Source organism: Nostoc sp. (assembly GCF_036917195.1).
GTDB lineage: Bacteria > Cyanobacteriota > Cyanobacteriia > Cyanobacteriales > Nostocaceae > Nostoc.
Genome location: NZ_JBALDG010000061.1, coordinates 1 through 53,966 on the forward strand (window position 1 = coordinate 1; position 53,966 = coordinate 53,966).

The following is a 53,966-nucleotide window of genomic DNA, read 5'->3' on the forward strand; positions in this document are numbered from 1 at the left end:
GGGTGGGGATCATCACTACGCCGAACCAACCGATGTAGATCCGGTTGTTGGTGCTGGTGATCCACTCACAGAATCGATCCCATACGTTGGCGCTTTCGCGACGTTGAATGGTTGTTGTCATTGTTTTATAAATGCGATTATTTGCGAATGAATTAGGTAAGTTTGACTACCTGTTACACATCTTAAAGGATTTATTGCGTTTTGTAAAGTACTTTTAGAAAAAAATTTTCTCTTGGGATTTACGCACCCGCAATAGAAAATCCCCGATCTACTGAAAAAGGGGATTTTGGGTAATACCATTTTAGATTTTAGATTTTGGATTGCGAAAAAAGCACTTTATTCTTCAATTCGCTGCTGGCTTTGAATATTGACTCTACACCCACTTCTTGTAAAGGTGGACGCACAGATAAATAAATCAATGGGCCGAATAGCGGTATCAACGCTATTAACCAGAAAAACTGCGGATTCCAACTGCGAAAGAGGCGATCGCAAATAGCCAAGCAGGTATTTTTTGCCCTCTACCGTCAATAAACACTACTGCACTGTAGATGAGAGGCCAGATACCCATGAGGTTCAATAGTGCTATGACTAACGGGTTAACGCCTTGCTACTGACCACTAGAAAGGTTTTTAATTAACTCGAATGTACCGGGTTGCTCAGGAGGAGCGAGGAAAAAAGCATAGACAATGAATCCCAGCCACAGCACGCCAAAGGCAATTTTTCTAATCATGAAAGATTTAAGTAGTATTAATTATTGATTGTGCCGCTACAAATTGGGCTATCTGCCTGCAATGGTATTGTTCACTTGCCTATACTCGTAGCAGCTTGTCCCTAAACATCACCTTAAGGATTGAAATAACTGAAAGCTTCTGAGAGATAATCAGCAGCAGATGCCACGACTGCGATCGCACTTTCATAATCTAGACGCGTTGGCCCCAAAACTCCCACACTTCCTACTGGTATTGAACCTCGGCGATAGGTGGAAGAAATTAAGGTACAGGTACGTATCGGTTCTAGAGGATTTTCTGCGCCAATGCGAACCGTTACCTTTGACTTACCCACATCCTCAGGCTCTGGTTCCTCAAATATTAATCGCCATAGTTGGTCTTGTTCTTCTTCCAGCAGGTGGATAATCGTTTGTACCTGCTGTAACTGGGAAAATTCCGGCTGGCGCAAAACTTCTGACACACCCCGAACCATAATTTGTGTCGCAGTTGGCGCAAGAGTGCGACGAGTCAATTCTGCAACTGAATTTTTCAAGAATTCCCCGTAGCGTTGGAACTCCTGATCTAGTTCGCTCCAGTTGAGGTTGGCTAATTCCAACAGACTTCGCCCCCGCAAGTGGCTATTCAAAAAGTTAGAAACAATCTGCAACTCGCGATCAATAACCTCTGAATCCCGTTCTGTTTCCTCTGGTGTTGGCGACAAATCCATCAACTTGGAATGTGTCTCATAACCATTGGTGACTACAATTAACATGATCCGCCCCGCTTCAATTTGCACTAATTGCAGATGTCGCAATAGCGCTGTAGTTGTTTGCGGCATCGTAATCAAGCTAATGCAACCACTTAAGGTTGCTAAAATTTGTGCGGCTCCTTGCAGTAGGGTTTCTAAACTCCAATCTTCCCACTGGAGGCGCTTTTGAAGTGCCACCTCTACTTCTCGTCCTAAAGTTTCTGTTCGCGTCGGGTCTCGCAGAGAAGGTGTGATTAGCTGGTCAACATAAATGCGATAGCCTGAGTCTGAAGGTATTCGTCCGGCTGAGGCGTGTGGTTGGTAGAGTAATCCAGACTTTTCTAAAACGCCCATCACATTGCGAATTGTGGCTGAACTTACACCCAGGTCGTACTCTTCGACCAAAGCCTTTGAACCAACAGGCTCTGCTGTAGCAATGTAGTGACGTACCGTTGCCCAAAGTATATGCTGTTGTCGATTTGTTAACTGGACTTCCATAGGGTATGTTTTGCTAAAGGCAAATTTTAATCAAACTCTGGAAAAATTCGTTGATTTGATCGAAAACAAAGAATATTAATAATTAATTAAGATCATAAATTATACAATTATCTTGTGATAATTAATTTTAAGGTTTACATACACCACTCTTTAAAAGTGCGCTCCAAACAGAATTTAGGCTTTTGCAGCAAAAGCTAAGAGTTAGAATTAAGAACATCCTTTTTCGACTTATATTTGCATAATTCTACACTCATAAAAGTATTATTGGATACGTATTTTCGCGGCATCGCCGCAAAAATTGGGGTAGAAAAGTTCCGTAAGTGGCAAGCCCCTAAACTTATCTACTGCTGTTTTCACAATAGCAAAAGCCAGATGGAAGAGTGAGTTCCATCTGAGTAATGCACCTAAACACAAGCTAATACTGGGGAATTGAATGGTCTACTAAGAGGGAGTAAGCATCAATACCACCCGAAATATTTTGCACATTTGTAAAACCTTGAGCAATCAACCACTGGCACATCTGGGCAGAGCGGATGCCGTGGTGGCATAACACAAGGGTTTCAGCTTGGGGATTGAAGAGGTTAGGGACTTGATCTCCCCATTCGGCAAATTGACTCAGGGGTAGGTTGATAAAGCCCTCAATGCTAGCGATCGCCAATTCTTGTGGTTCTCGTACATCTACTAGCTGAATACTTGCATCACCAGAAGAAAGACGTTGTGCCAGTTCTTCTACACTAATCTGGTTCATGGGTTGACTAAAAGAATTCCCTATAAAGAGTCCTAATACTATTTATGGTTACAGAAAATCTCTGCCTTTGCATGAGTATCCATTCTCAAGAAGGCTGATATATCCTGGTAAGCTTTCTGCTTAAATGGCTGTAAACCGTCTTTATTAAAGGTTTAATGTGAATAGGCAACGTTCATTTATTGGTTTTATCGTCGCAGGTGCGATCGCACTGCTAGTGATTGCGATCGCTGGCTTTTACTGGTTTTTCGCCAAAAGTCCAGCTAACCTGATTGCTTCTACCTCCCAGCCTGGTGCAGCCATATTCGTGTCAAAACTTTCCCCTGTAATGGTTTCATTACTGGCGAATCCTGACCGTTTGCAGGCGTTGGAGCAAGAAGAGGAACTATCTAAACTCAAAACCAGTTTATTCGCCAAAAGTGGCATAGATTACAAACAAGACATTCAACCCTGGTTAGGGAACGAAATTACATTAGCTATCACCACCTTAGATATTGATCGCGATCTAGAAAACGGACAGCAACCAGGGTATCTGTTAGCACTCTCAACCCAGCAACCGGAGAAAAGCCGCGAGTTTGTCGAGTTATTGTTTTCCAAACGGGCGTTAGCTGGAGCAAACTTAGGTGTTGAACAATACAAAGGCGTAAAGCTGATTTCTGACAATTCTCAACCAGAGCAGGACTTGCTTGCTGGTGCTGTTGTTGGTGAAGACTTTGTGTTGTTTGCCAACGATCCTAAAGTGTTGCGAGACGCGATTAATAACGTCCAAGCGCCTGATCTGAATTTGACTAGCTCTCCCGAATACGAAAAAGCTACAAAACAACTTCCTAAAGGGGGTTTAGCTGTAGCTTTCTTGAATCTTCCCATTGTGGCAAAATGGCAAGGGTTAGAACTGCCAGAACAACTTTATAACAGCCAAATTATTTCCCTGGCGTTAAACCCCAAAGGATTGCTAGCAGAAACTACCTTTCTGACTTCATCAGAAATTGTCCCTCCATCCCCACCGCTATCTAAACCTGTGGGAGCATTGCAGTATATTCCAGCGTCCGCAGGTTTGACAATTTCTGGCTCAAATTTAAGTAATTTGGGTGACAGTGATGTAGCCAAACTTTGGAGACAAGCAACAGCAACTATATATGGTTCTAAGGAAGATGTGGTTTCTCGGTTAGCAAAACCTTTGGCGGATGTTCAAAAACGCTGGGGCATAAACTTCCCAGAGGATATTTTCAGTTGGGTACAGGGGGAATATGCCATAGCATTGTTACCAGAAGAGCAAACAACCCCTCATTGGATTTTTGTGGTGGAAAAATCCGAGGCTGTAGAACAAGGTGTTACTCGATTAGATGCGATCGCCTCATCTAACGGACTCAGCATTAATCTCCTGACTATAGACAAGCAAAAAATCTCCGCTTGGACAGAGTTAACTACGGCTACAAAAAAAAGTGATGTTAAAGAAGGAGCATCCTTCAGCATTGAAACAAAAGTGCGGGGATTGCATACAACTTTAGGAAATTACGAAATTTTCACCTCTGACTTAGAGACGATGGATAAAATTCTCACAACCAAGGATAATTCCATAATTGACAATCCCAATTTCAAAGATAGTATCGCTGCGATTCCCTTACCAAACCAAGGCTATATATATCTTGACTGGACAAAGAGCCAGAATTTGTTAGAGCGTCAAGTACCGATTCTCAAGTTAGTGGAAGTCTTAGGTAAACCCTTTTTTAACAATTTGCGATCGCTCACACTCAGTAGTTATGGCACTGACACGCGATCGCTCAAAGGTAGTGTTTTCTTCAAACTCAATAATTCGTGAGATTTTCAAAAAAGCTCAACTGCAGAAGGGTGAACTACCCAGCCTTGTCTTCGCCTGAAGGCTGGGCTTCTGTAATCATGGGGGAGTGCCTAAGATGAAACTTTCGTCCCATCTTTGGTCTGACCTTCCCTCCTACAGCAGAGACGGCTGAACCTTGATTTTTGGTTCGTGAATAATTTATGCGAACACTTCTTTTTATCCAAAATCCATATGGCTATGAACATCTTTCAATATCAATCAAAAGATGTATTTTTTTTCAGTCATTATGCCTGTAGCTGAATAGACAGTCACAGTTACAATAAAGTTAGTCAACGCTTTGAACATATAGCAGTAGTTGAAAAGTTAGTGAGTAACTCCAGTCCACAGTCACAACCACCCAAAGTAACGTTTGAGTCCGATGCTGTGCAGAATTATCTGAACATTTTGCAGGGAATTATTACACGTATGGCATCTAACAGCGCTAACTGCAAAACTTGGTGTATTTCTTTGGTTTCAGCAATTATTGTGGTGATTGCAGATAAGAACAAGCCTAATTATGCTTGGATATCGCTTATACCAATAGTACTTTTCTTTCTTTTGGATTCTTACTATCTAGGTCAAGAACGAAACTTTCGTCAGATTTATAACGATTTTGTAAAAGAGTTGCATTCTTATGGTGAAATTTCAATCGATAAACTCTTTGCTCTAAAGCCGCCCAAAGGCATAAATGTTGTCAATTTATTATTTACTTCTAGTTTATCATTTTCCATTTATCCGTTTTACTTAACATTGGTACTTACTGTAATCATTGCAAGATATATCATTCTTTAGTACAGAAATGTAGTCCGTAAAATATTGTTAGGACACTGTTTTTTACTAATTTATATTTAAATACTTTATATTAATATTTATGTAAATATTAATATAAAGTATTTAAAAAGTTATAATTTTTCAGATTTGGCATAATCTTCATTTCTTGGTTCATAGTTTCAGTGGTATACTAAATCCACACTTATCGGACTTACGCACTGTACAAACTAACCCTAATATATGTTAAGCAAAATGTCCGTTTCCAGCGCTGCTCACAACGCTGATTTAGTCGCATATTTACTGTGTTAGGTGTTAGATATGGCTCAAAAGTCCAAATCTAATATAGTACGCATGTATTATAATTGATTTCTACCTTATATACGCCTAAAAAATTCAATGCAAAAAGAAACGCATATTTGTACTAAAGAAAACTTAAAAAAGTGCTTCCATTCTATTTGTGTACTACATGATAGAAAGATGGGTCAGGTAGTAATTGAATTAATTGAGTAATGAATGGAAGCCAATGAAGCTTCTTACAGTAGTTAGGTAAAGAAGGAACAAATTTATAATCTTGAGTCTTGAGTAAAAGAATAAAATGAAATGAATACACAATCTACTAACCAAGAGTATCATCCAAAAGTTTTTATTAGCTATAGTTGGGACTCAACTGAACATAAAAAGAGAGTACTAAACCTCTCCAATCGCCTACGAGAAGCAGGTATTGATTGCATGATAGACCAATATGTAGCATTTCCTTTGGAAGGATGGCCATTGTGGATGATAAATCAAGTAAAGGGGGCTGATTTTGTGCTTTTAATTTGCACTGAAAAATATTACCAACGATTTATGAGAAAATGCGAAAATGACAAATCTTTAGGCGTTATATTAGAAAGTCAAAACATCATTCAAGAACTTTATGAAGGACAAGGCAAAAATTCCAAGTTTATTCCTATTATATTTTCTCAGAAAGAATCAAACTACATTCCTGATATAGTTCGTTCTTATTCTTACTATTTACTTGATGAAGAACACATAAATATAAAGCTTTATTGCCTTCTAACTAGACAATCAGAAGTAAAAATGAATAAAATTGGCAAATTGCGCTCATTTGATACCCGAAGTATAAATGATGATCATACTTTGGAATCATTAAAGTGGGATTCAACAGAAACAATCTCTCAAGAAGATACAATAACAAAATTTTTGTTAGAAGATTCAATTATAGAAATAATTATTGAGAATGAATATAACCATACCTTAGAAACTAATGATAATGAAAATCTGGAAAAACTGATTGATACTTTAATTAAAGAAATTCTCTCCTGCAAATTTTTATTTTTTAATAAAATTCCGTTTTTGCAACAAAAAAAAGAGGTATTTAATAACAAAGAAATAGTAATCAATAAGTTATTTGGTAGAATTAAAAAACTCTTATTAAGGAAAGAGTATATTACTACAATTAGACAAAAATTAAAGAAAGAAAAACATTCTGAAAATGGTAATGATGAAAAATTAATTGGTGATTATTTGATTAATATTTTGTTAAATAAGAAAAAACTAGGAGAATTAAAAAATAATTACACAGCAGGTAATATTCTAAATTTATTATTGTTACTCAAACTTCAAACAGATTTTAGCTACTTTGATTTATCAAACATCTCTATTTGGGATGCTGATTTACAAGATGCTATTTTAACAGGGGTAGATTTTACAAATTCTGATTTAAAAAACTCTAGCTTTTCTAAATCATTAAGTTCTATTCATTCCATTGCTTTTAGTTCTGATGGTAGTTATTTTGCTACAGGGGATGCTGATGGCTCAATTCGAGTCAATAATACAGAAAACTTGGAACTCTGTTTTTTATATAACCATAGAAGAAATCAAATTTGGTCGGTTGCTTTTAGTTCAAGGGCTGGAAAGCAGCGATTTGCTTGGGGAGCAGAAGATGGTCGTGTTGAATTATTCGAGATTGACAATTCCTCAGGTAAACTCCAGTTTAAAAAGATAGGTTCATGGAATGAAAGCAGACGTATATTATCAGTAGCATTTAGCCCTGATGGAAATACTTTGGCATTTGGAGGGGATGGAGATAAAGCGATAAAGGTATTTAATATTAGTAATAGGGATTTGCTAAATTTAGATGCTATTGATGTGTCTTGTATAACTTTTATTAGTAATACATTCCTTGCTAGCAGTGGCAAGAAGACCACTGAGGATGGATATATTCATGTTTGGAACATAGTAGATAGGAAAGAAGAGTACCAAAAAAAAATGCATAGAGGAGTAATACGCTGTATTGCTTTCAATAAAAACAGAAAAATTCTTGCTAGCGGAGGTGAGGATGGAAAAGTCAAACTGTTGTCTACTGATTCTTACCGAACTTTGCCATTTGATTCTCCTACAGAAATTAGTCAAGTAAGGACACTAGCATTTAGTCAAGATGGAAATATTCTTGCTGTTGGATGTATCGATAAAAATTCCAACAACCAGAGCGAACACAAGATTCGTCTGTGGAATTCCATTCATAGAGAATGGGAATTTGCTACTAACTTAGACAACTTGGACAACAATGGTCATAAACATTTGATCAGAAGTTTAGCATTTTGCCCAAATCCTAAAAAACCTAACTCTCAACTTTTAATAAGCGGTGGTGATGATCGCACTATCAAACTTTGGGATAATGAAAAGAATCAATGGAAATGTAAACAGACTTTAAGAGGATACTCTAATCGCATTTGGTCAATAGCATTTAGTAGAGATGGTTATATTTTTGCCTGCGGAGGTGAAGACAATAAAATTCGTCTTTGGAATTACTGGGAACGCACACATATTCCATTTCAAACCCTTTCTGAGCATACTGATTGGGTTTGGTCAGTGGCTTTCAATGAAGATGGAACACTTTTAGCTAGTGCTAGTGAAGATAATAATATTTATCTATGGAAGTTAGAAAAAGAAGAGTGGAAATACTTTACTAGTTGTACAGGACATAATAAGCGTGTTAGATGTGTTGCTTTTAATCCTAAGCGCGACATGTTAGCTAGCGGAGGCAATGATAACAAAATCTTTTTATGGAATCTCAGTAATGTACAAAATCCTAAACCATTACGGGAATTTACTCAACACAGTGACCGAATACTATCCCTAGCTTTTAGTCCAAATGGTCAATACTTGGTTAGTAGCAGCAGGGATAAAACTATTCATCTGATAGATTTAAATAATACCCAGAATGAACAGGTTAATCTAGGTAGTTATGAGTTTCATCATAAAAACCAAGTTCACAGCATTGCTTTTAGCCCAAACAGCAATAAGTTAGTTAGCGGAGATTTTGATAGAAAACTAAAATTGTGGGATGTTGAGTCTAGAAGATGTCTTAATACTTGGGATGATCAACAACAAATACTTTCTGTGGCTTTTCATCCCAAAGAACCAATTGTCGCTAGCGCTGGCCATAATCACATTGTTACGTTGTGGGATATCGAGAATGAAAACGACGTACGACCTATCAAGATATTAAAAGGTCATAAACATGCTGTAGAGTCTATAGTATTTAGTCATGATGGAAACAAGCTTATTAGCTGTAGCCAAGATCAGACTATCAAGTTTTGGGAGGTAGAGGGAAAAAATAATATTAGTATTCACACTATAGAACTTGGTCAACCATATCAAGGGATGAATATTTCTGGCGTTACTAATTTAAACGATGTCCAAATGTTAGGACTGGAAAAATTAGGAGCTACAAAGTATTGAAAAATTCCTAACGTGTCAAAATCTAAGATAGAAAAATTCAGGTTTGTTTCCAAGATTGCTTTCTCTCAGACCCACAACAAATAAGAGAACAATTTAATGGATATATTTTTGGATAGTTATTGGCTGCTGACCCAAAATCGTCCGTCAAGGGTCTTCTCTCTTAGAGAAGACTCTGCGTCTAACAGAGGTAATCACATTCAAATCAGAAGTTGGGAAATTGTCGCTGCTGTTTATAGCAAGAAACAGCCTAGCAATTAGCTGTCTGCTTTCAAAACCCTTTAGTGTGGCACATTTTAATGTGGCACAACCAACTGAAATTTCACTGAAAAATTTTCAGTAGAATATGTATATATCACTACTAATTTAAAAGCCTGTTGGAGGGCTACTATGAAATACTGTCGCCCCCGACTTCAGTTTCACGGCGGCTGGCTGTTGGCTATACTTACCGCCATCACAGCTACCCCTGTAATAGCAGAGACAGCAAATTTTGGTACTTTCAATTTATCAACAAACTTTGATCCAGCACAAGGAAGAGTGCAGGGGTTTACAGGTGGTTCTTACTCATTGTCTGCCATAAGTAACCGCGATCGCGATCAAAAAGCCTGTATTGGCTTTGCTGATCCCACTCCAGATCACATTATGGTTTTGGAAAAGGATTTTTCCCAGCTGATAATACAAGTCGATAGCAACAACAACGACACCACTTTACTGATCCAAGGTCCAGGTCAAACGACAATTCGTTGCGGTGATGACACTGGCAAAAGTAAAGATGCTAGCGTCAGCGATCGCAACTGGAAAAGGGGTACATATCGGATTTGGGTGGGTACATTTAATCCTGGGGTCAAGCGTGATTATACTCTGACAGTGGAGCAGTAGTGATGGGGAGTGTTGAGTTAGGAGTTAGGAGTAGAGACGCGATTAATCGCGTCTGTACAGGAAGGAGTTAGGAGTCAAGTGATTAATGCCCAATGCCCCATTCACAATTTTTAGGTGTAAGGGATTTCCAAGAAATAAATTATCCAAATAAACGAACCACAGAGACGCAGAGAACACAGAGAAGAGAAATAAAGAGGATTTTTGCGTCAGTTTTGGAATATTTTTTTATTTGGAAGTCCCTAATACCTGAGAGGATAATATGGGAGAGTCGCTTGTTGTGCTTTCCGAGGGTGCTATCTCGTGCTATCTATACTACGTGCTGACTTTCGTATCATCTTTGAACGTGACCCAGCTGCCCGTAACTGGTTGGAAGTTTTATTTTGTTACCCTGGTTTGCAAGCCTTGCTATTCCATAGGCTGGCTCACTGGCTTTATACTGTTGGTCTTCCCTTTATTCCTCGCCTGATTTCTCACTTGGCTCGGTTTTTGACTGGAATTGAAATCCATCCTGGTGCAGCAATTGGGCAAAGTGTATTTATTGATCACGGGATGGGTGTAGTAATTGGTGAAACTGCGATCGTGGGAGACTATACGCTAATTTATCAAGGTGTCACTCTTGGAGGTACTGGTAAAGAATGTGGCAAGCGCCATCCCACTGTGGGTGAAAATGTCGTAGTTGGAGCTGGAGCTAAGGTACTGGGCAATATCCAAATTGGCAACAATGTCCGTATTGGCGCTGGGTCTGTTGTTCTCAGGGATGTGCCTTCTGACTGTACTGTTGTGGGCGTGCCTGGACGGATTATATATCGTTCTGGAGTCCGGGTTGCACCTCTTGAACACAGTAACTTACCAGATTCAGAAGCTGAAGTAATTCGTGCTTTAGTAGACCGGATTGAGGCGCTGGAAGAACAAATACAAACTCTTCAGCGCACCAACTCTTCTGGAAAAACTCTTGTCTTGACTGGTTGTGTAGCTTCTAACCAAGCTGATTTATCACAAGATGTTCCTGTGTGTAACCTTAGAGATAAGGCAATACAGCAGTTTCTAGATGGTGCGGGTATTTAAAGAAAGTTAGGAGTTAAGAGTGAGGAGTGAGGAATAAAAATTATAAATGCTAACTTTGCAGATTCCAAATAGACTTGTAAAGAACCTATCCGGCCGCACAAGAATGTTTACCCACTTTGGTGATTACAACTTCATCACCCGGTAGCAAATATACCTCGTTCTCATGAAACAAATGCTTGCGGAAAAATAGCCAGAATAAGGTTGCTCAAGGGATGATGTTGTGAAAGAAAACCGAACTGTATTTTCCCCATTCCTCATTCCCCTTTCAAAAAATTAAGGATTAATTTCTTCACAAAACCATTCTTGATTTTCATCGCAGTGATAAAACTTTCTATTTTGTGGTTCGCCCTGCAATTCTAAATGGTCTACCTGCACTGGGTCGAGTAGCAGTAGGCAAAAATTAGGCAATGGTTGCATGGGGTCGGGTGCTGCTGGTGCAAAAGCTTCTGGGGTTTCAACTCTGGGTTTACCAGGATGGGGCCAAGCAAACTGTAAACGTGCAGCATCACTCAGTTCTTGCCAAATGGAAATGCGGGCTGGTTGTAAATTCTGGTGAGAATCATCATTTCCTACCAGAGTTAAACAGCCAGTAATACGGAATTGTTCTCGTGTATTGGGGAAGTACCAGCAAACTTCTGTCCAAGGTTGTTGCTGTATCTGGTCGGCTTTAGCGCTACGGCTATCGATGATAAATTTTAGCTGGTTTGTATCTTCCAGAAAGCCACGAAAGACTAGGGTACGATTAGCGGGGCGACCGTTCGCCTGCACCGTTGCTAGTTGCAGGTAACGGGCATAAACAAGGCTGCGGTTGCGATCAAGTGCATCAGCGATCGCGCTTCGCCAAGGAGCAAGAGTCATTGTCAAATTCCGTACCTAAGTATTAAGTATACTACTGTTAACAAAACACAAAATCTCTAATTATATATAAATGGTTACAATTCCAGTAATAGATTTAACTGCCTTTACCAATGGCGATACAATAACTCGGCAAACTGTGATCAAACAAATCTATCAAGCTTGCCATGAAATTGGCTTCATGTACTTACAGAATTCAGGAATATCAAAAGACCTAATCAGGCAAGTATTCACTCACAGCAAATATTTCTTCAATTTACCCTTAGAAGTTAAGCAAAAGCAAGCTTGGAATGATGAATTTAGTAACACGGGTTATGTTGGTCTTGAGAGAGAACGTCTTGACCCCAATAAACCAGGCGACTTGAAAGAGGCGTTTAATGTAAATAAACAAGCGGCTGTAGACATAGATGCTTCTATTGTCGGCTTTTATGATAGTTGCACAGAACTTGCAAACACCGTACTGCAAGCATTTGCTTTGGCGTTGGAATTGCCAGAAGATTTTTTGATCATAAGACACAATCAACAAAATCATACCTTGCGATTGCTGCACTATCCCCCATTGCAGACACCACCCAAACCCGGACAGGTGCGTGCTGGTAAGCATTCCGATTATGGCAGTATTACCTTACTTTTCCAAGATGACGTTGGGGGGTTGGAAGTACAGACAGCATCTGGAGAGTGGATTGCCGCACCGACAATTCCTGATACTGTAATAGTCAATACTGGCGATTTAATCCAACGGTGGACAAATCATGTGTTTTGCTCAACCAAGCATCGGGTAATGATTCCCAATGATAACAGGGTGGAGCAATCCCGGTATTCTATTGCTTTTTTCTGTCATCCTAATGATGATATAGAAATTGCTTGTTTGGAAAGTTGCCAAAAAGAACAATCACCTATTTATCCCCCTATCCTTGCGGGAGAATATCTTTTAAGTCGTTTACAAGCAACATATTAGATGAAAACCTACGATTGGATTGTGGTTGGCGGTGGAATTGCGGGTGCTGCACTCGCCTACGAACTAGCTAAAACAGGCTTTTCTGTACTTTTGTTGGAGCAATACAGCAGACCACAGAATGCAACTCGCTATAGTTATGGTGGACTTGCTTATTGGTCAGGTACTACAACATTAACTCGGCAATTGTGCGAAGAAGCGATCGCGCGTTACCATATCCTATCTCAAGAGTTAGAGGCTGATATCGAATTTCGGGAATTAGATTTATTACTAACTATTTCAGCCGCTAGTGACCCACAAGCAACTGCTGCATCATATAATCATTTTGCTATTCCACCGCGTTTACTGAGTGTCCAAGAAGCTTGTGAGTTGGAACCACTGCTAAATCGAGAGGCGATATCTGGTGCTTTAACTGTCAAACACGGTCATATTCACCCAGAAAAAACAGCACAAGCTTACATCCAAGCCTTTCTGCGGGCTGGGGGTGAAATGCAGATTACCCAAGTATTGCAAGTATTGCAAAATGGTGTAAAAACAACTACTGGAACTTTTCACAGTGCAAACGTTGTTATCTGTGCGGGTGGACTCAGCCGCCAGCTACTAAAATCTGCTGGTATTCCCGTCAAACTGTATTTTACCCATGAAGAAATTATTGAAACCTCACCTGTTGATATGCAGTTACGCACCTTAGTTATGCCAGCTAATCTGCAACGATTTCAACTAGAAGTTGAATCTACTCAAGTTGATGAATTGTGGAATCAACCCGGTAATGAGCCAGTACCGCCAATTTTAGATGCGGGTGCGATTCAGATGCAAGATGGTAGCTTCCGCATCGGTCAAATTAGCCGCGTTCTCACAGATCCTCATGCCAAAGTAGACTTAGAGGCGAGTGAAAAGTGGCTGCGAAAAAGTGTCGGTGAAGTTTTGCCAGTTTTGGAGAATTTACCAGGAACTTGGCATCATTGCTTGGTGGCATTTATTAGCGATCGCTTACCCTTGATTAGTACTATCCCAGGATTTGAGAGCGTTCATCTATTCTCTGGGTTTAGCAATCCTTTGGTGATTATACCACCTTTGGCAAAGCGCTTTGCTGATTTTGCTTTTGGCAAGGAAGATGAAATTATTACCCAGCTATCTCTTCACCGCTAACAATAATTTCATAATATTAAGCTTAACAAAAATTAATATTACAAATTTATTTTTTTATTACAAAAACAAACATTTTGTATAATAAGTAACTTTTTCCTAGTAAAATATCGCACTATTATCACACTTTAAAGGTTTGATATTGTCAGCTTTCTATTAAGTTAGTTGATTCATCAAAAGGAAAATTCATAAAGATATGAGAAGACAATTTAACCGACGCAAGTTTTTAATCTATGGTTCTCTAACTTTTGGAAGCAGCTTTTTTCTAAAAGCTTGCGCGAATAATTCTCCAACTGCTACAGAGAGTCCAGTCGCACCTCCTACTGCTTCCCCAGCTGCTGCTACTGCTGGTGACACCATCAAAGTAGGTATTTTGCACTCCCTTAGTGGTACGATGGCTATTAGTGAAAAAAGCGTTGTCGATGCTGAAAAATTAGCAATCAAAGAAATTAACGCTGGCGGTGGTATTTTAGGTAAACAAATTGAAGCAATTACTGAAGATGGTGCTTCTAACTGGGATACTTTTAGGGAAAAGGCAACTAAGCTAATAGATCAAGATAAAGTTGCTGTAGTTTTTGGTTGTTGGACTTCTGCTAGCCGTAAGAATGTGAAGCCAGTATTTGAGAGCAAAAATCATATGCTCTGGTATCCTGTGCAGTATGAAGGTCAAGAGTGTTCTAAAAATATTTTTTACACTGGCGCTGCGCCAAATCAACAAATCGAACCCTCTGTTGATTGGTTGTTGAAAAATAAGGGCAAAGAATTTTTCTTAGTTGGCTCAGACTACGTTTTTCCCCGGACTGCTAACACAATTATTAAAGCTCAACTCGAAGCTTTAGGTGGTAAAACAGTTGGCGAAGATTATTTACCGCTAGGTAACGCAGAAGTTACACCGATTATCACTAAAATTAAGCAAGCTTTGCCTAATGGAGGTGTAATTTACAATACTCTGAATGGTGATAGTAACGTTGCTTTCTTCAAACAATTGAAAGGTGCTGGATTGACACCAGATAGATATCCTTCCATGTCTGTCAGTATTGCCGAAGAAGAAGTTAAAGCAATTGGTGTAGAGTATCTTAAAGGTCACTACGCTGCTTGGAATTACTTCCAAACAGTAGACACACCTGCTAATAAGAAGTTTGTCACAGCTTTTAAGAAAGAGTACGGTGATAATCGGGTAACAAATGACCCAATGGAAGCAGCATATATTGCCGTTTATTTATGGAAGCAAGCAGTAGAAAAAGCTGGTACTACAGATATAGCTAAAGTGAGTGCTGCGGCGTATGGTCAAACTCTAGATGCACCTGAAGGTAAAGTGACAATGGATGCTAATCATCACATATCCAAAATTGTGCGAATTGGTCAAGTAAGGCTAGATGGTTTGTTTGATATTGTCTATGCTACTCCGACAGCAGTTGAGCCAGTTCCTTGGAATCAATTTGTAAAAGAGACTAAGGGATTTGCTTGTGATTGGACTGACCCTGCTAAGGGTGGTAAATACAAGAAAGTTTAAATAATTCGTAATGACGCTCCTACGTCGCTAACACTGGGCTAACATAATACTCGCCTCCGGCGAGAAGCAAGCTACGTAATTCGTAATTAATTAACGATTACGAACTATCAGAAATAAGTAGGGTGTGTTACGGCTTTAGCCTAACGCACCATCTTAGATAGCGGTGCGTTAGGCGCTCATGTGATGTTTGTAGTTACAAATCATATATAAATGTGCGCCTAATACACCCTACGGTAATTCTAAAAACTAGAAGCTGATATATAGGGGAAAAAAGTGTTAGCAGGATTTTTAGAAGCTGTATTTAATGGTATTAGTATTGGCGCTGTATTATTAATTGCCGCGTTGGGACTGGCGATTATATTTGGATTGATGGGTGTCATCAATATGGCACATGGTGAATTGATGATGTTTGGTGCTTACACAACATTTGTTGTCCAAAATGTCTGTAAGCAATTGGGCGGGGTGTGGTTTGAAGTCTACATATTTTTGGCTTTGATTATTGCTTTTATGTTCACGGCTACTGTGGGATTAATCTTAGAAAGAAGCGTGATTCGTTATCTCTATGGACGCCCTCTTGAAACTTTATTAGCAACTTGGGGAGTAAGTTTAATTTTTCAACAGTTGGTTCGCAGCGTAAATTGGGTATTGATAATTGGCATAGGCTTATTTTCTCTGTTATTTTTTGGAGGTTTATGGATTTTAAATTCTCGCACTGATTTGGGAAGAGTTCGTAACTGGATTGTAACGGTAATATTTTTATTATCGCTGGGGGTGACAATCACAACGGGCAATTTATTGAGTCAAACTTATCAGCTTAGAGTGACTCAACCTTGGTTTGGCGCTCAAAATGTGGATGTAACAGCTCCTACTTGGTTACAAGCAGGGATTTCTTTAGGTGGTGTACAATTACCCTTTGCTAGGTTATTTATTATTGCTTTAACAATAATCTGTGTAGCGGTAATTTATTTATTTTTGCAACGTTCTAGCTGGGGTTTAAGAATTCGGGCTGTGACGCAAAATCGGAGTATGAGCGCTTGTTTAGGAATTCCAACTCAAAAGGTTGATGCGATTACTTTTGCATTAGGTTCTGGTTTAGCTGGTGTGGCTGGATGTGCGATTAGTTTACTCGGTTCTGTAGGGCCAAATACGGGACAAAACTATATTATTGATACTTTTATGGTGGTTGTCGTTGGGGGTGTGGGCAATTTAGTAGGTACTATTGTGGCAGCTTTGGCTATTGGTACGGCTAATTTTTTAATTGGTTCTGGGACTTTGGCTTTGTTATTGACTCCTGTTAAACCTTTAGCTGATTTGTTTACTTTTTTTGCGACGACGAGTATGGCTAAGGTGATGGTATTTGCGCTGATTATTGTGTTTTTACAGTGGAAGCCTGGGGGGATTTTTCCGCAGAAGGGACGTACTGTTGATGTTTAAACGAACCGCCAAGACGCCAAGGACGCAGAGAATGAGAAGAAAGGGAGGAGGATTATTAATTGAGGTGGGGGTGGTGGTTGCGATCGCACTCTTGCTTATAATTATCATGCCAGTGGTACTTTCGGAGTTTCGTCTGAATTTGTTGGGGCGATTTTTGTCGCTGGCGATTGTGGCTTTGGGTATTGATTTGATTTGGGGTTATACTGGTTTACTAAGTTTGGGACATGGTATTTTCTTTGGTTTGGGTGGATATGCGATCGCAATGTACCTGAAACTGCAAGTCCCTACTGGTGAATTACCTGATTTCATGGGGCTTTATGGAGTCACGGAACTTCCGGGGTTTTGGAAACCTTTTTATTCTTTTCCTTTGACAATAGCTTCCGTAGTACTAATTCCAGGGTTATTGGGGGGATTGTTGGGATATTTAGTATTTCGTAATCGCCTCAAGGGAGTTTATTTTTCTATCTTGACTCAAGCCGGAACTATTGTATTTTTCAACTTCTTTAACGGTCAACAACAACTTTTCAACGGTACGAATGGACTGATAGATTTTACAACTTTGTTTGGGGCAACGGTTAGCGATAGTAAAACGCAATTTGTTTTCTACACGCTAACGGTAGTGTTTCTCGCAATCACCTACGGTATTTGTCGCTGGTTGACAACTGGGCGCTTTGGGAGGTTGTTGATAGCGATTCGTGATGATGAAAATCGAGTCAGATTTTCTGGCTACGATCCTACAGATTTTAAGGTGCTGGTGTTTGCAGTTTCAGGTGCGATCGCAGGTATAGCAGGAGCATTTTACACCCTTCAGAGTGGTTCTGTATCACCCAGAGCAATGGATATTGCCTTTTCGATTGAAATGGTGATTTGGGTAGCTGTAGGGGGACGCGCTACTTTAATTGGGGCGATTGTTGGAACTTTGTTAGTCAATTATGCCCGCACTTTTTTAAGTGAACAATTTGCAGAAATCTGGCTATTTTTCCAAGGCGCACTATTTTTGATAGTCGTTACAGTGCTACCTGACGGCATAGTGGGATGGTTGCGTAGTCAGAATATTTCTCTTTTCAACCGTCGTCAACAAATTGCTACATATCCCACCTTGGAAGAAGACCCCGAAGTGCAACATGAACGCGAAAATATTGGAAACTGAAAATGTAACTGTTAGTTTTGACGGTTTTAAGGCGCTAAACCAGCTAAACTTTAGCATGGATGTGGGTGAGTTGCGGGTAGTAATTGGCCCCAATGGTGCGGGAAAGACAACGTTTCTTGATGTGATTACCGGGAAAGTGCAACCAACGGTTGGGCGAGTTTTATTCAAAGGAAGAAACCTGCGTTCTTTACCTGAACATAAAATTGCACGGTTAGGAATTGGGCGCAAGTTTCAAACACCCCGAATTTATCTGAACTTAACGCCCCGCGAAAATCTAGAAATTACCAGTAACAAGAATAAAAATGTCTTTTCTACTTTGTTTGAACGTTCTAATACTGTTGAAAAGAATAGGATTAAAGGATTATTAGAAACTATCGGTTTAACGCCGAAAGCAGATATCAGAGCAGGTTTACTTTCCCACGGAGAAAAGCAACGTTTAGAAATTGGCATGTTAGTAGCACAGTCACCTGACTTATTACTCGTTGATGAACCAGTTGCTGGTTTAACAGATGAAGAAACCTACAATATTGGCGAATTACTTTTAGCACTAGCACAAAGTCATTCAATTTTAGTAATTGAACATGATATGGAATTTGTACGTCAAATTGCTCGAAAAGTAACAGTATTACATGAAGGTTCAGTGCTGTGTGAAGGGAATTTTGAAGAAGTTCAAAATGACTCCCGTGTGATTGAAGTATATTTGGGACAACAGCAAGAATGAAAAACTTGATTGCACTTTCTATTCACCTGCTAGTTCTGGTCGGTTTGCGCTGTTAAACACCTGCTCTACTGTTAGGGCCCAATCAGCAATTACCACTGATTCCATGCAAGTCGCACCTGTAAATACCTTATCCTCATACTGTCCTTCCACCCACTGACAAATCGTAATTTGTTGCATCTGTGGGTCAACAATCTAATACTCCAATATTTCCCTAGCGGCATACTCCGTCCGCTTGTAGCGATAATCACGAACGCGGTTTGCCGTTCCTGGAGAAACAATTTCAATCACTAGCGCAGGCGGCGGCATATCACGGGTAAGGGTGGCACGAGTAGCACCGATAAGGGCAGTATAAGATTCTTCTGTGTGAACCATTAAGTCAGGTAAACGACATCTCGCCCGTCGCCCCGCCACCTCAATTTCTATATCCTTATGAGCAACTAAATAAAAGGGGAAATATTTTAGTATTTCAACGAATAGAAATCTTGCCAAATTACTATTTTCCTGACTTTCTGGTGGGATCTCGACTAGTTTTCCATCCACCAACTCATAGCGCGTGTCTGTACCATCGTCATAGGTAAGATACTCCTCAAAGGTCAGCAGTTTTTGGGTTTTCGTCGTTTGGGTCATTTGCTTTGCCTTTTTACCCTATACGGACTACCACTAAATATCATTGCCATTCTAATCCAATACGCTTGGCTTAAAGAAAATCATAGGTTGGGGAGCCACTGCCCTATTTAAGTTGTGAAAAATATGGAGGCATTAACAACTGATAAACACTTTGAGCAAGAAGGTTTTACTCGTTTGTTGCGGTCAGTAGGCTAACATTGCTCTGCTGCTCTTACCTGTGAGCTTATTACGCATCCCAAACTTGAGCTAATTGACCTAGCAAACTTTGGTTTTAAACTTGTAAATTAGGTTTTTGAAATCAAAAATCTAATTTCTGACTCGAAAACTTAGTTTTGAACTTGGAAACTTAGTTTTGAACTTAAAAACTTAGTTTTGAACTTGGAAACTTAGTTTTGAACTTAAAAACTTAGTTTTGAACTTGAAAACTTAGTTTTGAACTCGGAAATTAGCTTCAAAACTCCTAGACCTGTTTTTTTGAACAAATTTCAGCAAATATACCCGCATTCCTCTTGTTTGCTCATGTAAATGCCACATTTTGATATAATTTGTCGCGAAAAACACAATCAAAGCACCTAACCCAACGGCAGTTAAAATCTAAGGAAGCTTAAGTTCATCCTGTCTCCTCTCCCCTTCCCTATGCTAAAAATCTCTAACCTTAACGTTTATTACGGTGAAAGCCATATTCTCCGCAATGTAGATTTAAACGTACCATCTGGGCAAATGGTTTGCCTAATTGGACGCAATGGCGTAGGTAAATCTACATTACTCAAAACAATTATGGGTTTACTCAAACCCCGCAGCGGTACAATTAACTTAGGTGGAGAATTAATCAACTCTAAATCTCCCGACCAAAGGGCAAAGTTAGGAATTGGTTATGTTCCCCAAGGACGAGAAATTATCCCCCGGTTAACAGTAAAAGAAAATCTGCTGCTGGGGTTGGAAGCTAGACGTAAACCAGTAAAAAAAGCAGAAATTCCAGAAGAAGTTTTTAGCTTATTCCCCGTGTTAAAAACCATGCTTTCGCGGATGGGTGGTGATTTGAGTGGGGGACAGCAGCAACAATTAGCGATCGCCCGTGCTTTAATGGGGGAACCTCAATTACTCGTCTTAGATGAACCTACTGAAGGTATTCAACCTTCAATCATCCTAGAAATTGAAGCCGCAGTCCGTCGCATCGTCGAAACTACAGGCATTTCAGTTTTATTGGTAGAGCAACATTTACACTTTGTCCGTCAGGCTGATTACTATTACGCTATGCAAAAAGGTGGTATTGTCGCCTCCGGTTCCACCACCGAACTCAGCCAAGATGTGATTCAACGCTTTTTAGCGGTTTAATTTTTGATATTTCTATATCAATTGTGTCAGCAGCAATCAAGTCTGCTGCTTCTTGTAAAAGCTCATTTTGTTCTTTTTGAATTGTTTCTAAGCGACTAGAAATTTCTGCTAATCGTTGTTGTTTATTTGGTTGAAAACTTTCAGGTAGTAAAGCTGGCAGATTCTCAGTTGTTTTAGTAGCTGTGATTCGTTGAACACCAAAGCTACCAACTTTAACTAAGGATAAAAAGCTAACTTGAATTAAAGCCTGAATTAATTTTATCGGTACTTTGAGTATTGACCAACTAGCTGTTTCAATTAAGCGGACAATTGCTTTGATGATGCTCCAAACTAGAGCAAGTGCAAACAGCAAAATCACTATACTAATAATTGGGTGATTAGTCGCCCAACTTAGTATTTGAACTAACCTAAAAAATATCGGGTGTTGTGTCAGCCAATCACTTGCAGAAGATGCGATCGCATCTTTAACTGCTCCCGATGTTGTACTCTTAAATTTATCAGCAGTTTGCCAACTTTGTTCTAAGCTTGTCGTAACTGTATTAATTGCTCTATCAGTTGTTGTAGTGGCTGTTGCCTTCAAAGACTCCCCAACTTGTTGTGCTGAGTTATTTAGAGAGTTAACATTTTCACCTACAAAATCTTTCACATTTTGCAAGCCTTGTAAAACTCCATTAGGCAAATGTATGTCTATTTGAGATACCATAAAACATTTCACCGAGGTTGAAATCTAACCCGCAACCCATCTTTAGGGCGATTAGTGGGAACCCTAACTGTTTCTAAACTTTGATTGGGTAATATCTCCCAATGATAACTACGTAGAAGATGAGCAGCAACAATCTTCATTTCCATTTTGGCAAAGGCTATACCAATACAGATGCGTGGCCCACCACCGAAACCAACTAAACTAAAAGGATACTTTTTGTGTTCTTGGCGCTGGGGACTGAAACGATCTGGATCAAAACGCTCTGGTTCAAGGTAGATTTCCTTTAGGCTATGAGTTATTACAATTGAATAAAGCAACTGCCAACCAGCAGGAACGTGATAACCTTTAAATTCAAAGTCTTTAATCACGCCACGAAACCCGCTTGCGGCAGGTTGATGTAATCTTTCAACTTCCCATAAAACCTGCTCTAAATAGGGCATTTTACCCAATTGTTCTAAATCCAAATCACCTTTACTTGCAAGTTGCAATTGTTCAACTCTTGCTTTTTCGAGTACTTCTGGATGACAGGCTAACTCTACACATAACCAAGTCAGCATCGAAGTAGTTGTTTCGTGTCCAGCAAAGAGTAACAGTAATGCTTGGGCGATGAGTTCTTTTTCACTCATCCGGTTACCTTCTTCATCTTGGGCTTGCACTAATAAACTTAGAGCATCTTTAGTTGGATTTTGCTGACGTTCTCTGACGACTTGAGTTAGATGCTCTAAAATCTGATTACGAGCTGCTATGGCTTTACCAAATGCCGTAAATGGTAAGGGCAACGGATTAATCGCAAACAGTCCATTTGTCATGACTGCAAACAACTGGCTAAGGCGCATAGATTCAGGGCCAGGACGCGTACCCAACAATAATTGGCTAGCAATATCAAATGTCAGCTGTTTAAATTCTTGGAACCAAGTAAACTCCTGTTTTTTCTCCCACTTTTGGAGATAGCCGCGTGTAATATCTTCCATTGTGGAAACATAATTCGCCAATGCTGGGCCATGCAACGCCGGCATCATCAAGCGGCGGTTTCTGCGGTGTTCCTCTCCATCTTGCAGAAAAAGTGATTCACCCAGTAACGTCTTGAAATTAGCAGGCCATCCCTCGCGCCAAGAAAAATTCTCCATATGGCTTGACAAAACGAACTCTAATGCCTCCGGCCCTGCCATAACCACAGTTGGTCTGCCAAGAAGATGAGTTTTGAAGATGGGCCCATACTGGTGATAGCGCTTTTTGTGAAAATCGCGGTCGAAAATAAAGGAGAGTGTTTCACCTAATATAGGTATACCAAAGCTTCCAGGAAGAATTTGATTACTTTTCATATGTTAAGTTTATGTTGCTCCAACAATGGACAAGGCGCTGCTTTGTCTACGCTCTAACTCGAAGCACTAGTATAAAACCGCAACGCAAACCGCCAAAACCAAGTGGAAATCAAAAACAGCACTACTGCTAATATTGCCGCACCTATCAACCAACTAATTTCACTCCGACCCAACAGCGCTTGGGCTGGTACAGTAGTTAAAAAAGCTACTGGCATCACAAAGGTGAAGAAAAAGCGGTAAGCAGTGGGATATGCGGCGATGGGATATCGTCCAGCATCCAACAAACCATGCAATACTTCGGTAACGTTGTATACTTTGACGAACCAGATACTCGTCGCTCCCAGCATAAACCACAGGCTGTACAGAATCACTAAGCTGAACAATAACGGCAGCACACCAAGTAGATAGTTGTCTATTCCTACACCGAGACGTTTACCTGCGTAGCCAATAATAATACTACCAAAAATTAGATCCGGGAGTCCCCAAGGTGAAAGGGTATGGGTGGAAAGCCAAAACTGACTGCGAATAGGTTTTAATAATATAAAATCCAAAGTGCCTTGTTGGACATGGCGGACAATGCGACTCAAGTTCGACGCCAAAAAAGTAGCAGAAAATCCTTGTAGTAAGGTAAAAATTCCGAGAACTACTAAAGCTGCTTCCCATGACCAACCGCTAAAAGTGTAGCCAGTGCGGTAAAACAAGAATAGTCCAAAGAGGCTGCCGACAAGATTTCCCAAGCTGCTGATGGTAGCTATGAAAAAGTTAATCCGATACTCTAATTCTGATGCGATCGCAGCAGTCCAAAATAGTCTTAGTACTTTCAAATATCTTTGCATTTTGCACCCTTAACATAAAATATGCTATCTGTAATTACATTTCCCAAGATTACACAATAACTTTACGTAAATTTAATATTACTTTTTATTCGGGAAAATTGCTAAACGTTAAGATGTGGTGGATCTATTGTTGAAAGGTAAGAAATTCTATGCATTTGGATTTACCACAACTGGTTAAATCAATTGGCTATCTTGGGGTATGGGCGATTGTCTTTGCTGAATCTGGCTTGTTAATTGGTTTTTTTCTGCCTGGAGATAGTTTATTGTTCACTGCTGGATTTGTCGCATCTCAGAATTTACTGAATATTTGGGTTCTGATTTTTGGTGCTTTTATTTGTGCAGTCTTAGGTGACAATGTTGGCTATTTTACTGGGCATAAATTTGGCAGAAGACTATTTTCAAAGGAAGATTCATGGTTGTTTCATAAAAAACATCTTGTTAAAACCCAAAACTTTTATGAACAGCACGGTAAAAAAACGATTGTTTTAGCACGTTTTTTACCCATTGTACGGACTTTCGCGCCGATTGTGGCTGGGATTGGTGCAATGCATTATCGCACATTTATGTCTTACAACTTAGTCGGTGGCTTTCTTTGGACATTCGGCATCACCATCTTAGGGTTTTTCTTAGGGAAATCTCTGCCACCGGAACAGGTAGATAAGTATTTGTTACCAATTATTGGATTAATTATAGTTATTTCTTTAGTGCCATCGATTATTCATGTAATACAAGAAAATAGAGCAAACAAAAGTTGAAATATTTTTTGTAGCTCCTTAGTAAATGTTTTCTTGTAGAGACTAAGTATATTTATTTACTCAAGCCACAAACATCAGAGCTTGATAAAATACCCTCATGACCGATAAAGAAAAAATACAGAGCAACTAAATTTATTTATGGGGATTTTGAATTTTGAATTCTCACCCACTAAGAAGTTTTCACTGCGTTCAAGATTGGTCGTAGGTGATGCTCCTGATCACCCAAAGCATCCTCCCCAGCCTACTTTGACGTTGAGGCTGGGTACTCCCGCGATCCGTTGAAAGGCTAGTTAAATTTTAGAAAATTGTTTAGCCTAGTAATATACCACAAAACTTTTTCGCAAGAGGTCTAATGAATCATTCTTACAAGAAAAATGTTGTCATTATGGGAGGAGGCCCGGCAGGATTAAGCACAGCTTTAATGTTAGCAAAAAGAGGTTGGAAAGATATTACAGTTATTGAAAAAAGACCATCAGCAGATTATTACGAACCAGATAAATCCTTTAGTTATCAAATTGATGGTCGAGGGCAAAAATTAACTGATTTGTTAGAACTAACTGCCAAACTAGCTGATTTAAGTGTCGCTAATACTGAATTTTATTTGACTCTCATTCAAAAAGACGGCACACGCAAAACAACGAAACTGCCCATTACTGATTCTAAACGCAAAACTGCTTATTGGCTGCCAAGAGCATCTTTTGTGGAGTTACTTTACCAAGAAATTCATCAACATTGGCAAGATTCGATTCAGGTCTTATTTAATACTGAAGCTGTAGAAATTAAACAACATGTAGAACATTTAGAAATTATCACCCAATCTCAATCTCAGGAAAAATTGAGCTTTATTCCTAATCTGATAGTGGGTTGTGATGGTTTAAACTCTATTGTACGTGAAACTCTTCATCAAATGGAAGGTCAATCACATTCCTTTGAAATGCAAAGATTTCCTTCTCCTAGTTCCGGTTTAAAATACAAAATTCTCACTTTACCCCCTCAATTTCCCTTATCAGAATCAGAAGGAGATTTAGCACAAACTACAATGGCTTATGCCATTAGGTCTACTTTTAAAGGGCGTAAAAAAGCAATTTCTCTGGGTTTATTACCCTTTAAAAATCCTCATCAACCAAGAACTGCAAATATTATTACCTACCCAGATCATCAAATCTGGCAATTAGAAACTAAAGAAGAAGTTAAACAATTCCTGAAACAAGCATTTCCTCAGCTTCCCCTAGAAAAGATTATTTTTCCTGAAGAAATAGCTAGATTTACATCTAGTGAAGGGGGGAAATTTCCTATTCCTCAATATTGTTCAGGGTTGTATAAAATTTGGGGAAAACCTGAAGATAACCAAGGAACAGCCGTAATTTTATTGGGAGATGCAACTCATTGTTTTCCTCCCGATATTGGACAAGGCGTTAATTCAGCTTTAGAAGATGTCTATCAAATTCATGAAATTTTGGCAGCAACTCAAGATAATCTCTCTCAAGCACTTCCCCGCTATGAAAGCTTACGTAAACCAGATATTAAAGCCTTAATCCGTTTAGCACAAATTAGTTATCCTTGGCAATATAATCAAGACCTTCTACAGAAGCGATTATGGAGTATTAACTTCTTTGGGCGCTTACTTTTGAATCGTTTATTACCTTTTTTCTTTAGTCCTCATTCCTTTTTACTAATTCAAAATCATGAACTATCTTACTCAGAAATTCTCGCTAAAAGTAATAGAACTACTCAAGTTTTAGCTATTTTAGGAGGATTGGCAATATTGACTTTAATCGTGAGTTTGATGACTTAGAAATAAAAACTTTTTGAGTTCTAAAAGCGAGTTGCAGTGGGTACGATATTTATTGGTTTTAGAATTGGTGCTGTGGATCGTTAGCTACGCTATAAATCTGTCTCAATCACCATGCCTATTTCACTCTTAAGTAAAATCAAACTCTGAGGTTAACTAGGGATTAATCGCCGAATTAGCCATTTTTACCAAAGAAGTGCGATCGCCTGCTTTTAGCCCAACAATATATTGCCCACCTTGTTGTCTCCAAGTCAAGGTAGCATCTGAGCAACCAGCACCACAAGTAAAATCTACAAAATAGCCAGTGATGCCCTTAGCTAAGGATACACGTTTCCCAGTCAGGCTAGGTGTTTTATGGGTTACAGCTTCAGCAGAAATAACGCCCAAACGACAGGCAGAGGCACCATTACAATCGGGACTGAAAGCCAGTAAAATCTCGTAGTTTTTTTGCGTAGCAGCTTCTATAATCGCATAAATTGGATTTTCCCCATCTGACTCAGGAATAAACTTCGGCAATAAAATCTTAATTTGAGTCTTTTGCTTTAATTTGGGCAGAATAGATTTAAAAACTGGGTGTGGCTGGGTTTTACTCTGCTGTGCTATCAGTTGGGACTGGTTGTTTATAGTGGCGATCGCTGATTTGTGAAAGCTGTTAACGCTGACTAATAAAAATACGGCACACACAGCACTAGTATTTCTGAAGCTTAAAATCATCTTTTAAAACCTATATCATCTAAAGTACTTATTTGTAATACCCATTTTGAGGATCAAATTACGTATTAAAGAGCGCTTGGAGTCAGCTAAACTGAAGAAGAAATTGCTTAATAAGTTTTTATAATTCTGTTATGAGTACTGATTCATCTGTTAATTCCCCCGATAAATCTGAATCCCCATTCGGGAAGCGTTTGAGAAACTTCTTGATTGTAATGGTAGCGATCGCTCTAGGCGTTGCCCTGATCTTAGGATTGCGAACTGAAACAACCTCGGTTTCCCTTACCAAGTTAAGCGATTCGTCCATACCGCTAGAAGTAGCAATCAGCAACGGCAAACCATCTTTAGTAGAGTTTTATGCAGATTGGTGTACTGTCTGTCAAAAAATGGCACCAGATATCGCTCAACTAGAAACAGAGTATGCTGACAAAATGAATTTTGTCATGCTGAATGTGGATAATACGAAGTGGCTACCAGAGATGTTGAAATATCGGGTGGATGGGATTCCCCATTTTGTATTTTTGAGTCAGCAAGGGGAAACCATAGCCCAAGCGATTGGTGATCAACCCCGGACGATTATGGCTAGCAACTTAGAAGCTTTGGTTACTGGTTCGTCTCTCCCCTATGCTGAAGCTAGCGGGAAAGTTTCCAAATTTTCAGCCCCAGTAGCACCAACAGCTAGTCAAGATGATCCCCGCAGTCATGGCAGCCAGGTGGTAAATTAGCAAAAACAACAGGATCTCGAAGTTTGGGCGATAAAAAGGAAATCCAAAGCAGGCAGACTTGCTTAATGCGATCGCCCTAAAACTTCACTTTTAATGTCTGTCAAAAGCTCGCTTGTCCGGCCACCAAGTATGCGATCGCATCAAGCCATCTTGAAAGCGACTTGGGATTTGTGAGCGAAAGTTGGGAATGCATCAGTATGGAAGCGATCGCAGTCCATGCTGGGGTAGGTAAACCTTATTCTATTATCCAAAATACAAAATTGATTTACCTTCTACAGAATAGACTCCCGCTTGAGACGCTTATGAGCGTACATTAATTCGTCAGACTTGGCGATTAGTTCTTCTAGTGACATATTGCTTTCTGGTGAGTAACGCTCTATGCCGATACTCATCGAAAGTTCATAGCTACGGTTTTGCTCTTGATTAAAGTTGGCGATATTTGCTTGCAGACGTGCTTGGATGCTATCAGCGTCCTTAAAGTAGCTGGAGATGAAAATAATGAACTCATCTCCACCCAAGCGAGCAACAATATCCGAGCTCCGAAAACTTTGCTTGAGTAATTCAGCAGCATCAACAATCAAGGCATCTCCCATGTCGTGACCAAGGGTGTCGTTAATCTGTTTTAGCCCATCTAAATCAATGAAAATAACCCAGCACAAAACTTTCATGCGGTGAGCAATTTTTAACCGTTGTTCAGCCATCACGAAGAAGCCACGTCGGTTATACAAACCTGTTAGTTCATCGGTCAGCGATAACTTGCCTTCTTTGCACTCTGCTTGTTTGCGGTTGTGAACTTCCTGAATGAGTTCCATCTGAGCGATGACCTGCCGAGTTAGGCGGCGCAGTGCATCCAACTGCTGGAAACTTAGTACACGAGGAACGGTATCGATCACACACAACGTTCCGACAGGAAAACCATTGGGCGTAACTAGTGGAGCGCCAGCATAAAAACGAATTTTGGGATTATTTTTGACTAAGGGATTATTAGCAAAGCGATCATCTTTGATGGCGTTGGGAACCACTAATATATCCTTTGGTTGAAGAATGGCATGGGAGCAAAAACCCCACTCTCTGGGTGTTTCTGTAGCTTTTAGTCCAAAATTAGATTTAAACCATTGGCGATCGGCATCAACTAAGCTAATTAAAGCAATTGGAGTCTTACAAACGTAGGCAGCAAGAGCAGTTAGGTCATCAAATGCTTGTTCAGGTGGGGTATCGAGAATATTGTAGTCCGTCAATGCTTTGAGCCTTTCTGCTTCATTTTCAGTCAAAGGAACAGCTTGTGTTTTTACAGATGAATGTCTAAGCCTTAAGTAGAAAAGTCTGGTACGGTGGAAATTTTGCAATAACCGCAGGGCTACTTCTCCAGTATCAAGGCTGTTTAGTCTAAACATTTTTGTAACAAAAATCAATATTCGGTTGAATATACAGAAATATTATTACACGATCATCTTCATACCTTTAGTTTGCTCTGTTGTTCATTTCACCTAACTTTAACTGTGCAAATTCCCTGAGTATGTAGATGCTTTACAAGGTCTTCTACCCAAAGCTAGGTTAAAAATTATCAAAACTTATTAAGGTGTGAGAGTTCTTCGTCAATACTTAATATTTTTGATACTACCAATTTTTATAATATGCATGGAAGTATCGAGGGACGGCTTCCAACCCTCGCTACTTCTCCTTATGAGCTGTTCTCTACCAGAGGCTACGCCGAGCTTGCTTCTCCGTAGTAGTACGGAAGCCGGAAGTCAATAAACATCAATAAATAGACAACCAACCAGAACGGTGAAATAATTTTCTCTTCCTAGAGCAATTTCCAATAACACATCAAGCTCAAATTAGTCTTTATACGACTCCAAAATACCACTGCGAATCATTAGTTGTGGCCAAAACAATACGAAAAATCCCATCCACGTTACTACAGGAATAGAGACGAGAACTGTTAACCAGATAGTTTTAAATAGTAACCAGCTACCACCAATCAGTGTTACACCTGTGAGAACTATAGACCAGGGTTGACACCACCAAGGTTTGTAATTCCAAGGACTTACGGGCTTTTGTTCAGACATTGGTTTTACTTAATAAAACTCCAAATTTTCCTTTAACAATTTTTAGGATAAATGCAGATAAATTCAATGGTATTACTATAGCGCTTCTCGTTTGTATTCAATACACTTTGACCGAAAAAGACTCATGATACAAGCCCCTAAATTTATTTATGGGGATTAAAAATGTTTGACTTTTGACTTTTGACTTTTGACTTCCCCGTTCGCGTAGCGTCCCGTAAGCAAGGGGCTGACCTCACTCCTTTTAGGAGAGAGGCTTTGAATCTTACCCCCTAACGCTACAAGGGTTGGGGGAAAAGTGTAAGTCCTGTCCTTAACCCAAGCGTATTGTGATCTGAGCGTGACGGGTTTGCCAGATATACATCAATCCTCAAGTATCTCCAACAACTGCACCTCACTTAACTGCGTAATTCCCAAAGATAGCGCTTTTTCTAATTTAGAACCTGCATCTTCTCCTACCACCAAATAATCTGTTTTTTTACTTACTGAATCAGTCACTTTTCCACCAGCTTTTTGAATCAAAGCCTTTGCATCATCTCGCTTTAAATTTGGCAATGTACCCGTAATTACAAAAGTTTTACCTGCAAACTTTTGATTACCATCACCAACTGTTTTTGTTGACTCTGTGGCAGTTAATTGCAATCCTTCTGCTTGCAAACGTTCTATCAACCTTTGGTTGGCGTCAATCCGAAACCACTGGTATACAGATTGGGCAATTTCAGCACCGATACCGTAAATTCCTTCAATATCTGATTGCTTTGCTGTCGCTAACTGGTCTACAGTGAAATATTTCTGACTCAACAATTGGGCATTTACACTGCCAACGTGACGGATGCCTAAACCATACAATACCCTTGACCAAGGTTGGTTTTTCGATTGAGCGATCGCATCTACCAACTTTTCTGCTGACTTTTGCCCCATTCTTTCTAATGCAGATAATTTCTCTGCTGTCAACTCATATAAATCAGCGACGGAATGCACGAAAACTTTATCAACGAGTTGATATACCAACTTTTCGCCTAAACCTTTAATATCCAAGGCATCACGACTTACCCAATGTTCAATGGAACCTTTGAGAATCGCTGCACAGGAAGCATTGACGCACCGAGTTACTGCTTCACCTGATTCTCGCACCACTGGTTGACCACAAACTGGGCAATCAGTGGGCATAACGAAGGGTTCAGTGTCAGCAGGGCGGAGTTCTTTGATTACCCTCACCACTTCTGGAATGATTTCCCCAGCTTTGCGGACAATGACAGTATCGCCAATGCGGATATCTAATTGAGCAATGCGATCGCTATTATGTAAAGTCGCGCGGGAAACTGTTGTTCCCGCCAGTTGCACAGGGCGCATCTCGGCTAACGGGGTTAACGCCCCCGTTCGTCCCACATTCACAGCAATATTTTCCACACGGGTGGGTGCTTCTTCGGCTGGGTACTTCAAAGCGATCGCCCAGCGAGGGAATTTCTGCGTAAACCCTAGCTGTTCTTGAAGTTTAAAAGAATTCAGCTTCACTACTACCCCATCAGTCATGTAAGGTAAATTCAGCCGTTCTGTATCCCAGTATTCATAATATTTTGCCACTTCTGCGATCGAGGCACACAGTTTGTGGTTGGGGTTGACTCGAAAACCCATCTTTTTCAACAACTCCAAGGCTTCCCATTGGGTATTGGCAATACTGGTGTCATCTCTACCAGGAATGTGCAAGGTGTAGCCAAAGAAATCTAACCGCCGTTTGGCGACAATGCGGGAGTCTAATTGCCTGAGTGTACCAGCTGCGGCATTACGGGGATTGGCAAATAATTGCTCACCTGCTTTTTGCCTTTGCGAGTTAATTTGTTTAAATACTTCCAACGGCAAAAATGCCTCGCCTCGCACTTCCACCTTTTCCAGAATTTCTAACCCTTCAAAATTCAAACGCAAGGGAATTGAGCGAATTGTCCGCACATTTTGGGTGATATCTTCACCTATCACCCCATCACCTCTAGTTGCACCCCTAACTAGAATGCCATTCTGGTAGGTAAGAGCCAAAGCAGAACCATCAATTTTGAGTTCAGTGACATATTCCACTAAGTCTATTTTAGATACTTGTCGCCGCCAACGCTGATCCCAGCCTTGCAACTCATCAATATTGAATGCATTCTCCAAACTGTACAAGGGGATATTATGCCGCACCGAGGTAAACTGCGTATGCCTAAGCTCACCTACGCGCTGAGTCGGACTATCGGGAGTCGCCAATTCTGGATACTGAATTTCCAGTTGTTGCAATTCTCGATATAGCTGGTCATAGACTGCATCCTCCATGATTGGAGCATCTAAAACGTAATAAGCTAAGCTTGCTTGTTGCAATAACTGGCGCAGTTCTTCTGTACGTTTTACTTCCGGCTTAATCTGGGTCATTAGACTTATTACAAAATACCTAGCGAATAGAATAGCCTGCATAAGCAGGCTTTGTTTGGGTAGCCACGACTTGTAGTCGTTGGGACTTAGCGATCCCAGTCTTCGACTTCATATAAAAATCGAGTTTTGCCAATCAGTTTACGATTAGCAGAGGTACTTTGGACAAATACAACATACTTTTCTAGGTTACTCGGTTTAATCCTAATCGTTGCATCCATCGGTAGACCTAACATTTCTCGTGCCGCACCTCCTTCAAATAAATCACCCGTTCCCCGATCCATTAAGATAATTTCTTTTTGAGCCTGGATAGTTTCTGTTTTTGTGAATTCGTAGAAACCCCGCCCTATTTTAAAACTCAAACCATTTTCCAATACAAAGGCTTTAATTGAAATATCTTGTTCAATCTCTAAAATCTGGAAACGCCCTGGAGTAACTGCCCGTAAATCAGCCGATTCGTAATAGGATGTTGCTTCCCGGTTCATCATGGTGTTAAATATTTTATTTAACCCCCGGCTCATGCGTCCTTGGTCAATTACTTCTTGTTCATAAGCTTGTAGCTGTTCATTAGAAGATTGTTGGTAGCAAACTGCTAAAAACAAGTCACTAATATAGGAAAACTGATCTAAGTTGATATGAAAACCGCCAGACTTTTCTGCAAGTTCTTGATAAAAAGGAGTGGCATGAGAGCGATTGAGTGCTTGAACTCCGTAAACTGTAATTTCTGCCTCAGCTAATTTATCTAACTCTTTGCGCCAATTTAGTTTTTTCGGATTGTGTGCTGGAGGATGGGGAATATCATCGCCAATCAAAACCAATGATTTTGTTGCTGATTTTGACCAAGATAAAGATTGGGATTCGTGTAATACCAACTCGTAACATTCTGGTGCATCTCCACCACCAGTAGGTGCGACATTTTGCACAAAATCACAGATAGCATCAACATCACCGGATATATTAAATGTTTTGGTGACATAAGTTGAGCCTTCATCACAGTAGTCACCATGAGCAATAATTCCAATCCGAATTAAGGGAATTTCGTCTATCAGCCTGGTAACGGTATTTTTGATTTTTCGCCGTACCTGGGTAAGACAAGGATACATACTCCCAGTTGTATCAAAACTGAAAACAATCTCAATATTATTACTAGTCATCTGCTCACCTAAATTAATATTTATTTTTTAACTTACAAAATTTCAAATGGCACGCAATCATGGTTAAAAATTTTACAGGTAAACCTTCAATTATCATTGCTCACCGAGGTGCTAGCGGCTATCGTCCAGAACATACTTTGGCTGCTTATGAATTAGCGATCGCACTTGGGGCTGACTATATTGAACCTGATTTAGTTTCCACTAAAGACGGTGTTTTAATTGCTCGTCACGAAAATGAGATTTCCGAAACCACCGACGTTGCCAGCCATGCAGAATTTGCTCACCGTCAAACCACTAAAATAATTGATGGCGAATCAAAAACAGGTTGGTTTACTGAAGATTTTACCCTGGCAGAATTGAAAACACTACGAGCCAAAGAGCGAATTCCTCAACTGCGATCGCAAAATACCGCCTATGATGGACTCTTAGAAATTCCTACGCTGCAAGAAATCATTGATTTAGCTAAAAGTAAAAGTGCCGAAATTAATCGGGCGATCGGCATTTACCCAGAAACTAAACACCCAACTTACTTTAAATCTATTGGGTTAGCCTTAGAAACACCCCTACTTGCAACTTTGACAGCCAACGGTTATCAAGGAGCCAATGCACCTGTTTTTATTCAGTCTTTTGAAGTGAGTAATTTACAAGATTTATCCACAAAGACTGATTTACCTCTGGTGCAATTGCTGAATAACAGTGGTAAACCTAATGATTTTGTTGTTAGTGGCAATGATAGCACTTATGCAGATTTAGCAACTGCATCAGGTTTAAGGGAGATTGCTAAATATGCACAGGCGGTTGGTATTCATAAAAATTTGCTGGTTCCTAGAGATAGTAGTGGTAAATTGCGTAGACGCGGAGCGGCTTGTCGCCAGATATCGCCTACATCTTTAGTCACAGATGCTCATGCAGCTGGTTTGCTGGTTCATGTCTGGACTTTCCGCAATGAAGACTGCTTTTTACCGTTGGACTTTCAAGGAAATCCCCAAGGGGAATATGAACTATTTTTCAGCTTAGGTGTTGATGGCGTATTTAGCGACTACCCAGATACGGCAGGTTTTTACTCTACTGTCCAGTGGTAATTTAGTAGAGTAATAAAAAATCATGGAAAAGTCACATGCTTTTACTTAAGTGGAAATCCTGTATAACTGCAATAACCTTGACCGCAATCAGTCTTACTGCATCCAAGTCGGTATTGGCGGCATCTCTATACTCAGTTACTGACTTGGGCGCTCTTACGGGACAAGCCTTCAGTTATGCTACAGGCATCAATGACTCAGGTGAGGTAGCCATTAATTCTTTGACGAGTTCTTTTTTTTACAGCAATGGTTTACTTAAAAAAATTAGTCCCCTGCCTGGCGATAATCAACTTGGAGTAACTGGTATCAATAACTTGGGGCAAGTAGTTGGTAATTCCGTTGGTAGCAATAACTTTACTCGAAATAACCCTTTCCTATACAGCAATGGCATCACCCAACCCCTCTCTATCCAAAACGCTATTCCTTATGCGATTAATGATCGCACCCAAATAGTAGGGGGAGCAAGCGGACTCGGATCTTTTTTATACAGTAATGGGATAGCAACCAGCATCGGAACTCCTGGTAATGTTGCCTACAGTTTAAATAACTTGGGACAAGTAGTAGGTATTCTCAGTTCAAACACAGGTTTTCTGTACGAAAACGGCCAAACTACTAATTTGGGGACTTTGCCAGGTGACGCGTACAGCGTAGCAAATGATATTAATGACTCAGGACAAGTGGTAGGTAGTTCTGGACTTAGTGGAATAGATGATGGTCGTGCTTTTCTGTACAGTTCTAGCACGGGACTCCAAGACCTCGGTAGGTTACGTCCTACAGATTTGTTCAGTGCTGCTATAGGGATCAATAATTTAGGTCAAGTAGTCGGGTTTTCTGGCACTAACAATGACTTTTATACAACAGATGGCAATAGTTTGCGGGCTTTTCTTTATAGTGATAACACTCTGTACGACCTGAATGACCTGATTGCTCCTGATTCAGACCCTGGCTTTACTTTGACAGCAGCATCTGCCATTAATAATAATGGACAAATTGTTGGTCGTGGTGCAGTTAATGGTGAATTACACGCATTCCTCTTGACACCAACCTCATCTGTCTCTGTAGCTGAACCAACTTCAAGCGTTCCTATTTTGTCGTTCGGTGCTATTGTAACTTTATTTGCAGTACTCAAGCACAAACGTCACTCTAGCAGTGCAGCCATACAACAAACAAGTTAATGCAATAAATTTAGGTAAACAAAGTGATTATTTGAGAATATAGATTTATTTAATATCGCCTAATTCCCCTTCCTGCAAAACGCTAAGAGGTTGTTTGAAAAGTGGTTGGCTGTGATTTTAGGCACTAACTGATCCCCCTTAGCCTACGCCAGTCGCTCCATTTGGGGAGACCCCTACAGCCCTACGGGCATCCTACGGCAGGCGCTAGCCTCTCACGAATGGGAGAAGACCGCGCTGGCTCCCCTTAAAAAGGGGGAACCGGAATCAAAGTCCCCCTTTGTAAGGGGGATTTAGGGGGAGCTAGAACGTTTTGTTACCGAGAAGAAAACTTTTCAAACATCCTCTAAGGAGAACTACGTGATCCTTGCTGCAAAATATGTTTACGCACTGGCTCTAAAACCAAAAGTGAAAAGTGATGTCTACGACGGGCTATTTGGCGTCGCACCTATGCAAATTTAGTGACTGAATCATGTTTGAAAGATATTGCTAAATATATACATAGGCGGTTGACATTTAAAAAAATTCACTATTTCCTAGAGACAAGACTGGGAAGTTGTTCTCAATTTTCACAAACTAGTTATTACCTGAGCTAATTGATTAGATAAATCAACTACAGAATCTTGGCATTTTTTAAATAAAACGCCAGCTAAAAAGTAATAATCGCCAGAATAAAAGGCCATTTTATTTTTTCGGAGTTCTTCTATGTGGTTCTTTACCTTAGGATCAGAGCTATAGTAGCCAAACTCCAAAGGTAACACCATGAACTTTTGAACACAATATCCATTTTCTTTTGCTAGGTTCAGCGTACTTATGGGATTAGAAAAGCTAGATATTAAAACCAACACATTTTCATAACCTAACGACAAAAGCTCATTGGTAACTGTGGCTCCATCTACGCCCCCAAATAAGAGTGGCATATAAATATCATTATCTGGTGCAGGGAGATATGGTGGATTCGCTACAAGATATTCTGCATCGGGTTGAGAAGAATTAAACAAAGATGAATTATGGATTATGTATTTATTAGTGAGATTATATTCATCGATGGTTGAATTGGCGACTTTCCATGCAGAAGTATTTAATTCAAATCCCTGAATTACACCATTAAACTTGTTTCTTAATAAAGAATTAATTACAGGACTACCATCTCCTGAGCCAAACTCCACAATAGATTCGGAATTTTTACAATTTCTGATCACAAAGCTTTCTAAGCAGTTGGAGTAGAAATTAGATTCTTCAGGACAAAAAAAGATATCTTTCATTTGACTACAATTCAATGTGTAAGGTATAATCAATGTGATAGAAGGTTATTTAATACCTTAATTTGAAGGCAATAAATAACCGTTCCTTTAGTAAAGAATTCTCACTAAAGAAATTGGGTTGTAGGTGGATTTGCAATAGAATAATTTATAAATGTGAAATTAGAAATGCCAGAAAGAATCTGCCATTTTAAATTCCTAATTTTTTAGATTACTCACATGAGTCAGGCGGCTTGTTCTGCTTCGCGGATTGATCGCACAACAGCAGCAGCGGCGCGATCGCCCATTAGTTTCTCCTGGTCATACCCAAGCACCAGTTCCCATGCATCATTGGAATATCGTTCTGCCAAAGGCAAAGCCACATCATCCAACATCCAACGACCGTGGCGTTCATCTTCTTTGATGTGCAGTTCCCAATAACCCATTGCCGCCTCTGAGAGTCCCAGTCGTTGCGCCGCCGCCAGATAGTTTCTATAAGCCGCAGGCCCAGCCACCTCAAAATAAGTCAATCCGCCACTATAACGGAGGAAATAGCGTTTGCGATCAGTAGTCAGAAAGCTATGATTAGCGCAAGCTAGAACTTCCCAAGGTACTAAATCGAAATATCCTTCTGGTTGAGTGTTCATCCCAAACTCAGCCAGCATTTGAGCAAAAAATGTCGAATGCTTGCGGGATAAACGACCATTGCCGTATTCTTCTAGTAATACTCGCACCAGCGTACACTGCACTTCATTTGCAGCACCACCTAATACGTAGCAAAGACGACTACCTTCTACCAAACCATCAAAGGAGCCGATCGCTAATAAGTGACGATAGCCAACTTCAGTCATTTCTTCACGAATGTAGCGACTACTCTCTGATAAAGGTGGATTTAAATCGGCAGATGCACGCTCAATCAAAGCTTGTTTTACATCTAATTTTTGCAGTGCAGGCACATCGATTTGTGCCAGTTCCCACTTTTGCCAAGCAGCTTCAATTTGGTCACGACATGAGTACAAGTAAGGCGATCGCTCATTGCTATAGTGCCGCAAATCGTCGTACCAAAACAGCTTTAGCCGATTAATTCGATAAAGTATCCGCTGAACAAAACGGTGAGCCTGTTCATCAGAGCGATCGTTTTGATAGGCGGCGTGAATTGCTATAGAGAGCGTCTGTTCAAACTCACTGGCTCTTGCAGGTTTTAGATCCAGTTGATTGTCCAAATCCTCCATTGCTAGCAGTTCTATAAATTGTTCCTCAGCACGGTCGTACTTGGTAATTGTTCTTTCTTCTGTTTGCGTGCTCTTTTTCGCAGCCCCAGCGTTAGGAAATATAACTAAATTGCTTTGCATGAAATCTTCGGTAGCTTTGCAAAAGTGAGAAATTAATTTCACCTCTAACACTTAGGTTTTCACATAACTAGCTTTCTGTACCTCTTTCCCTGGTTATAAAGAAAGATTAAGTTTAGAAGAACACAGGGCATTGGGCATTGGGCACTTGTACTGAGCGAAGTCGTAAAGCCTGCGGCATAGCTACGCTTAGGGCGCAGGCTCTCCAAGAGTTGTATTGGGCATGGGAAATGAGTCTTTAATACTCGCCGACGAGTCTTTGAACTCCGTTAATGAGTCTTTGATACTCGCCGACGAGTCTTTGATACTCGTTAATCAGTCTTTGATACTCGCCGACGAGTCTTTGAACTCCGTTAATCAGTCTTTAATACTCGCCGACGAGTCTTTGATACTCGTTAATGAGTCTTTAATACTCGCCGACGAGTCTTTGATACTCGTTAATGAGTCTTTGATACTCGCTGACGAGTCTTTGAACTCCGTTAATCAGTCTTTGATACTCGCTGACGAGTCTTTGAACTCCGTTAATGAGTCTTTGAACTCCACTCCTCTGCCCCCCTGGTTACTGAGCGCAATGATGCACTGAGCTTGAGGAAGTGTCTAAATATGCCGATCAGTTATTGAGCGCAGCGATGCACTGAGCTTGACGAAGTGTCGAAGTATGCCCCCTGGTTACTCAGCGCAACGATGCATTGAGGTTACCGAAGTGTCGAAGTATGCCCCCCTGCTTACGGTGCTTTCGTCTGTTGCTCAATTTCCTTACTTGGCGGAATCTCCTCAAGAGGAATCAGGGCTTCAATCACCGACTTCACAATTGGGGCGGCGACAGTAGAACCATAGGCACTTTCTCCTTTTGGCTCATCCACCACTGCAAACACTACATAGCGAGGAGATTCCACTGGTAAAATAGCCACGAAGCTGGTCATTCTAGCACCCTTGATGTAGCCGCCATTAGGACTAGCTTTTTGGGCTGTACCCGTTTTACCAGCAATGCGATATCCCGGAATTTGTGCCGCCTTCCCACTGCCGTCAGTAACAACAGTTTCCATCATTTGCACAACCTTCTGGGTTGTTGCAGCTGAGAAAATTTGGCGTGGGATGGTGCGAGGGGGTGAATCATGCATCTGCCCTTTGCTATCAATCAGCCCCCGAACTACATGGGGTGTGACCAATTTACCGCCATTGGCTAAAGCACCGTGCATTTGCACTAGCTGTAACGGTGTCATGGAAAAGCCTTGTCCAAAGGAAGTAGTAGCTGCCTCAATTGGCGAAGCGATGAATTCTTCTTGACTTTTGAGCCGACCGCCAACTTCAAAAGGTAAATCTGTATCAACTTTTTGTCCTAGTCCCAAGCGTTCTAGCCAGTTATAGTAGATTGAAGGCTTTAAGCGTTGGATAATTTGCACCATGCCAATGTTGCTGGAATATTGCAAAATCTGAGCGATGCTGATTCGCCCATTACCATTATTCATCGCGTTTTTGATGGTGTAATTAGCGACTCGAATAGAACCGGAGTCATTAAACATATCATCTGGTTTGATGACGCCATTTTCCAGAGCGATCGCCACATTCAAAGGCTTGAAAGTCGATCCCGGTTCATAAAGATCCGCCACCGTCCAGTTTTTAAATAGCGAGATATTAGCTTTAGAGTATTCATTAGGGTTATAGTTAGGCTGAGAAACCAGGGCCAGTAAGGAACCATCCAAGGCATCCATCACAATTACCGCTCCCCGTTTGGCGTTAAACTTCTCCATCTGTTGTTTGAGCGCAACGCGAGCAATTCGTTGTAGACGGCTATCGATGGTGAGTTGCAGTTGCAAATCATCAAAATGTAGAAAACCTTCCGGCGCATGATCCGGCATCAAGTCCCCATTACCCGACCGACTGAGCCGCACCGTTTGCACAGGACGTTCTAGCAACTTCTCTTGAGAGTATTCCACACCTGCTTGACCACGACGGTCAAGATTCACATAGCCCACTACATCAGCAACCAAATCATCTGGCGGGTAATATCGGGAGTATTTTTGAATCCACTCCAAGCCATTTAAGCGCAAAGAGATGACGCGATCAATCATTTCTTCCGGTAAGTCTGGGGCAAGTATAATTCCGCTTCTTTTGCTTTGAAAAGTTTTCACTAATTCAGCAGTATCCTTTGCCAATATTGGGGCAAGTCGCTCTGCCATTTCTTCATTAGACTTATCAAATAGCTTGGGATGAGCGTATAAAGTATATACAGGACGGTCAATCGCCAACAAATTACTATTGCGATCGACTACCGGGCGACGAGGCATAAAAGGTCGCAAATTCACCATTTGCTGGTTTCGCGCCTGTTCTGTTAACTTTGGTCCTCGGACAATTTGCAGGTTATACAAGTTGACACCCAACCCCAACCCTGCTGCCATTAATGCGCCCCAGACTATAAACAGTCGAGACTTGGTATTAGATGTTTCGTCTTGGATATTAGAGGCAAGTGTCCCCAACAACCCTCGTTTAGAACCCTTCTGTCGCCTTGTGAATGCTGGATTCCGAAACTTTCTGAATTTTATTTTGCTTGGTGATTTTTGCATTGCCCTACTCTCTAGCAAATTGCTTTTCGGAATCAAGAGTCAAGGGTCAAAGTTAGTTACTTTCAACTTTGAGCTTTGACTCCTAACAGTGGCAATTTTAGATTTTGAATTTTGGTGAAGCAGCGCGGTCTTCTCCCTTGGCATTAGCCTCTCCCTTTGGGAGAAGAGGAGAGACTAGCGCCTGCCGTAGGATGCCCGTTCGCCGCAAGGCGTCCCGTTAGGGAGGGGCTGTAGGGGGTTTCCACGCCACTTGCTTTATGCCGGGGAACCCGTCCACCGCAGTGGCTCCCCATGAGTGACTGCTGTTAGCGCAGCGTTAGCGAAAAACGAGCGTCGGAACGAGCGTCGCCCGAAGGGATTGAAAGAAAAATTTAAAATCTAAAATCTAAAATTTAAAATTGAATGACTCCTAACTTTAATACCCCAGTGGCGAGAGTGTTTGCTGTTGTGTTTCAGAATTTGGCGTTGTGTTAGACGATGCTGGCTTCGGACTATGAGATGCTGGAGGCAAGAAAATCATCCCTTGAGGAGTCGGCGATACCAATCCTGCTGCTGGTTGTTCTGCTTCATCAGCCATTTTATTTGTCAGCGTCGCGTTAGTAGTCGTTAGCAGCCGCTCATGACGTTGGAGGTTTTGCAGTCTGCGATATGACTGACTCCAAAGCTCTTGAGAATATACCGTCCAGCCATAAACAGCAAGTGTCGATGCTACTAACAACAACGCCAAAGCTGACGAATAACGATCAAAGGTGTACAAGCGCAGCAACCATAACGGTGCCGCTCCAGAATTAGGCATTATGGGAAGGCCGAGAAAACCTACCCTCGGAGTCTTCTGGTTCGCACTCGACTGCTGATTAAGATTTGGCAGTTGTTGTTTACCCAACTCTTTCACCGATTTGGGCAAAACTGCCTCATTTGTGGGAGAAACCGCGAAACTTTTCGAGGAACGCTGTTGTCTTTGAGAAAATACTGGTGCAGCTTGAGCAGCGGGTGTAGAAGCGCTCCGTGCTGCTGACTCCAGACGCAAAGAACGTCGCCTTCCTAAAGAAAGGATAGAATCTCGCCGGAACCAAGTACCTCTTGTAGAAACAGCAGATTTACGAGCAACTACCATAAATTTTTTTAGATGGAAAATATTGTACTTTAGATTGATTGTCTGTTTTTGCTGAGGTTAAAATCGCCTTCTGTGCAACAAGCACACATAACACACTACACCCTTTTAACTGTTCTGATAGGTAGCTATACCAATGTTTGCATCCTCTAGATATTGCAATGTTTGCAATCAGCGATTAGCAACTGGACAGCTTGCCCTTTAAATATCGCACCTAAAGTATGGCAACGCGGGGCAGCAAAATGCAATACTCTCTGAAAAAAAATAAAATTTTTTGCTATCGTAGCTCGGTTTACTAGAAAATTTGGGAATTTCCGTTTTGCTCCTGAGTTAAAAGAAACTAATCAGATGGCTGTATGGTACCTAATCTGAAAAAAAATACCCCAAAGGATTGTTTTTTAAGTATGTAATCTCACAGCATTTAAAAAAAAAGCAATAAATACGGTATCGTATTCAACAGGTGAAAAATTGTTCTAGCCACAATTGGTGAAAGAGGAGTTATGAAAACAAAAATCTTTGGTTTGGCTGTAATGTTAAGTCTGGCGACAATTCTCGGAGCCTGTGAAGGCGGTGGTAATGGTGCTGGTACTACTACTAGTACTCCAGCTGCTACAGGTGAACCAACTGACGCACCTGCTACTGGATCTAGCCCTACCGTTACTCCCGGAGCTACTCCCGGAGCTTCTTCCGGAGCTACTCCCGGAGCTTCTTCCGGAGCTACTCCCGGAGCTTCTTCCACTGCTAAACCCACTGCTAGTCCTAAATAAGGCAGCTTAAGATTTAGTCCGACTTAAGCACACTCAACGAATTCTTCTCTTCTCTACGAGAGGCTGTGCCAACGAGACCCTCCGCGTTGGCGAAGCCTCTCGTAGAGAAGGCGCTCTTAGCGTCAACTTTTGGAGATGCTACACGTTCCCTTAGCGTCTGGTAGAGAAGGCGGTAGCCTGCGGCAAGCCACTACGTGTCTACGATAAATTAAGCTTTTTAGCAATTTTTGCGTAAGTCCTGTTTAGTTTAAATCATGCCAAAAACAGTTTAGTAATAACGCTCATCACCACATAGCTTGAATTAATTAGGTTCACGTAAAAACCTGCATGTTTTCTATTGGTGTATCAGAGCCTAGAGTTTGCTCAAATATCAGATAAGTAGGGCAGCCAGTAAAGGATACTGTTGATCAGGGTTACCTCCTCAACCAAGTGTCCGCCTGAAATTCTCACCTGACCAAACCTTGTTCCAAATCCAAAGGAGTTGAGTTCTGTAAATCTAAGCGAGCTTGTGGGCAAGGTACTTGCCTCATTTGGTGTTTGGAATAGCTTAGACTCCTGAGTTTTGAGAAGACAAAACAATTCATTGCGATCGCTGGCAATTGCTCAAGAGCGTTCACTGTAGTCTATTCCGTATCAGGAGAAACCTGGTAATGTCCCTTGATATTGCCAGATTTTTATTGGAAAAATTCTAATGTCTAGTTTTAAAATTGGGTATGGGGGAGCCACTGCGTTGTCCAGGTTTCCCGGCTTGTACTCCTACGGGGATCTTGCTATCTCCCCTTCTCCCATTCGTGAGAGGCTAGCGCCTGCCGTAGGATGCCCGAACGCAAGAGCATCTCCTGTCTTGAGAAGGGCTGTAGGGAGAAGCAAGTGGCGTCATGGGGCATGGGAAAAACAGATTTTCATCCTGCGTTGTGAACGCAGTCCAGGAGATGGGAAGAGTTAAAGCGAGAAAGGCGATAAAATTATTAAGTGTAATTGTAATTAGTGCAATGTTGGTTGGATTAAGTAGCCATTGGGGATCAGCGGTAATAGCATTACCGCCACCAGAGGATACACCAGAAGAAATATTACGGACAAAGATTATCATAGAAGCGCGATCGCCTATTAATGGTAAATTCCTAACAGCTGCCGAATACGTCCAATTGCAAGCGCAGCTGCAAGAAGTCCCGCCACCAAAACTAGACCCCAAAATTCGGGAACAGATTTTCTTGCTTCGCGTACGTAAAACATTATTGCAGTTTTTCCCATTTTTAAATTTTTGAATAAATTACTCAAGGGTCAAAAGTCAAGAGCTTTCCCCCATCCCCTGTTTAGCCAATGACGCCACTTGCTCCACTTGGGGAGACCCCTACAGCCCTTCCCTAACGCTTGCGGCGAACGGGCATCCTACGGCAGGCGCTAGCCTCTCACGAATGGGAGAAGACCGCAGTGGCTCCCCCATGTTCCAAAAAGATTGATGACTCATTCTGAGGTACGATAACGGTGACGACAAAATTGCAAATAAATGTAAAGAATATATAAATATATATAGATGTTAAAAAAGTAGATTTAGTCAATCACGTTATTTCATTTAGGTAGCCTCATGTCCATGACCACGATCGCCTCTGAACAGGTTAACCGTATCGTTTGGAATCAGCATAACGATCCCTTTGAAATACTAGGTTCTCATCCCATAGAACAAGATGGCAAAACTGTCTGGGCTGTGCGGGCCTACCTACCAAATGCAAGTGCAGCATGGGTTGTTCTTCCTGAAGAACGCAAGGAATATCCAATGCAAACAGTGCATCATCCCCATTTTTTTGAATGCACGATTGACACTCCAGAACTGGCAAACTACCAGTTACGCATTAAAGAAGGGGAAAATGAGCGTGTCACCTATGACCCTTATGCTTTCCGTTCTCCCAACTTGACAGACTTTGACTTGCATTTATTTAGTGAAGGCAACCATCACCGGATTTACGAAAAACTGGGAGCGCACCCCACGGAAATAGGCGGCGTTAAGGGCGTTTATTTTGCTGTTTGGGCACCCAACGCCCGTAATGTTTCATTGCTGGGAGATTTCAACCTCTGGGATGGGCGTAAACACCAGATGCGTAAAGGCCCCACGGGGATTTGGGAATTATTTATTCCTGAAATCGGTGTGGGAGAGCATTACAAATATGAAATCAAAAATTTTGAAGGGCACATTTACGAAAAATCAGATCCTTACGGTTTCCGACAGGAACTTCGCCCGAAAACTGCATCCATTGTCACTGATTTAAATGCTTATACTTGGAATGACGAAGACTGGATGGAAAAGCGGCGTCACACTGACCCCCTTACCCAGCCAGTTTCAGTCTACGAAGTGCATTTAGGTTCTTGGTTACATGCTTCGAGTGCTGAACCTGCTAAACTGCCAAATGGTGAAACCGAACCTGTAGTTGTTGTTTCTGGACTGAAGCCGGGCGCACGCTTCCTTACCTACCGGGAACTGGCAGAAAAACTGATTCCTTATGCCAAAGACTTGGGATACACCCATATAGAATTGCTACCGATTGCGGAGCATCCCTTTGATGGTTCTTGGGGTTATCAAGTAACTGGGTACTATGCCCCCACCTCCCGTTTTGGCAGCCCCGAAGATTTCATGTATTTTATTGACAAATGTCATGAAAATGATATGGGGGTAATTGTAGATTGGGTTCCTGGTCACTTTCCCAAAGATGGACATGGTTTAGCTTTCTTTGATGGTAGCCACCTATACGAACACGCTGACCCCCGCAAAGGTGAACATAAAGGATGGGGTACTTTGGTGTTCAATTACGGTCGCCATGAAGTTACTAATTTCCTAGCAGCAAATGCTCTCTTCTGGTTTGACAAGTACCACATTGACGGGGTTCGTGTCGATGCTGTTGCCTCGATGCTCTATAACGACTATTGCCGCGAACCAGGAGAATGGCTGCCCAACCAGTATGGCGGTAGAGAAAACCTAGAAGCAGCTGATTTTCTGCGTCAGGTAAATCACATGATCTTCAGCTATTTCCCCGGTGCTCTCTCAATTGCTGAAGAATCGACTTCCTGGCCAATGGTATCTTGGCCCACCTACACAGGCGGACTGGGCTTTAACTTGAAGTGGGATATGGGCTGGATGCACGACATGCTGGATTACTTCCACATGGACCCTTGGTTCCGTCAGTTCCACCAAAACAATATCACCTTTAGTATGTGGTATAACCACAGCGAGAACTTCATGCTGGCCCTGTCTCACGATGAAGTGGTGCATGGCAAGAGTAATATCATCGGTAAAATGCCGGGGGATACATGGCAGAAGTTTGCAAATGTGCGTTGTTTATTTACCTATATGTTTGCTCACCCAGGCAAAAAAACCATGTTTATGAGCATGGAGTTTGGGCAGTGGGGTGAGTGGAATGATTGGACTGATTTGCAATGGTATTTATTGCAGGATGAACCCCACCAACAGTTAAAAACGTTTTTCCAGGAATTGAACCATCTCTACCGTTCTGAACCAGTTTTGTACACGCAGGATTTTGCCCAAGCGGGGTTTGAGTGGATTGACTGTAGTGATAACCGCCATAGTGTAGTTGCCTTCATGCGTCGTGACAAGGATTCTGATGATTTTGCGATCGTGGTTTGCAATTTTACACCGCAACCCCATTCTCACTACCGCATCGGTGTACCGCAAAAGGGATTTTATACCGAGTTGTTCAATAGTGATGCGCGTAAATATGGCGGCAGCAATATGGGCAACTTAGGTGGTAAGTGGACGGATGATTGGTCTTTGCACAGTCATCCCTATTCGCTGGATTTGTGTTTGCCACCTTTGGGTGTGCTGATTCTCAAGTTGGATAAGGAGAAGACTGCTGAGGTAATTGGATAACAATTTGGGGTGGGCATTGCCCACCCAGAAGTATTCAAAACTAGAAGTTTTCATTTATTTCAACCACATCTATCGTAGGGGCACAGCAATGCTGTGCCCTTACAAGCGTGGTCTATTTACTGAATCAAAACGCGATAATTGTTTGTGCAGTGTCTATTTCTCAACTAGCGATCGCTCTGCATTTACCAGTGGAATTATACCTAGTACTCACCAGAAGCGCACTACTGAAAGCTGACAGTAGCTGTTTGCTAGCTAAAAATGAATCTATCTGTAGATAGATGCAGTTTGTATGATATGTTGCCTCAACTCGTCTTGCCACAATCCCCCTGTTCTGAAGAGACAAAGTTTTGCGCCAACTGTGGAATTCCCCTGGTAATATTGCGACACTATCGCCCTATCCAAGTATTGGGTAGCGGGGGATTTGGTAAAACTTATTTGGCTGAAGACGTTGAAAAGTTCAATGAAATATGCGTCATCAAACAATTTGCACCGCAGGTACAGGGAACTGGCGCACTCTACAAGGTAACAGAATTATTTCAAAGAAGCAAGGCGACTGCAACAGTTAGGAGAACATCCCCAAATTCCGACGCTGTTTGCATATTTCGAGGAAGATAAGCGCTTGTATTTGGTGCAGCAGTATGTGGAAGGGCAGAATTTATTAGAAGAATTACAACACCAGGGAATCTTTAGTGAGTACAAGATTCGGGAATTATTGGTTAAAAAGAATTTAGATTAATTGTCGGGTGTGTTATGTCAAGTTCGCTGAATTATCCATAATAAAACTACCCCTCCCTAACCCTCCCCTTATAAAGGGGAGGGAACCAGATTTATCATTTCCCCCCAATCGGGGGGATTAAGGGGAGTAATTCGACTTGTGAAGAGGAGGGTTGGGGAAGGGTAACGCGAGTATCAAAGATGGATCAATGGAGTTAAAAGACTCGTTCACAAGTATAAAAGGTGGATGAATGGAGCTAAAAGACTCGTTCACGAGTATAAAAGGTGGATGAACGCAGCTAAAAGACTCGTTCACGAGTATAAAAGGTGGATGAACGGAGATAAAAGACTCGTTAATGAGTATAAAAGGTGGATGAATGCAGCTAAAAGACTCGTTAATGAGTATAAAAGGTGGATGAATGCAGCTAAAAGACTCATTAACGAGTATAAAAGGTGGATGAACGGAGATAAAAGACTCGTTAACGAGTATAAAAGGTGGATGAACGGAGATAAAAGACTCGTTAATGAGTATCAAAGGTGGATGAACGGAGATAAAAGACTCATTAACGAGTATTAATTTATCAAGAGCCAGAAGTTTTTGCAGCTCTGCCTTTACTAATAGCTTTAAAGCGATCGCTCAACAGTTCTGCTACAGTTTTTAAGCCTGGAGTCTATCGCTACCTTCAGGTAAATGCCTAGCATCATCAGGCTCGACAACTCCATCCAATCCCTTATATAGCAAATCTGTGAGTTTGAAGGCTCGCGATTGCATCGGTGGTTTTTATAGAGTAGACCATTGAGTGGCTAGAGATTGGGTGATCACATCAATGTCTGTTCCGTTGATTTGATGCCAAGGCGATCGCAGAGTGCAGAATATAGCTTCAAGATTTGAAACCCTTGTCATAGTTTGTTTATACAAAATACCGAGATTTCAACCTAACCGCAGAATGTGGGATAATAACTCCGAGATAATGCCTGGTTCTAATCAATAATCATCTTGCGTTAATCTAAATCCCAGAGGAGCGCTCGTTGCTTAGTAAAAGTACCTCCTCTACTCCCTAATTTCATGGTGAAGACGGTATCCTATGTCAAAGCAAAACAAAGTTCTTGTTGAGCGTTATATTGACCTCGGCATGATGCAACAGTTAGGTATTCTACCTGCTGGAGATTTATGGAGTGAGGGAAAAGAGCTAACCAAATGAGCTATCAACCGATCGAGAACTACGGCATCATCGGCAATATGCACACCACAGCATTAGTGGGGCTAAATGGGTCGATCGACTGGTTTTGTTTTCCCAGACACGACTCACCAAGCGTATTTGCAGCGCTCCTCGATAGTGAAAAAGGTGGGCATTTCCAGATAGCGCCTTGTGTCGAAAGCGTCAAGCATAAGCAATTTTATTATCCTGGCACGAATGTTTTAGTGACCCGATTTCTCTCACCATGCGGTGTCGGAGAAGTGATTGACTTCATGCCCGTTAGTGGATCTGATTTAGGCGATCGCTGGTTGATTCGACAAGTCAGGGTGATTCGCTGTAGTATGAGGTTTCGGTTGGAGTGCTATCCCGCCTTTAACTATGTTCGCGATCAACATGAAACCAAACTAACATCCGGCGGCGCGTGTTTCATCTCACCTACACTCAGTTTGGGATTAGTTACGGACATTCCCCTTGAACAGGACGACCGGGGTGTCTGGGCTGAGTTTGAACTGAAAGCTGGACAAGCGGTCGTGTTTGGGCTGCGAGAGATTGAACCGGACGCTGGATGTGGATTGCCTCTGATTAAAAGTGAAGCGATCAAAATGTTTGAAAGCACAGTACTATACTGGCGGCATTGGCTTTCCCAATGCAACTATAAAGGACGATGGCGTGAGATGGTAGAGCGATCGGCACTAGTACTCAAACTGCTCACCTATGAACCAACAGGAGCGATCATCGCAGCTCCTACGTTTGGATTACCCGAAGAAATTGGCGGTGAACGCAATTGGGACTATCGCTATACCTGGATTCGCGATGCGGCGTTTACACTGTATGCATTGTTACGAATCGGATTCACCGAAGAAGCCACGCAGTTTATGAATTGGCTGGAACACCGCTGCTATAAAATGAAACCGAACGGCCCATTACAGTTAGCTTATGGCATTGATGGACGCCAAAACTTGGATGAAGAAATTTTGCAACACTTGTCTGGTTATCGAGATTCCTATCCTGTAAGGATTGGCAATGCTGCTTATAATCAGTTGCAGCTTGATATTTATGGTGAGTTGATGGATGCAGTGTATCTCTACAACAAGTACGGCACAGCGATTTCTTACAAGCTCTGGACTCATCTAGAACAGTTGCTAAATTGGGTGTGTGACAACTGGCAGCGAGAAGATGAAGGCATTTGGGAACCACGAGACGGACGCAAACAGGTGGTGTATTCCAAACTCATGTGTTGGGTGGCACTTGATCGGGGGTTGCGATTAGCCGATAAGCGCTCGTTTCCTGCTGATCGCGATCGCTGGCTCAAGGTGCGCGATCAGATTTATCAAGAAATTATGACGAAAGGATGGAATGAGGAGCAGGGCGCTTTTGTTCAGCATTATGACAGCGATGCGCTGGATGCCAGCAGTTTAATCATGCCGTTGGTGTTCTTCCTCGCGCCCAGTGATCCTCAAATGCTAGCGACATTGGATGCGATTAATCGTCCTCCAGAGGCAGGTGGATTGGTCTCCAACGGTCTAGTGTATCGTTATAGCCCGGGCATGAGCAGCGACGGTTTGAGTGGGAAAGAGGGTACATTCAACCTGTGTACGTTTTGGCTAGTCGAGGCGATGACACGAGCTGGACGAGTCGATCCAGCCCGGTTAGAACAAGCTCGATTAATGTTTGAGGAGATGCTCAGTTACGCCAATCACTTGGGACTGTATGGCGAAGAGACGGGTGCTAGCGGTGAGGCACTGGGAAATTTTCCGCAAGCCTTTACGCATTTATCTCTCATTAGTGCGGCATGGAATTTGGATAAGGCACTTGGAGCGATAGATTAAAGATTGGCACGCCTTTGTTAATGTGCAACAAGCATTATGAATGATGAAAAACTCGCTTTGTCTGAGAGGATAAGCAACGCATGGAAACAGCAGATATCATTTGGCGAAGCGTTGCCGAGCTTGGCGCGATTATTAATCGGTGAGGACATAGGGAACTGTCCCAATATCTAGAGAGGATTGATTCATGACCACGAACTTGCACATCGGTGACAGGTTTCCTGATGTTGAATTACTAAACCATGAGAACGAGTGGGTAAAACTCTCTTACTTTACTCAACCTAGTCTCATGGATCAGTATTTAGGCTTCACGGATGGCTATCCGCTAATTGTAATTTTCTACCGAGGATTCTTCTGTCCCCGCGATCGCCAACAGCTTCCCCAGCTGGTGCAATTTCAGAATGAACTCGCGGTAAACTACGGCAAGCTAGTGACAATCGGAGTTGATCCACCGCTCGTCCAAGCCGCCTTTCGAGCGGGTTTGGGTGCACAGTGGCAATTTTTTTCGGATGAGAAACGTGAATTGATCAAACAGATCAACATCCTCGATGAAACAGAAGGAGAATACGCTTATCGCGCTCAACCTTATACGTTTGTACTTTATCCTGACTTAACGATTTATAAAATTTATAATGGCTGGTTCTTTGTAGGACGACCCACAATTGAAGAACTGCGACACGATCTGCGAGCGATTATGGAGAAGCGATCGGACTATCAGTATGAAGCCTATGATACACCAGAAGTAAAACAAATTCGCATCCCTCAACAAGCGTGGATCAATGGAACACCACCGTTGGGAGCAAACGGACTTCCCGTATTGCAGGGGACTATACGCTGGTTTGATCTCAAAGCAGGCAGTGGCATGATTGTCACGGATCAGGGCAAGGAAATTTTCTTCAATTTCACTGCCATTCCAGGCGAGGGATACCGCACGCTACAAGCTGGAACACCCGTAAAGTTTGAACTGGTTGACAGTAAGTTTGGTCTAACGGCGCGTAATATTCACAAGCAACATTAAACCTTTGATACTTAACTGTATTTGGCTCACCTGAATTATAGCGGTTTACTAGCAAGCGATCGCCAAAGGTGTTGGCACGATCACCCTGCATTTACTCAAGGAAAAGCGCACTACTGAAGGCTGAAAGTAGTTGTTTGTTAAGTATAATAACTCGTTAAGGGAGTTCTGAGGTGGATGAATCCAGTTCAAAGACTCATTCACGAGTATCAAAGGTGGATCAACGGAGCTAAAAGACTCGTTAATGAGTATCAAAGGTGGATCAACGGAGATAAAAGACTCGTTCACGAGTATCAAAGGTGGATCAACGGAGCTAAAACACTCGTTCACGAGTATAAAAGGTGGATCAACGGAGCTAAAAGACTCGTTCACGAGTATCAAAGGTGGATCAACGGAGCTAAAAGACTCGTTCACGAGTATCAAAGGTGGATCAACGGAGTTAAAAGACTCGTTCACGAGTATTAATTTATCAACAGCCGAAAGTTTTTGCAGCTCTACCTTTACTAATAGCTTTAAAGCGATCGCTCGACAGTTCTGCTACAGTCTTTAAACCTGGAGTCTTTTTCGCTGCTGTCTTGACATAATCATAAACTGTCAAACTACCGAGCATCGCTTTGCTACCGACTGCCAATAGGGTATCATCTACTTGTTCGGTGAGTTGCCGGATTGAGATTAAAAGTTCGCTGAATATGGTGGCTAGTTGATAATCCCGGATAAATTCCTCAATGTCAAAGCTAGCTGGGAAAATTTCAGGGTTAGACTGAGCAGCGTTGACGCTATTGGTAACAAAAGCTAGGCTTTTATCGCCCATTTTGAATAACTTGCGGCGTTCTTGTGCAGTTAAAACAATGAGAAAAGGCATCTTTTGTTCGATTATTTGTAGCGCTGCTTTAATTTCTTGGATATCTTCTGGCGAAAGAGTGCCTGCAATCTTTTGATCAGCCATCGTATAATTACCTGAGGATAATAGAGAGTTAGTAGCAATATTTGCTAAGTATATAATTCCCAGAGTAAATGCAAGGGCACATCTTTTTATTAGAATTTTTAGTATATTTGATTAAGATGTTGTATTATGCCAGCCAGAGATATCTTTCACAATGCAGTCAGGCAAGCATTAGAAAAAGAAGGGTGGAAAATTACCCATGATCCCTTACCCGTTAGTTTTGAGTTAGGGGATATGTACATAGACTTAGGAGCAGAAAAAATTCTTGCAGCAGAAAGAGAGGGAGAAAAAATTGCTGTTGAAGTTAAAAGCTTTTTTAAAACGTCTGTAATTTCAGAATTTCACACAGCTTTAGGACAGTTTATTAATTATCGACTAGCATTATCTGAACAAGAACCAGACCGGACTCTTTATTTAGCAGTTCCCATTGATACATACACGTCATTTTTTACCATCAGACTTGTACAAAGTATTATCAAAACATATCAACTTAAATTGATTACTTATCAGCCTGTGACGGAGGATATTGTCGAATGGATAAACTAACAGAATATGAAAAAATAATTCAACAACTTCTCGAAGAATACGCTGCAATTGCTAGTCAAGACTCCGAAATTGAAACTCAATTAATTTTTGACACAGAACATCACCATTACCAACTTGTGAATGTCGGTTGGAAAAATCAGCGCCGTGTTTATGGTTGTTTTTTACATATAGATATTAAAGATGGTAAAGTGTGGCTGCAACATAACGGTACAGAAAATGAAGTAGGAGAAGACTTAGCGAATTTAGGTATCCCCAAGCAGGATATAGTCGTCGGCTTTCATTCACCGTTCAAACGACAATTTACAGATTATGCTGTTGGTTAAGCCAACGAACTAGAACTTTAGATTATTTGGGTAGATGTTGAGCAATGCCTACGGCGGTAAACTACGCTCTTTAGAGTTATGCTACTTTTAACGACTTTTCTAGTGTTTTTGGCTCTGGTAGAGGTTGACCGTCTGCCAAAGATGATTCAATCAGCATTTCTAAAACTTCTTGAGCATTTTTGAAAGCTTCTTCGTAACTATCTCCGTGAGTATGACAAAATCCCCATTCAGGAAGACTCACAACAAAACACTCGTCTTCATCAGACCACTGAATAATTATTGTGTAGTGAGAATTCATTCTTGTTCTTCCTCTTGAGCCTTTTTAATTTCTTCTAGCCTTTGGAGTGTATTAATTTAGAGGGGTAAAAATAAATATAATATGGACTGTCATTGCGTTCGCGTAGCGTCTCGTAGAAAGGAACGAAGCAATCGCAATGACTGGGATTGCTTGTCTGCGACACGCTGCGCGAACGTCGTTCCTCCTCTCTACGAGACGCATTCGCGAACGCAATGACATATTAAATTTACCCTTCCCACTCCTTTAACTTCTGTTGAGCAAAGTTTCGCACTTGCTCATCTGGGTCATTCGCTGCTTTGTCGCGCAATAGTGGTAAAGTCTGGGGATGTTGAGGAAATTGCTTGATAATTATCTCAAGTGCAACCCGTCGGGGATTGGGGTGCGACCAAGGATCATGGCTACCCTCAAAGGAGTCATTGACAGCGCAGTTGTAGTAAATTTCAAACAACTCAGACTGATTTCTAAAGTGTTTGGCTAATGCTTGGATGGCTGCACCTCGCACATCCTCATGATTATCAGCAGTGGCGCGGTCTTTGAGAATCGAGCGCGTGTCCGGGTCATCTTTGAAATTGCTGGCTAATGCTTCGATGGCTGCACGTCGCACAACCCATTGATTATCAGCAGTGGCGCGGTCTTTGAGAAACGAGCGCGTGTCCGGGTCATCTTTGAAATTGCTGGCTAATGCTTCGATGGCTGCACCTCGCACATCCTCATCATTATCAGCAGTGGCGCGGTCTTTGAGAATCGAGCG

49 protein-coding genes and 4 pseudogenes are annotated in these 53,966 nt (G+C 41.4%); 26 read left to right on the plus strand and 27 right to left on the minus strand.

What is annotated here, in order from left to right; all coding sequences use genetic code 11:
* From V7K40_RS19315 to V7K40_RS19330, 4 genes and pseudogenes are all read right to left on the minus strand, one after another.
* Positions 1-121 (minus strand): annotated as a pseudogene (locus V7K40_RS19315) (photosystem II q(b) protein); the annotation flags it as partial.
* Positions 122-308: 187 nt separating this feature from the next.
* Positions 309-730, minus strand: a pseudogene (locus V7K40_RS19320) (hypothetical protein).
* 113 nt (positions 731-843) lie between these two features.
* Complete coding sequence (gene hrcA, locus V7K40_RS19325) at positions 844-1,953, minus strand: heat-inducible transcriptional repressor HrcA (protein ID WP_334962455.1); 1,110 nt, start codon at positions 1,951-1,953, stop codon at positions 844-846.
* A gap of 415 nt (positions 1,954-2,368) precedes the next feature.
* Positions 2,369-2,701 carry a rhodanese-like domain-containing protein gene (locus V7K40_RS19330; RefSeq protein ID WP_334962457.1) on the minus strand — a complete coding sequence of 111 codons (333 nt, stop codon included), beginning with the start codon at positions 2,699-2,701 and terminating at the stop codon, positions 2,369-2,371.
* A gap of 157 nt (positions 2,702-2,858) precedes the next feature.
* Here V7K40_RS19330 and V7K40_RS19335 point away from each other — a divergent pair, with 157 nt between their 5' ends.
* From V7K40_RS19335 to cysE, 5 genes are all read left to right on the plus strand, one after another.
* Positions 2,859-4,517 carry a DUF3352 domain-containing protein gene (locus V7K40_RS19335; RefSeq protein WP_334962459.1) on the plus strand — a complete coding sequence of 553 codons (1,659 nt, stop codon included), beginning with the start codon at positions 2,859-2,861 and terminating at the stop codon, positions 4,515-4,517.
* Between the two features lie 444 nt (positions 4,518-4,961).
* Complete coding sequence (locus tag V7K40_RS19340) at positions 4,962-5,327, plus strand: hypothetical protein (RefSeq protein ID WP_334962461.1); 366 nt, start codon at positions 4,962-4,964, stop codon at positions 5,325-5,327.
* Positions 5,328-5,906: 579 nt separating this feature from the next.
* Positions 5,907-9,053, plus strand: a complete 3,147-nt coding sequence (locus V7K40_RS19345) for an SEFIR domain-containing protein (protein WP_334962463.1) — start codon at positions 5,907-5,909, stop codon at positions 9,051-9,053.
* A 387-nt stretch (positions 9,054-9,440) separates the two neighbouring features.
* Positions 9,441-9,929, plus strand: a complete 489-nt coding sequence (locus tag V7K40_RS19350) for a hypothetical protein (protein ID WP_334962465.1) — start codon at positions 9,441-9,443, stop codon at positions 9,927-9,929.
* A gap of 300 nt (positions 9,930-10,229) precedes the next feature.
* Positions 10,230-10,994: a serine O-acetyltransferase gene (gene cysE, locus V7K40_RS19355; RefSeq protein ID WP_334962467.1), complete on the plus strand. Its 765-nt coding sequence runs from the start codon at positions 10,230-10,232 to the stop codon at positions 10,992-10,994.
* A gap of 69 nt (positions 10,995-11,063) precedes the next feature.
* Here cysE and V7K40_RS19360 read toward each other — a convergent pair.
* Together V7K40_RS19360 and V7K40_RS19365 are read right to left on the minus strand one after the other, a co-directional pair.
* Positions 11,064-11,241 (minus strand): annotated as a pseudogene (locus tag V7K40_RS19360) (IS4 family transposase); the annotation flags it as partial.
* Between the two features lie 26 nt (positions 11,242-11,267).
* Complete coding sequence (locus V7K40_RS19365) at positions 11,268-11,852, minus strand: Npun_F5749 family FMN-dependent PPOX-type flavoprotein (RefSeq protein ID WP_334962469.1); 585 nt, start codon at positions 11,850-11,852, stop codon at positions 11,268-11,270.
* 70 nt (positions 11,853-11,922) lie between these two features.
* Here V7K40_RS19365 and V7K40_RS19370 point away from each other — a divergent pair, with 70 nt between their 5' ends.
* The 6 genes from V7K40_RS19370 to urtD all read left to right on the plus strand — a co-directional run bounded on the left by V7K40_RS19370 (position 11,923) and on the right by urtD (position 18,768).
* Positions 11,923-12,807: a 2-oxoglutarate and iron-dependent oxygenase domain-containing protein gene (locus V7K40_RS19370; RefSeq protein ID WP_334962471.1), complete on the plus strand. Its 885-nt coding sequence runs from the start codon at positions 11,923-11,925 to the stop codon at positions 12,805-12,807.
* Positions 12,808-13,953, plus strand: a complete 1,146-nt coding sequence (locus tag V7K40_RS19375; protein ID WP_334962473.1) for an FAD-binding oxidoreductase — start codon at positions 12,808-12,810, stop codon at positions 13,951-13,953. It abuts the gene before it with no gap.
* A 193-nt stretch (positions 13,954-14,146) separates the two neighbouring features.
* A complete protein-coding gene (urtA, locus tag V7K40_RS19380) occupies positions 14,147-15,463 on the plus strand; it encodes an urea ABC transporter substrate-binding protein (protein ID WP_334962475.1) in 1,317 nt (438 codons plus the stop codon).
* A 273-nt stretch (positions 15,464-15,736) separates the two neighbouring features.
* Positions 15,737-16,897, plus strand: a complete 1,161-nt coding sequence (gene urtB, locus V7K40_RS19385) for an urea ABC transporter permease subunit UrtB (protein WP_334962477.1) — start codon at positions 15,737-15,739, stop codon at positions 16,895-16,897.
* Between the two features lie 31 nt (positions 16,898-16,928).
* On the plus strand, positions 16,929-18,047 hold the full coding sequence (gene urtC / locus V7K40_RS19390) for an urea ABC transporter permease subunit UrtC (protein ID WP_334962479.1): 1,119 nt from the start codon (positions 16,929-16,931) through the stop codon (positions 18,045-18,047).
* Positions 18,022-18,768 carry an urea ABC transporter ATP-binding protein UrtD gene (gene urtD / locus V7K40_RS19395; protein ID WP_334962481.1) on the plus strand — a complete coding sequence of 249 codons (747 nt, stop codon included), beginning with the start codon at positions 18,022-18,024 and terminating at the stop codon, positions 18,766-18,768. The genes urtC and urtD overlap by 26 nt, the downstream gene beginning before the upstream one ends.
* Positions 18,769-18,786: 18 nt before the next feature.
* Here the strand turns inward: urtD and V7K40_RS19400 are convergent, their stop codons facing one another.
* Together V7K40_RS19400 and V7K40_RS19405 are read right to left on the minus strand one after the other, a co-directional pair.
* Positions 18,787-18,945, minus strand: coding sequence for a hypothetical protein (locus V7K40_RS19400; protein WP_334962483.1), 159 nt, complete (start codon positions 18,943-18,945; stop codon positions 18,787-18,789).
* A gap of 15 nt (positions 18,946-18,960) precedes the next feature.
* Positions 18,961-19,395 carry a Uma2 family endonuclease gene (locus tag V7K40_RS19405; protein ID WP_334962485.1) on the minus strand — a complete coding sequence of 145 codons (435 nt, stop codon included), beginning with the start codon at positions 19,393-19,395 and terminating at the stop codon, positions 18,961-18,963.
* A 636-nt stretch (positions 19,396-20,031) separates the two neighbouring features.
* Here V7K40_RS19405 and urtE point away from each other — a divergent pair.
* On the plus strand, positions 20,032-20,730 hold the full coding sequence (gene urtE, locus V7K40_RS19410; RefSeq protein ID WP_334962487.1) for an urea ABC transporter ATP-binding subunit UrtE: 699 nt from the start codon (positions 20,032-20,034) through the stop codon (positions 20,728-20,730).
* Here urtE and V7K40_RS19415 read toward each other — a convergent pair.
* The 3 genes from V7K40_RS19415 to V7K40_RS19425 are packed head-to-tail and all read right to left on the minus strand — an operon-like array spanning position 20,693 to position 23,591.
* Positions 20,693-21,433: a hypothetical protein gene (locus V7K40_RS19415; protein WP_334962489.1), complete on the minus strand. Its 741-nt coding sequence runs from the start codon at positions 21,431-21,433 to the stop codon at positions 20,693-20,695. The genes urtE and V7K40_RS19415 overlap by 38 nt on opposite strands.
* A gap of 8 nt (positions 21,434-21,441) precedes the next feature.
* A complete protein-coding gene (locus V7K40_RS19420) occupies positions 21,442-22,755 on the minus strand; it encodes a cytochrome P450 (protein WP_334962491.1) in 1,314 nt (437 codons plus the stop codon).
* Positions 22,756-22,808: 53 nt separating this feature from the next.
* A complete protein-coding gene (locus tag V7K40_RS19425; protein ID WP_334962493.1) occupies positions 22,809-23,591 on the minus strand; it encodes an ABC transporter permease in 783 nt (260 codons plus the stop codon).
* A 149-nt stretch (positions 23,592-23,740) separates the two neighbouring features.
* Here V7K40_RS19425 and V7K40_RS19430 point away from each other — a divergent pair, with 149 nt between their 5' ends.
* Together V7K40_RS19430 and V7K40_RS19435 are read left to right on the plus strand one after the other, a co-directional pair.
* Positions 23,741-24,346 (plus strand): VTT domain-containing protein, encoded by a 606-nt coding sequence (locus tag V7K40_RS19430; protein WP_273768959.1) that lies wholly within the window; start codon positions 23,741-23,743, stop codon positions 24,344-24,346.
* A gap of 352 nt (positions 24,347-24,698) precedes the next feature.
* Positions 24,699-26,141, plus strand: coding sequence for an NAD(P)/FAD-dependent oxidoreductase (locus tag V7K40_RS19435; protein ID WP_334962498.1), 1,443 nt, complete (start codon positions 24,699-24,701; stop codon positions 26,139-26,141).
* Positions 26,142-26,294: 153 nt separating this feature from the next.
* Here V7K40_RS19435 and V7K40_RS19440 read toward each other — a convergent pair whose 3' ends face one another.
* Positions 26,295-26,852, minus strand: a complete 558-nt coding sequence (locus V7K40_RS19440) for a hypothetical protein (protein WP_334962500.1) — start codon at positions 26,850-26,852, stop codon at positions 26,295-26,297.
* A 131-nt stretch (positions 26,853-26,983) separates the two neighbouring features.
* Here V7K40_RS19440 and V7K40_RS19445 point away from each other — a divergent pair, with 131 nt between their 5' ends.
* A complete protein-coding gene (locus V7K40_RS19445) occupies positions 26,984-27,574 on the plus strand; it encodes a thioredoxin family protein (protein ID WP_334962502.1) in 591 nt (196 codons plus the stop codon).
* Between the two features lie 272 nt (positions 27,575-27,846).
* Here the strand turns inward: V7K40_RS19445 and V7K40_RS19450 are convergent, their stop codons facing one another.
* The 4 genes from V7K40_RS19450 to V7K40_RS19465 all read right to left on the minus strand — a co-directional run bounded on the left by V7K40_RS19450 (position 27,847) and on the right by V7K40_RS19465 (position 33,191).
* Complete coding sequence (locus tag V7K40_RS19450; protein ID WP_334962504.1) at positions 27,847-28,968, minus strand: sensor domain-containing diguanylate cyclase; 1,122 nt, start codon at positions 28,966-28,968, stop codon at positions 27,847-27,849.
* A gap of 444 nt (positions 28,969-29,412) precedes the next feature.
* Entirely contained in the window at positions 29,413-29,643 is a 231-nt protein-coding gene (locus V7K40_RS19455) for a DUF6737 family protein (protein WP_334825845.1), read from the minus strand.
* Positions 29,644-30,003: 360 nt separating this feature from the next.
* Complete coding sequence (gene ligA, locus V7K40_RS19460) at positions 30,004-32,040, minus strand: NAD-dependent DNA ligase LigA (protein ID WP_334962506.1); 2,037 nt, start codon at positions 32,038-32,040, stop codon at positions 30,004-30,006.
* Positions 32,041-32,126: 86 nt separating this feature from the next.
* The gene (locus V7K40_RS19465) at positions 32,127-33,191 is read right to left on the minus strand and encodes a vWA domain-containing protein (protein ID WP_334962508.1); all 1,065 of its coding nucleotides are present in this window, start codon (positions 33,189-33,191) and stop codon (positions 32,127-32,129) included.
* Positions 33,192-33,250: 59 nt separating this feature from the next.
* Between V7K40_RS19465 and V7K40_RS19470 the strand changes: the two genes are divergently transcribed.
* Both V7K40_RS19470 and V7K40_RS19475 read left to right on the plus strand, forming a co-directional pair.
* Complete coding sequence (locus tag V7K40_RS19470) at positions 33,251-34,273, plus strand: glycerophosphodiester phosphodiesterase (RefSeq protein WP_334962510.1); 1,023 nt, start codon at positions 33,251-33,253, stop codon at positions 34,271-34,273.
* Between the two features lie 77 nt (positions 34,274-34,350).
* A complete protein-coding gene (locus V7K40_RS19475) occupies positions 34,351-35,445 on the plus strand; it encodes a DUF3466 family protein (protein ID WP_334962512.1) in 1,095 nt (364 codons plus the stop codon).
* A gap of 566 nt (positions 35,446-36,011) precedes the next feature.
* Here the strand turns inward: V7K40_RS19475 and V7K40_RS19480 are convergent.
* A complete protein-coding gene (locus V7K40_RS19480) occupies positions 36,012-36,707 on the minus strand; it encodes an SAM-dependent methyltransferase (RefSeq protein ID WP_334962514.1) in 696 nt (231 codons plus the stop codon).
* 221 nt (positions 36,708-36,928) lie between these two features.
* On the minus strand, positions 36,929-38,035 hold the full coding sequence (locus tag V7K40_RS19485; RefSeq protein ID WP_334962516.1) for an iron-containing redox enzyme family protein: 1,107 nt from the start codon (positions 38,033-38,035) through the stop codon (positions 36,929-36,931).
* A 220-nt stretch (positions 38,036-38,255) separates the two neighbouring features.
* Between V7K40_RS19485 and V7K40_RS19490 the strand changes: the two genes are divergently transcribed.
* Positions 38,256-38,615 (plus strand): hypothetical protein, encoded by a 360-nt coding sequence (locus V7K40_RS19490; protein ID WP_334962518.1) that lies wholly within the window; start codon positions 38,256-38,258, stop codon positions 38,613-38,615.
* A gap of 142 nt (positions 38,616-38,757) precedes the next feature.
* Here the strand turns inward: V7K40_RS19490 and V7K40_RS19495 are convergent, their stop codons facing one another.
* From V7K40_RS19495 to V7K40_RS19505, 3 genes are all read right to left on the minus strand, one after another.
* Positions 38,758-40,596, minus strand: a complete 1,839-nt coding sequence (locus V7K40_RS19495; RefSeq protein ID WP_334962520.1) for a penicillin-binding protein 2 — start codon at positions 40,594-40,596, stop codon at positions 38,758-38,760.
* A 143-nt stretch (positions 40,597-40,739) separates the two neighbouring features.
* Positions 40,740-40,889, minus strand: coding sequence for a hypothetical protein (locus tag V7K40_RS19500; RefSeq protein WP_334962523.1), 150 nt, complete (start codon positions 40,887-40,889; stop codon positions 40,740-40,742).
* 122 nt (positions 40,890-41,011) lie between these two features.
* Entirely contained in the window at positions 41,012-41,710 is a 699-nt protein-coding gene (locus tag V7K40_RS19505; protein ID WP_334962525.1) for a hypothetical protein, read from the minus strand.
* Positions 41,711-42,207: 497 nt separating this feature from the next.
* Between V7K40_RS19505 and V7K40_RS19510 the strand changes: the two genes are divergently transcribed.
* The 4 genes and pseudogenes from V7K40_RS19510 to V7K40_RS19525 all read left to right on the plus strand — a co-directional run.
* Positions 42,208-42,474 (plus strand): hypothetical protein, encoded by a 267-nt coding sequence (locus tag V7K40_RS19510; protein WP_334962527.1) that lies wholly within the window; start codon positions 42,208-42,210, stop codon positions 42,472-42,474.
* 932 nt (positions 42,475-43,406) lie between these two features.
* Positions 43,407-43,739, plus strand: a complete 333-nt coding sequence (locus V7K40_RS19515) for a hypothetical protein (protein WP_334962529.1) — start codon at positions 43,407-43,409, stop codon at positions 43,737-43,739.
* Between the two features lie 320 nt (positions 43,740-44,059).
* Entirely contained in the window at positions 44,060-46,351 is a 2,292-nt protein-coding gene (gene glgB, locus V7K40_RS19520; protein ID WP_334962532.1) for a 1,4-alpha-glucan branching enzyme, read from the plus strand.
* 289 nt (positions 46,352-46,640) lie between these two features.
* Positions 46,641-47,066, plus strand: a pseudogene (locus V7K40_RS19525) (protein kinase); the annotation flags it as partial.
* Between the two features lie 138 nt (positions 47,067-47,204).
* On the opposite strand, the gene V7K40_RS19530 reads toward V7K40_RS19525, so the two are convergent.
* Positions 47,205-47,600, minus strand: coding sequence for a hypothetical protein (locus tag V7K40_RS19530; RefSeq protein ID WP_334962534.1), 396 nt, complete (start codon positions 47,598-47,600; stop codon positions 47,205-47,207).
* Positions 47,601-47,846: 246 nt separating this feature from the next.
* Positions 47,847-47,969, minus strand: coding sequence for a hypothetical protein (locus V7K40_RS19535; protein ID WP_334962536.1), 123 nt, complete (start codon positions 47,967-47,969; stop codon positions 47,847-47,849).
* Positions 47,970-48,263: 294 nt separating this feature from the next.
* Here V7K40_RS19535 and V7K40_RS19540 point away from each other — a divergent pair, with 294 nt between their 5' ends.
* Together V7K40_RS19540 and V7K40_RS19545 are read left to right on the plus strand one after the other, a co-directional pair.
* Entirely contained in the window at positions 48,264-50,093 is a 1,830-nt protein-coding gene (locus tag V7K40_RS19540) for a glycoside hydrolase family 15 protein (RefSeq protein WP_334962538.1), read from the plus strand.
* Positions 50,094-50,277: 184 nt separating this feature from the next.
* On the plus strand, positions 50,278-51,108 hold the full coding sequence (locus V7K40_RS19545) for a cold shock domain-containing protein (protein WP_334962540.1): 831 nt from the start codon (positions 50,278-50,280) through the stop codon (positions 51,106-51,108).
* Positions 51,109-51,156: 48 nt separating this feature from the next.
* On the opposite strand, the gene V7K40_RS19550 is transcribed toward V7K40_RS19545, so the two are convergent.
* Both V7K40_RS19550 and V7K40_RS19555 read right to left on the minus strand, forming a co-directional pair.
* On the minus strand, positions 51,157-51,561 hold the full coding sequence (locus V7K40_RS19550; protein WP_334962542.1) for a hypothetical protein: 405 nt from the start codon (positions 51,559-51,561) through the stop codon (positions 51,157-51,159).
* Between the two features lie 13 nt (positions 51,562-51,574).
* Positions 51,575-52,051 (minus strand): hypothetical protein, encoded by a 477-nt coding sequence (locus V7K40_RS19555; RefSeq protein ID WP_334962544.1) that lies wholly within the window; start codon positions 52,049-52,051, stop codon positions 51,575-51,577.
* 126 nt (positions 52,052-52,177) lie between these two features.
* Between V7K40_RS19555 and V7K40_RS19560 the strand changes: the two genes are divergently transcribed.
* Positions 52,178-52,594, plus strand: coding sequence for a XisH family protein (locus tag V7K40_RS19560; protein ID WP_334962546.1), 417 nt, complete (start codon positions 52,178-52,180; stop codon positions 52,592-52,594).
* Complete coding sequence (locus V7K40_RS19565) at positions 52,582-52,917, plus strand: XisI protein (RefSeq protein ID WP_334962548.1); 336 nt, start codon at positions 52,582-52,584, stop codon at positions 52,915-52,917. Before V7K40_RS19560 ends, V7K40_RS19565 begins: the two co-directional genes overlap by 13 nt.
* Before the next feature lie 76 nt (positions 52,918-52,993).
* Here V7K40_RS19565 and V7K40_RS19570 read toward each other — a convergent pair whose 3' ends face one another.
* Positions 52,994-53,215, minus strand: coding sequence for a type II toxin-antitoxin system HicB family antitoxin (locus tag V7K40_RS19570; protein WP_334962553.1), 222 nt, complete (start codon positions 53,213-53,215; stop codon positions 52,994-52,996).
* A gap of 226 nt (positions 53,216-53,441) precedes the next feature.
* Positions 53,442-53,966, minus strand: a 525-nt coding sequence (locus V7K40_RS19575; RefSeq protein WP_334962555.1) for a HEAT repeat domain-containing protein, incomplete at its 5' end; no start/stop codon positions are given.

What these genes read in the sequence shown, in the direction of transcription:
- V7K40_RS19345 (WP_334962463.1), top strand. Translation starts at nt 5,907, where the DNA reads ATGAATACACAATCTACTAACCAAGAGTATCATCCAAAAGTTTTTATT.
- V7K40_RS19470 (WP_334962510.1), top strand. Translation starts at nt 33,251, where the DNA reads ATGGTTAAAAATTTTACAGGTAAACCTTCAATTATCATTGCTCACCGA.
- V7K40_RS19350 (WP_334962465.1), top strand. Translation starts at nt 9,441, where the DNA reads ATGAAATACTGTCGCCCCCGACTTCAGTTTCACGGCGGCTGGCTGTTG.
- V7K40_RS19495 (WP_334962520.1), bottom strand. Translation starts at nt 40,596, where the DNA reads ATGCAAAAATCACCAAGCAAAATAAAATTCAGAAAGTTTCGGAATCCA.
- V7K40_RS19450 (WP_334962504.1), bottom strand. Translation starts at nt 28,968, where the DNA reads ATGTTTAGACTAAACAGCCTTGATACTGGAGAAGTAGCCCTGCGGTTA.
- V7K40_RS19425 (WP_334962493.1), bottom strand. Translation starts at nt 23,591, where the DNA reads ATGCAAAGATATTTGAAAGTACTAAGACTATTTTGGACTGCTGCGATC.
- urtD (WP_334962481.1), top strand. Translation starts at nt 18,022, where the DNA reads ATGAACGCGAAAATATTGGAAACTGAAAATGTAACTGTTAGTTTTGAC.
- V7K40_RS19330 (WP_334962457.1), bottom strand. Translation starts at nt 2,701, where the DNA reads ATGAACCAGATTAGTGTAGAAGAACTGGCACAACGTCTTTCTTCTGGT.
- V7K40_RS19365 (WP_334962469.1), bottom strand. Translation starts at nt 11,852, where the DNA reads ATGACTCTTGCTCCTTGGCGAAGCGCGATCGCTGATGCACTTGATCGC.
- V7K40_RS19370 (WP_334962471.1), top strand. Translation starts at nt 11,923, where the DNA reads ATGGTTACAATTCCAGTAATAGATTTAACTGCCTTTACCAATGGCGAT.
- V7K40_RS19465 (WP_334962508.1), bottom strand. Translation starts at nt 33,191, where the DNA reads ATGACTAGTAATAATATTGAGATTGTTTTCAGTTTTGATACAACTGGG.
- V7K40_RS19490 (WP_334962518.1), top strand. Translation starts at nt 38,256, where the DNA reads ATGGGAAATGAGTCTTTAATACTCGCCGACGAGTCTTTGAACTCCGTT.
- V7K40_RS19415 (WP_334962489.1), bottom strand. Translation starts at nt 21,433, where the DNA reads ATGGTATCTCAAATAGACATACATTTGCCTAATGGAGTTTTACAAGGC.
- V7K40_RS19445 (WP_334962502.1), top strand. Translation starts at nt 26,984, where the DNA reads ATGAGTACTGATTCATCTGTTAATTCCCCCGATAAATCTGAATCCCCA.
- V7K40_RS19420 (WP_334962491.1), bottom strand. Translation starts at nt 22,755, where the DNA reads ATGAAAAGTAATCAAATTCTTCCTGGAAGCTTTGGTATACCTATATTA.
- glgB (WP_334962532.1), top strand. Translation starts at nt 44,060, where the DNA reads ATGTCCATGACCACGATCGCCTCTGAACAGGTTAACCGTATCGTTTGG.
- V7K40_RS19565 (WP_334962548.1), top strand. Translation starts at nt 52,582, where the DNA reads ATGGATAAACTAACAGAATATGAAAAAATAATTCAACAACTTCTCGAA.
- V7K40_RS19430 (WP_273768959.1), top strand. Translation starts at nt 23,741, where the DNA reads ATGCATTTGGATTTACCACAACTGGTTAAATCAATTGGCTATCTTGGG.
- urtC (WP_334962479.1), top strand. Translation starts at nt 16,929, where the DNA reads ATGAGAAGAAAGGGAGGAGGATTATTAATTGAGGTGGGGGTGGTGGTT.
- V7K40_RS19515 (WP_334962529.1), top strand. Translation starts at nt 43,407, where the DNA reads ATGGGAAGAGTTAAAGCGAGAAAGGCGATAAAATTATTAAGTGTAATT.
- V7K40_RS19570 (WP_334962553.1), bottom strand. Translation starts at nt 53,215, where the DNA reads ATGAATTCTCACTACACAATAATTATTCAGTGGTCTGATGAAGACGAG.
- V7K40_RS19560 (WP_334962546.1), top strand. Translation starts at nt 52,178, where the DNA reads ATGCCAGCCAGAGATATCTTTCACAATGCAGTCAGGCAAGCATTAGAA.
- V7K40_RS19540 (WP_334962538.1), top strand. Translation starts at nt 48,264, where the DNA reads ATGAGCTATCAACCGATCGAGAACTACGGCATCATCGGCAATATGCAC.
- V7K40_RS19510 (WP_334962527.1), top strand. Translation starts at nt 42,208, where the DNA reads ATGAAAACAAAAATCTTTGGTTTGGCTGTAATGTTAAGTCTGGCGACA.
- V7K40_RS19505 (WP_334962525.1), bottom strand. Translation starts at nt 41,710, where the DNA reads ATGGTAGTTGCTCGTAAATCTGCTGTTTCTACAAGAGGTACTTGGTTC.
- V7K40_RS19400 (WP_334962483.1), bottom strand. Translation starts at nt 18,945, where the DNA reads ATGCAACAAATTACGATTTGTCAGTGGGTGGAAGGACAGTATGAGGAT.
- V7K40_RS19340 (WP_334962461.1), top strand. Translation starts at nt 4,962, where the DNA reads ATGGCATCTAACAGCGCTAACTGCAAAACTTGGTGTATTTCTTTGGTT.
- V7K40_RS19545 (WP_334962540.1), top strand. Translation starts at nt 50,278, where the DNA reads ATGACCACGAACTTGCACATCGGTGACAGGTTTCCTGATGTTGAATTA.
- V7K40_RS19435 (WP_334962498.1), top strand. Translation starts at nt 24,699, where the DNA reads ATGAATCATTCTTACAAGAAAAATGTTGTCATTATGGGAGGAGGCCCG.
- urtA (WP_334962475.1), top strand. Translation starts at nt 14,147, where the DNA reads ATGAGAAGACAATTTAACCGACGCAAGTTTTTAATCTATGGTTCTCTA.
- V7K40_RS19405 (WP_334962485.1), bottom strand. Translation starts at nt 19,395, where the DNA reads ATGACCCAAACGACGAAAACCCAAAAACTGCTGACCTTTGAGGAGTAT.
- ligA (WP_334962506.1), bottom strand. Translation starts at nt 32,040, where the DNA reads ATGACCCAGATTAAGCCGGAAGTAAAACGTACAGAAGAACTGCGCCAG.
- hrcA (WP_334962455.1), bottom strand. Translation starts at nt 1,953, where the DNA reads ATGGAAGTCCAGTTAACAAATCGACAACAGCATATACTTTGGGCAACG.
- V7K40_RS19500 (WP_334962523.1), bottom strand. Translation starts at nt 40,889, where the DNA reads ATGGGGAGCCACTGCGGTGGACGGGTTCCCCGGCATAAAGCAAGTGGC.
- V7K40_RS19455 (WP_334825845.1), bottom strand. Translation starts at nt 29,643, where the DNA reads ATGTCTGAACAAAAGCCCGTAAGTCCTTGGAATTACAAACCTTGGTGG.
- V7K40_RS19440 (WP_334962500.1), bottom strand. Translation starts at nt 26,852, where the DNA reads ATGATTTTAAGCTTCAGAAATACTAGTGCTGTGTGTGCCGTATTTTTA.
- V7K40_RS19535 (WP_334962536.1), bottom strand. Translation starts at nt 47,969, where the DNA reads ATGACAAGGGTTTCAAATCTTGAAGCTATATTCTGCACTCTGCGATCG.
- V7K40_RS19375 (WP_334962473.1), top strand. Translation starts at nt 12,808, where the DNA reads ATGAAAACCTACGATTGGATTGTGGTTGGCGGTGGAATTGCGGGTGCT.
- V7K40_RS19485 (WP_334962516.1), bottom strand. Translation starts at nt 38,035, where the DNA reads ATGCAAAGCAATTTAGTTATATTTCCTAACGCTGGGGCTGCGAAAAAG.
- V7K40_RS19555 (WP_334962544.1), bottom strand. Translation starts at nt 52,051, where the DNA reads ATGGCTGATCAAAAGATTGCAGGCACTCTTTCGCCAGAAGATATCCAA.
- urtE (WP_334962487.1), top strand. Translation starts at nt 20,032, where the DNA reads ATGCTAAAAATCTCTAACCTTAACGTTTATTACGGTGAAAGCCATATT.
- V7K40_RS19480 (WP_334962514.1), bottom strand. Translation starts at nt 36,707, where the DNA reads ATGAAAGATATCTTTTTTTGTCCTGAAGAATCTAATTTCTACTCCAAC.